At 71.6% G+C, this 55,858-nt stretch carries 52 protein-coding genes (1 of these 52 cut by a window edge); 33 read left to right on the forward strand and 19 right to left on the reverse strand.

Annotated features, from left to right (window positions below):
• From ACWC2B_RS14270 to ACWC2B_RS14300, 7 genes are all read left to right on the forward strand, one after another.
• On the forward strand, positions 1–1,772 hold a 1,772-nt coding region (locus tag ACWC2B_RS14270), incomplete at its 5' end, for a hypothetical protein (RefSeq protein ID WP_450716751.1).
• Positions 1,756–2,649 carry a pentapeptide repeat-containing protein gene (locus tag ACWC2B_RS14275; RefSeq protein WP_450716752.1) on the forward strand — a complete coding sequence of 298 codons (894 nt, stop codon included), beginning with the start codon at positions 1,756–1,758 and terminating at the stop codon, positions 2,647–2,649. The genes ACWC2B_RS14270 and ACWC2B_RS14275, both read left to right, overlap by 17 nt.
• Positions 2,650–2,712: 63 nt before the next feature.
• Positions 2,713–3,021, forward strand: coding sequence for a hypothetical protein (locus ACWC2B_RS14280; protein WP_450716753.1), 309 nt, complete (start codon positions 2,713–2,715; stop codon positions 3,019–3,021).
• Between the two features lie 13 nt (positions 3,022–3,034).
• A complete protein-coding gene (eccD, locus tag ACWC2B_RS14285) occupies positions 3,035–4,399 on the forward strand; it encodes a type VII secretion integral membrane protein EccD (RefSeq protein ID WP_450716754.1) in 1,365 nt (454 codons plus the stop codon).
• A 419-nt stretch (positions 4,400–4,818) separates the two neighbouring features.
• Positions 4,819–6,015 carry a nucleotide-binding protein gene (locus ACWC2B_RS14290; RefSeq protein WP_450716755.1) on the forward strand — a complete coding sequence of 399 codons (1,197 nt, stop codon included), beginning with the start codon at positions 4,819–4,821 and terminating at the stop codon, positions 6,013–6,015.
• Positions 6,012–10,019, forward strand: coding sequence for a type VII secretion protein EccCa (eccCa, locus tag ACWC2B_RS14295; protein ID WP_450716756.1), 4,008 nt, complete (start codon positions 6,012–6,014; stop codon positions 10,017–10,019). The genes ACWC2B_RS14290 and eccCa overlap by 4 nt, the downstream gene beginning before the upstream one ends.
• Positions 10,016–11,428 carry a DUF6177 family protein gene (locus ACWC2B_RS14300; protein ID WP_450716757.1) on the forward strand — a complete coding sequence of 471 codons (1,413 nt, stop codon included), beginning with the start codon at positions 10,016–10,018 and terminating at the stop codon, positions 11,426–11,428. Before eccCa ends, ACWC2B_RS14300 begins: the two co-directional genes overlap by 4 nt.
• A gap of 58 nt (positions 11,429–11,486) precedes the next feature.
• On the opposite strand, the gene ku is transcribed toward ACWC2B_RS14300, so the two are convergent.
• Positions 11,487–12,566, reverse strand: coding sequence for a non-homologous end joining protein Ku (gene ku, locus ACWC2B_RS14305; protein ID WP_450716758.1), 1,080 nt, complete (start codon positions 12,564–12,566; stop codon positions 11,487–11,489).
• Positions 12,567–12,625: 59 nt separating this feature from the next.
• On the opposite strand from ku, the gene ligD reads away from it, so the two are divergent.
• Complete coding sequence (gene ligD, locus ACWC2B_RS14310; protein ID WP_450716759.1) at positions 12,626–13,510, forward strand: non-homologous end-joining DNA ligase; 885 nt, start codon at positions 12,626–12,628, stop codon at positions 13,508–13,510.
• Positions 13,507–14,412, forward strand: coding sequence for an ATP-dependent DNA ligase (locus tag ACWC2B_RS14315; protein ID WP_450716760.1), 906 nt, complete (start codon positions 13,507–13,509; stop codon positions 14,410–14,412). The genes ligD and ACWC2B_RS14315 overlap by 4 nt, the downstream gene beginning before the upstream one ends.
• Positions 14,413–14,518: 106 nt before the next feature.
• Here ACWC2B_RS14315 and ACWC2B_RS14320 read toward each other — a convergent pair whose 3' ends face one another.
• Positions 14,519–15,322, reverse strand: coding sequence for a nuclease-related domain-containing protein (locus ACWC2B_RS14320; RefSeq protein ID WP_450716761.1), 804 nt, complete (start codon positions 15,320–15,322; stop codon positions 14,519–14,521).
• A 152-nt stretch (positions 15,323–15,474) separates the two neighbouring features.
• Between ACWC2B_RS14320 and ACWC2B_RS14325 the strand changes: the two genes are divergently transcribed.
• The 5 genes from ACWC2B_RS14325 (at position 15,475) to ACWC2B_RS14345 (ending at position 19,154) form a co-directional block, all read left to right on the forward strand.
• Positions 15,475–15,777: a zinc-ribbon domain-containing protein gene (locus ACWC2B_RS14325; protein ID WP_450716762.1), complete on the forward strand. Its 303-nt coding sequence runs from the start codon at positions 15,475–15,477 to the stop codon at positions 15,775–15,777.
• Between the two features lie 104 nt (positions 15,778–15,881).
• Entirely contained in the window at positions 15,882–16,526 is a 645-nt protein-coding gene (locus ACWC2B_RS14330; protein ID WP_450716763.1) for a class F sortase, read from the forward strand.
• 70 nt (positions 16,527–16,596) lie between these two features.
• Positions 16,597–17,388 carry a hypothetical protein gene (locus tag ACWC2B_RS14335; RefSeq protein WP_450716764.1) on the forward strand — a complete coding sequence of 264 codons (792 nt, stop codon included), beginning with the start codon at positions 16,597–16,599 and terminating at the stop codon, positions 17,386–17,388.
• On the forward strand, positions 17,385–18,713 hold the full coding sequence (locus ACWC2B_RS14340) for an ATP-binding protein (RefSeq protein ID WP_450716765.1): 1,329 nt from the start codon (positions 17,385–17,387) through the stop codon (positions 18,711–18,713). The genes ACWC2B_RS14335 and ACWC2B_RS14340 overlap by 4 nt, the downstream gene beginning before the upstream one ends.
• Before the next feature lie 99 nt (positions 18,714–18,812).
• Complete coding sequence (locus ACWC2B_RS14345; protein WP_450716766.1) at positions 18,813–19,154, forward strand: SH3 domain-containing protein; 342 nt, start codon at positions 18,813–18,815, stop codon at positions 19,152–19,154.
• Between the two features lie 9 nt (positions 19,155–19,163).
• Here ACWC2B_RS14345 and ACWC2B_RS14350 read toward each other — a convergent pair whose 3' ends face one another.
• Both ACWC2B_RS14350 and ACWC2B_RS14355 read right to left on the reverse strand, forming a co-directional pair.
• Positions 19,164–19,421, reverse strand: coding sequence for an SHOCT domain-containing protein (locus ACWC2B_RS14350; RefSeq protein WP_450716767.1), 258 nt, complete (start codon positions 19,419–19,421; stop codon positions 19,164–19,166).
• A gap of 3 nt (positions 19,422–19,424) precedes the next feature.
• A complete protein-coding gene (locus ACWC2B_RS14355; RefSeq protein WP_450716768.1) occupies positions 19,425–19,916 on the reverse strand; it encodes a DUF6325 family protein in 492 nt (163 codons plus the stop codon).
• Positions 19,917–20,011: 95 nt separating this feature from the next.
• Between ACWC2B_RS14355 and ACWC2B_RS14360 the strand changes: the two genes are divergently transcribed.
• Both ACWC2B_RS14360 and ACWC2B_RS14365 read left to right on the forward strand, forming a co-directional pair.
• Positions 20,012–21,403 carry an FtsW/RodA/SpoVE family cell cycle protein gene (locus ACWC2B_RS14360; RefSeq protein ID WP_450716769.1) on the forward strand — a complete coding sequence of 464 codons (1,392 nt, stop codon included), beginning with the start codon at positions 20,012–20,014 and terminating at the stop codon, positions 21,401–21,403.
• Entirely contained in the window at positions 21,400–22,863 is a 1,464-nt protein-coding gene (locus ACWC2B_RS14365; RefSeq protein ID WP_450716770.1) for a penicillin-binding transpeptidase domain-containing protein, read from the forward strand. The genes ACWC2B_RS14360 and ACWC2B_RS14365 overlap by 4 nt, the downstream gene beginning before the upstream one ends.
• 184 nt (positions 22,864–23,047) lie before the next feature.
• Here ACWC2B_RS14365 and ACWC2B_RS14370 read toward each other — a convergent pair whose 3' ends face one another.
• Positions 23,048–24,151: a ferritin-like domain-containing protein gene (locus tag ACWC2B_RS14370; RefSeq protein ID WP_450716981.1), complete on the reverse strand. Its 1,104-nt coding sequence runs from the start codon at positions 24,149–24,151 to the stop codon at positions 23,048–23,050.
• A gap of 190 nt (positions 24,152–24,341) precedes the next feature.
• Between ACWC2B_RS14370 and ACWC2B_RS14375 the strand changes: the two genes are divergently transcribed.
• The 4 genes from ACWC2B_RS14375 to ACWC2B_RS14390 all read left to right on the forward strand — a co-directional run bounded on the left by ACWC2B_RS14375 (position 24,342) and on the right by ACWC2B_RS14390 (position 27,674).
• On the forward strand, positions 24,342–25,271 hold the full coding sequence (locus ACWC2B_RS14375) for an AurF N-oxygenase family protein (protein WP_450716771.1): 930 nt from the start codon (positions 24,342–24,344) through the stop codon (positions 25,269–25,271).
• 95 nt (positions 25,272–25,366) lie between these two features.
• On the forward strand, positions 25,367–26,092 hold the full coding sequence (locus tag ACWC2B_RS14380) for a TetR/AcrR family transcriptional regulator (protein ID WP_450716772.1): 726 nt from the start codon (positions 25,367–25,369) through the stop codon (positions 26,090–26,092).
• 10 nt (positions 26,093–26,102) lie between these two features.
• Positions 26,103–26,402, forward strand: coding sequence for a hypothetical protein (locus ACWC2B_RS14385; RefSeq protein WP_450716773.1), 300 nt, complete (start codon positions 26,103–26,105; stop codon positions 26,400–26,402).
• 105 nt (positions 26,403–26,507) lie between these two features.
• Positions 26,508–27,674, forward strand: coding sequence for an NlpC/P60 family protein (locus ACWC2B_RS14390; RefSeq protein WP_450716774.1), 1,167 nt, complete (start codon positions 26,508–26,510; stop codon positions 27,672–27,674).
• Here the strand turns inward: ACWC2B_RS14390 and ACWC2B_RS14395 are convergent.
• Genes ACWC2B_RS14395 through ACWC2B_RS14415 form a run of 5 tightly spaced genes read right to left on the reverse strand, consistent with a single transcriptional unit; the run spans position 27,671 to position 33,069 of the window.
• Positions 27,671–28,912: a styrene monooxygenase/indole monooxygenase family protein gene (locus ACWC2B_RS14395; RefSeq protein ID WP_450716775.1), complete on the reverse strand. Its 1,242-nt coding sequence runs from the start codon at positions 28,910–28,912 to the stop codon at positions 27,671–27,673. The genes ACWC2B_RS14390 and ACWC2B_RS14395 overlap by 4 nt on opposite strands.
• A 48-nt stretch (positions 28,913–28,960) precedes the next feature.
• Entirely contained in the window at positions 28,961–29,581 is a 621-nt protein-coding gene (locus tag ACWC2B_RS14400) for a GTP-binding protein (RefSeq protein ID WP_450716776.1), read from the reverse strand.
• A complete protein-coding gene (locus ACWC2B_RS14405) occupies positions 29,559–29,969 on the reverse strand; it encodes a DUF742 domain-containing protein (protein WP_450716777.1) in 411 nt (136 codons plus the stop codon). Before ACWC2B_RS14405 ends, ACWC2B_RS14400 begins: the two co-directional genes overlap by 23 nt.
• Positions 29,966–30,481 carry a roadblock/LC7 domain-containing protein gene (locus tag ACWC2B_RS14410; RefSeq protein WP_450716778.1) on the reverse strand — a complete coding sequence of 172 codons (516 nt, stop codon included), beginning with the start codon at positions 30,479–30,481 and terminating at the stop codon, positions 29,966–29,968. Before ACWC2B_RS14410 ends, ACWC2B_RS14405 begins: the two co-directional genes overlap by 4 nt.
• Positions 30,478–33,069 (reverse strand): nitrate- and nitrite sensing domain-containing protein, encoded by a 2,592-nt coding sequence (locus tag ACWC2B_RS14415; RefSeq protein ID WP_450716779.1) that lies wholly within the window; start codon positions 33,067–33,069, stop codon positions 30,478–30,480. The genes ACWC2B_RS14410 and ACWC2B_RS14415 overlap by 4 nt, the downstream gene beginning before the upstream one ends.
• Before the next feature lie 337 nt (positions 33,070–33,406).
• Between ACWC2B_RS14415 and ACWC2B_RS14420 the strand changes: the two genes are divergently transcribed.
• Positions 33,407–34,192, forward strand: a complete 786-nt coding sequence (locus ACWC2B_RS14420) for a hypothetical protein (RefSeq protein WP_450716780.1) — start codon at positions 33,407–33,409, stop codon at positions 34,190–34,192.
• A gap of 39 nt (positions 34,193–34,231) precedes the next feature.
• Here ACWC2B_RS14420 and ACWC2B_RS14425 read toward each other — a convergent pair whose 3' ends face one another.
• The gene (locus tag ACWC2B_RS14425; RefSeq protein ID WP_450716982.1) at positions 34,232–34,684 is read right to left on the reverse strand and encodes a MarR family winged helix-turn-helix transcriptional regulator; all 453 of its coding nucleotides are present in this window, start codon (positions 34,682–34,684) and stop codon (positions 34,232–34,234) included.
• 309 nt (positions 34,685–34,993) lie between these two features.
• Here ACWC2B_RS14425 and ACWC2B_RS14430 point away from each other — a divergent pair, with 309 nt between their 5' ends.
• Both ACWC2B_RS14430 and ACWC2B_RS14435 read left to right on the forward strand, forming a co-directional pair.
• Positions 34,994–35,827 (forward strand): lysozyme, encoded by an 834-nt coding sequence (locus ACWC2B_RS14430; protein WP_450716781.1) that lies wholly within the window; start codon positions 34,994–34,996, stop codon positions 35,825–35,827.
• Between the two features lie 127 nt (positions 35,828–35,954).
• A complete protein-coding gene (locus ACWC2B_RS14435) occupies positions 35,955–36,761 on the forward strand; it encodes a trypsin-like serine peptidase (RefSeq protein WP_450716782.1) in 807 nt (268 codons plus the stop codon).
• Between the two features lie 7 nt (positions 36,762–36,768).
• Here ACWC2B_RS14435 and lon read toward each other — a convergent pair whose 3' ends face one another.
• Positions 36,769–39,183 (reverse strand): endopeptidase La, encoded by a 2,415-nt coding sequence (gene lon / locus ACWC2B_RS14440; RefSeq protein WP_450716783.1) that lies wholly within the window; start codon positions 39,181–39,183, stop codon positions 36,769–36,771.
• 795 nt (positions 39,184–39,978) lie between these two features.
• Here lon and ACWC2B_RS14445 point away from each other — a divergent pair.
• On the forward strand, positions 39,979–40,320 hold the full coding sequence (locus tag ACWC2B_RS14445) for a MerR family transcriptional regulator (RefSeq protein WP_450716784.1): 342 nt from the start codon (positions 39,979–39,981) through the stop codon (positions 40,318–40,320).
• 211 nt (positions 40,321–40,531) lie between these two features.
• On the opposite strand, the gene ACWC2B_RS14450 is transcribed toward ACWC2B_RS14445, so the two are convergent.
• Positions 40,532–40,891, reverse strand: coding sequence for a hypothetical protein (locus ACWC2B_RS14450; RefSeq protein WP_450716785.1), 360 nt, complete (start codon positions 40,889–40,891; stop codon positions 40,532–40,534).
• An 89-nt stretch (positions 40,892–40,980) separates the two neighbouring features.
• Between ACWC2B_RS14450 and ACWC2B_RS14455 the strand changes: the two genes are divergently transcribed.
• Together ACWC2B_RS14455 and ACWC2B_RS14460 are read left to right on the forward strand one after the other, a co-directional pair.
• Entirely contained in the window at positions 40,981–41,652 is a 672-nt protein-coding gene (locus ACWC2B_RS14455) for a GNAT family N-acetyltransferase (RefSeq protein ID WP_450716786.1), read from the forward strand.
• Positions 41,653–41,708: 56 nt separating this feature from the next.
• The gene (locus tag ACWC2B_RS14460) at positions 41,709–42,695 is read left to right on the forward strand and encodes a DUF3626 domain-containing protein (RefSeq protein ID WP_450716787.1); all 987 of its coding nucleotides are present in this window, start codon (positions 41,709–41,711) and stop codon (positions 42,693–42,695) included.
• Positions 42,696–42,698: 3 nt separating this feature from the next.
• Here ACWC2B_RS14460 and ACWC2B_RS14465 read toward each other — a convergent pair whose 3' ends face one another.
• Positions 42,699–43,478, reverse strand: a complete 780-nt coding sequence (locus tag ACWC2B_RS14465) for a rhomboid-like protein (RefSeq protein WP_450716788.1) — start codon at positions 43,476–43,478, stop codon at positions 42,699–42,701.
• 327 nt (positions 43,479–43,805) lie between these two features.
• Here ACWC2B_RS14465 and ACWC2B_RS14470 point away from each other — a divergent pair, with 327 nt between their 5' ends.
• From ACWC2B_RS14470 to ACWC2B_RS14485, 4 genes are all read left to right on the forward strand, one after another.
• On the forward strand, positions 43,806–44,474 hold the full coding sequence (locus tag ACWC2B_RS14470; RefSeq protein WP_450716789.1) for a spermidine synthase: 669 nt from the start codon (positions 43,806–43,808) through the stop codon (positions 44,472–44,474).
• A gap of 90 nt (positions 44,475–44,564) precedes the next feature.
• Positions 44,565–45,302 carry a response regulator transcription factor gene (locus tag ACWC2B_RS14475; protein ID WP_053730675.1) on the forward strand — a complete coding sequence of 246 codons (738 nt, stop codon included), beginning with the start codon at positions 44,565–44,567 and terminating at the stop codon, positions 45,300–45,302.
• Positions 45,299–46,489, forward strand: a complete 1,191-nt coding sequence (locus tag ACWC2B_RS14480; RefSeq protein WP_450716790.1) for a HAMP domain-containing sensor histidine kinase — start codon at positions 45,299–45,301, stop codon at positions 46,487–46,489. Before ACWC2B_RS14475 ends, ACWC2B_RS14480 begins: the two co-directional genes overlap by 4 nt.
• Positions 46,490–46,771: 282 nt before the next feature.
• Positions 46,772–50,590 carry a multifunctional oxoglutarate decarboxylase/oxoglutarate dehydrogenase thiamine pyrophosphate-binding subunit/dihydrolipoyllysine-residue succinyltransferase subunit gene (locus tag ACWC2B_RS14485; protein WP_450716791.1) on the forward strand — a complete coding sequence of 1,273 codons (3,819 nt, stop codon included), beginning with the start codon at positions 46,772–46,774 and terminating at the stop codon, positions 50,588–50,590.
• 112 nt (positions 50,591–50,702) lie between these two features.
• On the opposite strand, the gene ACWC2B_RS14490 is transcribed toward ACWC2B_RS14485, so the two are convergent.
• Entirely contained in the window at positions 50,703–50,900 is a 198-nt protein-coding gene (locus tag ACWC2B_RS14490; RefSeq protein ID WP_450716792.1) for a DUF6191 domain-containing protein, read from the reverse strand.
• A 101-nt stretch (positions 50,901–51,001) separates the two neighbouring features.
• On the opposite strand from ACWC2B_RS14490, the gene ACWC2B_RS14495 reads away from it, so the two are divergent.
• Positions 51,002–51,184 (forward strand): DUF6104 family protein, encoded by a 183-nt coding sequence (locus ACWC2B_RS14495; RefSeq protein WP_053730670.1) that lies wholly within the window; start codon positions 51,002–51,004, stop codon positions 51,182–51,184.
• A gap of 43 nt (positions 51,185–51,227) precedes the next feature.
• Here ACWC2B_RS14495 and ACWC2B_RS14500 read toward each other — a convergent pair whose 3' ends face one another.
• Positions 51,228–52,046, reverse strand: coding sequence for a hypothetical protein (locus ACWC2B_RS14500; RefSeq protein ID WP_450716793.1), 819 nt, complete (start codon positions 52,044–52,046; stop codon positions 51,228–51,230).
• Positions 52,047–52,291: 245 nt separating this feature from the next.
• Between ACWC2B_RS14500 and ACWC2B_RS14505 the strand changes: the two genes are divergently transcribed.
• Both ACWC2B_RS14505 and ACWC2B_RS14510 read left to right on the forward strand, forming a co-directional pair.
• Positions 52,292–53,194, forward strand: a complete 903-nt coding sequence (locus ACWC2B_RS14505; protein ID WP_450716794.1) for a DUF4097 family beta strand repeat-containing protein — start codon at positions 52,292–52,294, stop codon at positions 53,192–53,194.
• 1 nt (position 53,195) lies between these two features.
• A complete protein-coding gene (locus tag ACWC2B_RS14510) occupies positions 53,196–54,248 on the forward strand; it encodes a helix-turn-helix transcriptional regulator (RefSeq protein WP_450716795.1) in 1,053 nt (350 codons plus the stop codon).
• A 377-nt stretch (positions 54,249–54,625) separates the two neighbouring features.
• Here the strand turns inward: ACWC2B_RS14510 and ACWC2B_RS14515 are convergent, their stop codons facing one another.
• The 3 genes from ACWC2B_RS14515 to ACWC2B_RS14525 form a co-directional block, all read right to left on the reverse strand.
• Positions 54,626–55,177, reverse strand: coding sequence for a Clp protease N-terminal domain-containing protein (locus tag ACWC2B_RS14515; protein ID WP_450716796.1), 552 nt, complete (start codon positions 55,175–55,177; stop codon positions 54,626–54,628).
• The gene (locus ACWC2B_RS14520) at positions 55,177–55,386 is read right to left on the reverse strand and encodes a helix-turn-helix domain-containing protein (RefSeq protein WP_053730665.1); all 210 of its coding nucleotides are present in this window, start codon (positions 55,384–55,386) and stop codon (positions 55,177–55,179) included. Before ACWC2B_RS14520 ends, ACWC2B_RS14515 begins: the two co-directional genes overlap by 1 nt.
• A 141-nt stretch (positions 55,387–55,527) precedes the next feature.
• Positions 55,528–55,858: the final stretch of a zinc-binding dehydrogenase gene (locus tag ACWC2B_RS14525; RefSeq protein WP_450716797.1), read on the reverse strand. Its footprint extends 635 nt past the window's final position; the window shows 331 of its 966 coding nt (coding positions 636–966); its start codon lies off the right edge, out of view; its stop codon occupies positions 55,528–55,530.

The following is a 55,858-nucleotide window of genomic DNA, read 5'->3' on the forward strand; positions in this document are numbered from 1 at the left end:
TCAACCTCGACGGCACCCACCTCAAAAACCCCGACGTCCCCGTCGTCAAGGGCAACTACATCGAATGGCCCGGCGGCAGCCGCCTCAACCTCGACAACGGCAAGGTCTACAAACCCGACGGCACCGTATCGCCGGCCAAGGTCGAACTCAGCGCCGACGACATCACCCGCCTCAAGAGCTCACTGCCGCACGTCAGCGAAACCATCCCCACAGGCGTCAAGGAACCGGCCATGGCCGGAGCCCACGACCCCGCCCGCACACCCGCCAGCACCGCCCACGACCCCGCCCGCACACCCAGCGGCACCGCCCACGACCTCGGCCCCTCCGCCAGCCACGAAACCCCGGGCGGGCCGTCGCACAACCCCGTACCCACGTCTCACGACGTCCCCGGTACGGGATCGCACGGCGACCTGCCCACCGGTGGCCACGGTGGCGGTACGCACCCGGGCGAGCCCGGGTCGGCCGATGGTGCGGGGTCGGGTGGCGGCGACGCCGGGGGCCCGCCCGGTACCGGCGGTTCGCATCTTCCGGACGGGCCCGGTGAGCCGCGGGGCAATCTGCCCGACGGGTCCTGGGAAGGGCCGCAGGGGCTGCACCTCGACCCGCACGCCAACGCGGCGGCCGACGAGTTCATGCACCGGGCCGAGTCGGCCGAGCCGGGCATCACCGACGCGGTGAAGTCCGCCGCCGACCGGGTGGACCACGGCAAGCTGAACGGCCTGGAGTACCGCCTCAAGGGCGAGGACTCGCTCAAGCGCAAGATCGCGACGGCGCTGCACGACGACCCGATGCTGCGGCCCGAGGACGCGCTCGGGAACGTCAAGGACTCGCTGCGCTACACCGTCGAGCTGCCCGCCAAGGACTACGCGCACGGTGTGCAGCAGGCCGTCGACGACTTCCGTGGCCGCGGGTTCGAGAACGTCACGTTCAAGAACACCTGGGACAGTGCGGGCTACAAGGGCATCAACTCGACCTGGCGCGACGCGGTTTCGGGTCAGGTCTTCGAGGTGCAGTTCCACACTCCGGAGAGCTTCACGGCCAAGATGGACGGCCATGTGCTCTACGAGAAGGAACGCCTTCCCGGCATTTCCCACGACGAGCTCGCGGCCATCCGGGCCGAGCAGAGCGACTTGTTCGGAAAGGTTCCGGTGCCGCACGGTGCCGGGGACCTGCATATCGATCTCGGTCACGAGCCGCACGGTTCGGCATTGCCCGAGGCTCCGCACGTCGACCACGGCCAGCACGGAACCGCCTCCGTTCACGGCAATGGGCCGCCGGCCGAGCTCACCCCGGCCGAGCGCGCGGTGCATGATGAGCATCTCCAGGCGGTGGAGAAGAAGTACGCCGAAGATTTCGACGTCTTGAAGCAGGACCCCGATCACAAGGGGAAGGTCAAGCCGTCGGAGATGGACGAGGCGCGGATCGCTCTCGACATGCGCGAGAGCGGGAAGGTGCCCTCCGACATTCAGCGTCCGCCGGGTGCGAATCAGGGTGACCTCTACTCGCCGAGCATCGGGGAGTTCTACGACATCAAGGGCGTACACTCCGACTGGCCTCCCCTCAATAACGTTCGCGACAAGTCGCTGCCGTTCAAGGGCGCGTACGACCCCGCGAACAACGGGAGCTGGGTGCGCAAGCTGGAGGACCAGATCGTGAACAGGAAGCGCGTGGTCATTCTGGACATGCGCAATGCCGATCAGGCCGCTATTGACGATGTCAGGGCAATTGTCGAAGACCATGGGTGGAGTGATCGGGTTGTCTGGTATCCGTGACGAGGGCGAGCGGCGGATCGTCCGGGCCATGCCGAAGGACGCCGAGGCCGCGGCCGCGCTCCGCGAGTGGGTCGAGCAGCCGGGTTCGCTGCTCGGTGTCGACGGGCTCGACCTGACCGGCGCCGATCTGTCGGGTGCCGATTTCGGCGGAGGCATGCTGGCCGAGACGGTGCTCAGGGACGCCGTGCTCGTGGGCACCGACCTCTACCGGTGCCACCTGGAAGGCGCGGTGCTCGACGGCGCGGACCTGACCGACGCCTGCCTGGTCAAGGCCGTACTGGACGAGGCCTCCCTGCGCGGCGCCAAGCTGGACCGCGCGGATCTGGGCAGCGCCGAGCTGGCCGGGACCGATGTGCGGGGCGGGTCGCTGCGGGGCGCCCGGCTCAACGCCGCCGCGCTGCTCGGCACCCTGCTCCAGGGCGCCGACCTCACCGGCGCCTCGGTGAAGGAGACCTCGTTCGGCGTCGTCATCGACGAACACACCGTCGTCCAGGGCCTGTCGGGCTCGGTGTACGGGCCGATGACCGTGGAGAGCGGCGAGCAGCGTCGTGAAATCCGCGGCCGCGAGCTGGAGTTGTGGCTGAATGGCCGGGGCGCCGATGTGCGGGTGATCGACCCGGCGTCGCGGGAGATCACGTACTACGCGAAGATCGGCGACGGATATCCGCGGAGCAGCCCGCGTGGAATTGTCCGGCGGCGTTTTCTCGACGGGATCGCCTACGACGAGGCTTTCACCCGGAATCTGCACTGGGAGCCGACCGAATACCTCCGGCTCTACGAACTCGGCCACAACGACGTCGACCATGTGGAGATCACCGAGGAGGAGGCTGACGCTTTCGTCGCGGCCGTGACCGCGAAGCTCCGCGAACGGCCTTGATTTCCAACGTCACGGCTTTGCCGCCGTACGGCATGAGCAGGATCCGAAGGAGATTGCCCGGGCATGACTGCCGCGCAGGACTATGACAGCCAATTGCTGGAGTCGGTTTCGGTACGGCGCCGGCGGCTTCGCGATGCCCTTCTGTTCGGGGGGCAGCGCGGGCGGCGGTCGGTCGACGAACGCCTCGGCAAGCTGTTTGCCGGAATTGTGATTGCTGCGGTGCTGTGCGCGGGTTGCGTGGGCTGGTCGTTCATTTCGCACAAGCTCATCGGCAAGTCTCCGTACGGGACTTCGGTTCAGCCGACTTCGGTATCCTCTCCAACTCCCTCTTCTCCCGCTTCTTCGCCCGCCGTGAAGTCTTCGGCCCGATGATAGGTTCGCACGCGTGATAGCTACGGGATCGGTGAGCCGTACGGCATTGAGCCGGGTCACTCTGGTCGGTGAACAGCGTCGGGTCGATCTCGTTCTGCCGTCCGAAGAGCCAATTGGGCTGCTGCTGCCCGAAATCATGCGGCTGCTCGGCGACGGCCCGGGCGGCCGCCCGATGCTGCGCCATCTGACGACGGCCGACGGATCGGCGCTCGCCCAGGACTCGACGCTGGCGTCGGCGGGCGTGCCCGACGGTGCGGTGCTGCGGCTCGTGCGGGTCGAGGACGCCCCTTCGGCTCCTGTCGTGCACGACGTCACCGACGAGGCCGCGGACGATCTCGATGTACGGGCCTGGCGCTGGCGGCCCGCCGCGCGGCGCGCGGTCGCGGGGCTCGCCACGGTCGGCTGGGCGCTGGCGGCCGGGGTGCTCGCGCGCGACGAGTTCGCGCTGTCCGCGGTCGGCGCGGTGCTGCTCGCGGTGGCCGGCCTCGGCGCGATCGCCGGGCCGGTGCTCGGCCGGGCCGGGCAGCGCGGACCCGCGACCACCCTGATCGTCACGGCCGGGGCCCTTGCCGTGCTCGGGGCGTGGACGCTGGCCGACGCGTACGGCTGGCCGGGCGGCGCCCGGCTCGGCGCGGTCGGTGCCGCCGTCGTGGTGGCGCTGCTGCTCCTCGGCCTGTTCTCGCCGCTCGGGCGGGGCGGGCTCATCGGCGCCGGGGCGGTCGTCGGCGCCGGGGTCTGCTGGGAGGCTGTGATCGCGTCGCAGTCCGGAGCCGGCACGGCGGTCGGGCAGGCGCGGGCCGGGGCGATCGTGGTGGTCGTGTCGGCGCTGCTGCTCGGGGTGCTGCCGCGCCTCGCACTGATGGCGTCCGGGCTCTCCGGCCTGGACGACCGGCGCTCCGGCGGGACCTCCGTCAGCCGCTATCAGGTGTCGACCGCGCTCGCCGCGACGCACCGCGGGCTCGCCCTCGCCACCGTCGTCATGGCCGCCTGCGCGGCGGTCGCCGGGATACTGGTGCTGCGCACGCCGACGGTGTGGACGGTGCCGCTCGCCTCGGTACTCGCCGTCGTCCTCGCTCTGCGCGCGCGGGCCTATCCGCTGGTCGCCGAGGTCGTGGGCCTTTTCGCGGCCGCCGCCGCGGTGGCCGGGCGGCTCGCCTGGGTCTGGTGGGAGCGCACCGGCGCGGTCGGCCCGCTGGCCCTGCTCGTGGCCCTCGCACTGGCCCCGGTCGCGGTGCTCGTCATCCAGCCCGCGGACCATGTACGGGTCCGGCTGCGGCGGTTCGGCGACGCGCTGGAATCGATCGGCGTGATCGCGCTGTTCCCGCTGTTGCTCGGGGTGTTCGGGGTGTACGGGCGTCTGCTCGGCACGTTCGCGTAGGTATGCGTAGAGGTCGGGATATGGCTGTGGGCGAGGACTGGCAGCGCGATGTGCTGCGCGAGCTGGGCGGGGGTGCCTCCGGCCCGGCGTCGGCCGCATCCCAGGGTTCTGGCCCTGCGGAGGGCGCCTTCCCTTCGGCGGCGTCGCCCGCACAGCAGGGTGCGGGTGGCTCGACGGGGTCGGGCGCGCAGCCGGGTGCCGGCCCGGCGGAGGGTGCCTTCGGCCCGGCCGGGTCGGCCCCACAACCGCATTCCGGGTCGGCGGAAGGTTCCTTCGGGTCAGCCGCACGGTCCGACGCCGGCGCCCCCACACCCTCCGGCCGGCCCTACACCGGCCCCGCCGAGGGTACGTTCCGGATACGCCCGCTTGAGCCACGCCAGACGGACACCTCTCCAGATGCCTCAACTCCCGCCGCCGCCATGGGAGTTGACGCCCCCACCCCCGACCCCCGCCAAGCCACCGCCGCAACCCTCGACGCCGTCGCCGCCGCACGCGCCGCCGCCCAGCACGGGCACGCCGCTCCGGATGCCGCTCCGGATGCCGCTCCGGCCGCCCGGTACGGATCCGGCGCCCCGGACGGACGGTCGGCCGGGTTGCCCGTGCCCACCCCGCAGCCCGCACCCCCCGCCGACTCCCGCCCCGCCACCCTGCCCGAACTCCGTGTCCCCGGCGGGCGGGACGCGGCGGTGCCCATGGCCACGCCCGAGTCCGTGCCCACCGTCGATCCCCGGCTCGCGGTGGCGCTCGGGAAACCGGTGCACGGTGACTCCGTGGCCAAGCGGGCCGGGCGGTCCGTGCGCAAGCTCGGGTCGTCCGCCGCGCAGGACGTGGCCGAGGAGAGCCGGATCGGGCGGGAGTTGCAGCAGCCCGTGACGACCGGGCGGGTCATCGCGGTCACCTCGATCCGGGGCGGGGTGGGGAAGACCACCGTCGCCGCTCTGCTCGCGCGGAGCTTCAACCACTACCGGCACGATCCCGTGCTCGCCCTTGAGGCGGACGGCGCACTCGGCACGCTGCCGGTCCGGCTCGGCGCCGAGTCGGTGCGCTGGTCCTGCGTGGATCTCGCCGACATCCTCACCCCCGCCATGCAGCTGACCGACGTCACCGGCTATCTCGTGCCGGTCACCGACGGCGGCTGGCTGCTGCCCGCGAGCCAGGGCCGCCTCGGCGCGCCGCTGAGCATGCGGACGTACCGCACGGTGACGCTCGCGCTTCGCCGGTACTTCGCGGTGACCGTGGTCGACTGCGAGACGCTGCCCGGCGAGGTGGCGCGTACCGCGATGGACACCGCGCACGCCCGGATCGTGGTCGCCCCGATGACCGCGGAGGGCGTCGGCGGCACCCGGCTCGTCCTGGACTGGCTCGCTCATCTGCCGCACTCGGCGCTGGCCACCACCGTGGTGGCGCTGACCGCCAACTCACCTGATACGACACTGGACTTGAAGGCCGCCACCGCGCATCTGCGGGAAGCGGGCGTCACCGTGCTCCCGGTCCCCTACGACCGGCATCTGGCCCAGGGAGGCCCCATCCAGACCGCACTGCTCGGCCGGGCCACCCGGCAGGCCGCCGTCGCCCTTGCCGCCGAGGCGATGGAGCGGGCGGTGAGGGTGCGATGACGCTGCACCAGGTCCACCGCCCGGCCCGCTCGACCCGGCCGGCCGCCCCGGCGGCGCCGCGCGCCATCGAGCCGCCGCCCAACCTGCCCGAGGGCAAGACCGGCACGGCCGCGACCGCGCTGCTTCCGATGGCCGGCGTGATGAGCTCCGTGATCATGATGACGGTGATCCGCAACAGCCAGTTCGCGGGCCTCGGCGCCATCGTCCTGGTCGTGGCGCTGCTCGGCGCGGTCGCGCTGTTCCTGTCCCAGCGGGGCAAGGCGCAGCGCACCCGGCGCACCCAGCGCGAGCGCTACCTCGAATACCTGGAGGAGCAGCGCGAGGAACTCGGCTCCGTGGAGCGGGAGTCCAGGCTCCAGGCCCGGCTCCTGAACCCGCCGCCGCAGGCACTGTACGACCTGCTGCGGGACCCCGCGCGGCTGTGGGAGCGGCGGCGCGGCGATGCCGACTTCCTGCGGGTGCGGGTGGGCACCGGCACCGTACCGACGCAGGATCTGTCGATCGGGCAGAACAGTGCGCAGGGCGTGCTGACCCCGCCGGATCCGTTCATGCTGAACGAGGCGCGTGCGCTGGTGGCCCGGTACGCCACGGCCACCGAGTCGCCGCTGACGGTGCCGCTCGACCGGGCCGCGAACGTGAGCGTGGTCGGGGACCGCGAAGGCGTGCTGCGGGTCGCGCGGGCGCTGCTCGTACAGGCGGCCGTCACGCACGCCCCGGACGATCTGGCGATCGCGCTCGGCGTGCCCGGCGACCGCCTCGACGACTGGGAGTGGGCCAAGTGGCTGCCCCATGTCCTGGACACGCTGGAGAGCGACGGCCCGGTGGCCGCGCGCCGGATCGCGCCGAGCATGCCGCAGCTGGCCCGGCTGATGCGGACGGAACTGCGCCAGCGGGCCTCGTACGCGGCGGAGGTGCGCCGGGGTCTGTCCGACCGGAACGCACTGCGGATGATCGACCGGCTGCTCGTGGTGAGCGACGAGTACGGCGCTCCGGCCGATGAACTGCCCCGTCCGGACACGGCGGTCGGCCTCACCGAGATGGGCGTGACGGTGCTGCATCTCCTTGAGCAGCAGGTGCACGAGCCGGACCATGTCACCGTCCGGATCAGTGTCGACGGCGACCGCATCACGGTCGAGGACCTGCGCGATCCGGCGAACCCGGCGCCCCCGATGTCGTACGGACTGTCCGACGAGGTGAGCACGGCAGGGGCCGAGGGGCTCGCGCGCATGCTGGCGCCGCTGCGGCTCTCGGCCGAGTCGGTGGCCGAGGGCACGCCGGTGACCGGACCGGTGGACTTTCCGCAGCTGCTCGGCATCGACGATCCGGCGGACCTGGACATCGAACGGCTGTGGGCGCCGCGCGGCGAGCGGGCGTTCCTTCGGGTGCCGATCGGGCTCGACGACCGGCATCAGCCGGTCCTGCTCGACCTGAAGGAGTCCTCCGAGCTGGGCATGGGCCCGCACGGGCTGTGTGTGGGCGCGACCGGCTCCGGCAAGTCGGAGCTGCTTCGTACGCTGGTGCTCGCGCTTGTCGCCGGGCATCCGCCGGAGGATCTGGCGCTGGTCCTGGTCGACTACAAGGGCGGCGCCACCTTCGCGCCGTTCGCCGAACTCCCGCACGTGGCCGGGGTGATCACCAATCTGGAGAACCAGGCAGGCCTCGTCGAGCGCGTGCACACCAGCCTCGCGGGCGAGGTCAAGCGGCGCCAGCAGGTCCTCAAGGACGCGGGCAACGTCGCCGACATCGGGCACTACGCCGCGCTGCGTGCCGAGCGGCCCGAGCTCGAACCGCTGCCCCACCTCTTCGTCGTGATCGACGAGTTCGGTGAACTCCTCACCGCCAAGCCGGACTTCATCGACCTGTTCCTGTCGATCGGCCGCATCGGCCGCTCCATCGGCGTCCACCTGCTCCTGTCCAGCCAGCGCATCGAGGGCGGCAAGCTCAAGGGCCTGGACACCTATCTCTCGTACCGGCTCGGCCTGCGCACGTTCTCCGCCGACGAGTCACGCACGGTCCTGGACACGACGGACGCCTTCCACCTGCCGCCGCTGCCGGGCTTCGGCTATCTGAAGGTCGACACCTCGACGTACGAGCGCTTCAAGGCGGGCTACGTCTCCGGCGCCTACCGGGGTCCCGCCGTCCTGGAACAGCAGGACGACACTCCGCTCGCCTGGGCGTACCCGACCTTCAACTCCCTTGAGAAGGAAGAGAGTTCAAACGCAGCGCCCGAACCGCAGATGCGCGAGCGGGAGACCGGGCCGACCGTCATGTCGGCGATGGTCGACCAGCTGCGCACGGCCGCAGAGCCGGTACGCCGGATCTGGCTGCCCCCGCTTCCGGGGGCCATCAGCCTCGACGCGGCGGCGGGCCCCCTCCAGGTCTCCGAGCACGGGCTCCAGCTCAGCCACCGGCCGGGGCCGATGCGGGTGCCGCTCGGGCTGCTCGACGATCCGGGCCGGCAGTGGCAGGGCCCCTGGACCCTCGATCTGACGGTGGCGGGCGGTCATGTGGCCGTCATCGGCGGCCCCCAGTCCGGCAAGACGACCCTCCTTCGCACCCTCGCCCTTTCGCTCGCCCTGACCCACACCCCGGCCCAGGTCGCCCTGTACGGGCTCGACCTGGTGGGCGGCGGTCTCGCGGCGCTCGCCGGGCTTCCGCACGTCGGCGGGATCGCCGGGCGCGCCGACCACGAACGGGCCGCGCGCACGGTCGCCGAGGTGCGGGCCATGCTCGCCGCGCGCGAGGAGCTGTTCCGCGAGCACGGCATCGACTCGGTGGACGAGCTGCGCAGCCTGCGCGCGCAGGGCCGGCTTCCCGAGCTCGGCTCGACCGATGTGGTGCTGCTCGTGGACGGGTACGGGGCGCTGCGCGACGAGTTCTCCGCCCTGGACGACGACGTGGCCGACCTGCTCAAGCGCGGCAGCGGCTACGGCATCCACATCGTGGCGGGCATGCTGCGCTGGAACGACGTACGGATCGCGACGCAGTCGATGTTCGGCACCCAGCTGGAGCTGCGCCTCAACGACCCGTCCGACTCGTCCATTGACCGCAAGCTGTCCGAGACGCTCGCCCAGGACACCCCCGGGCGCGTGCTGACCAACGGCAAGCTGTTCGCGCAGGCCGCGCTTCCGCGCACCGACTCGGTCGCCTCGTCCGCCGATCTCGGCCCCGCCCTGGAGGACGCGGCCCGTACGGTGCGGGCCACCTGGCACGGTGAACTCGCCTCTCCCGTACGGGTGTTGCCGACCCGGCTGCCCGCGCAGCGGCTGCCCTCGCCGGCCGTCGAACCGAAACGCATCCCCATCGCGGTCGACCAGGACGCGCTCGACCCCGTACTCCTCGACCTGTTCGAGCACGACCAGCACCTGCTGATCCTGGGCGACAACGAGTGCGGCAAGACCAATCTGCTCAAGCTCATCGCCCAGCAGTTCACCGCCCGCTACAGCGACGAGGAACTGGTCTTCGCCGTGTTCGACCCGCGCCGCGGGCTGCGCGGCGTGGTGCCCGAGCCGTACCGCGGGGGCTACGCCCACAACGCGAAGATCAGCGTGGGGCTCGCCTCCGGGATCGCCGCCGAGCTGGAGAAGCGGCTGCCGGACGAGACCGTCGACCACGACGCGCTGCCGGACGGGCCCTCGTTCAGCGGGCCGCGCATCGTGATCCTGGTCGACGACTACGACATCCTGACCACCGCGGGCCAGCAGCCCCTCGCACCGTTCCTGCCGTACATCTCCTCCGCGCAGGACATCGGGCTGCACTTCGTGGTGGCCCGCCGCGTCGCGGGCTCCTCGCGGGCGCTGTACGAACCGTTCCTGACCACCCTGCGCGAGACAGGCACCGCCGCGCTCGTGATGACCGGCGACCGCACGGAGGGCCAGCTGTTCCCCGGCCTGTACGCGTCCGCGCAGCCGCCGGGCCGCGGCTTCCTGGTGCGCCGGGGCCGCCGCCACCAGCTCGTCCAGACCGCCCTCGCCACCCAGCCGGAAGAAGCAGACCACTCGTGACCAAGGACGTCATCGCCCTCACCCCGAAGATGCCGGACACCTGGGCCCTGCTCGCGGGGCTCTACGCGGGCGGGCCCGGGCTCTCCGTCGACACCGGCCACGACGGGGCGGTGGTGCAGCTCTGCGCGGCGGACGGCCGCCCGCTGGTCTCCCTCGAAGCACCGCTGCTCGTGCAGGTGCCGGGCGAGGCGGAACGTCTCCTCGGCGGTCAAGTGACGCCCCCCGAGGGCTCGTTCTGGTGGACGGAGGCGCGCGCCTCCACTGCGGCGCCCGAGGCGGAGCGGCTCGCGGGGTCGGTGGCCGGGCGGCTCACCACCCTGCTCGGCGGCACCGTCTGGCCGCCCGGCGCCGCGAGCACCGACGTCGTCCCGGTCGCCGACTCGGAGGTGAGCGCGCGGCCCGCGACCGGCGGGGCTCATCCGACGGTGGACGTGCTCACCGAGTCGACCGCCGTCGTCATGTGCGACCGGCCGGTCATCGCGCTGACCGCCTGGCTCTCGCACATCCTGCGCGCCGCGGTCGAGAGCCGCCGCGCGCTCCAGATCGTGACCCCGCCGGGCGTACGGCTCAGCCTTCCGCTGCGTACGGCGCTGACCGGCGCGCCCAACCGCTGGGTGGTCAAGGATCCCGACTGCGGGTACTACGACGGGCTCTCCGGCGCGGTCCTGCGCTGGCAGGACGGCACGTTCGCGCCGGCCCGGGACGCTTCGGGCGAGGCGGTGGCGGCCGAGGCGTTCACCGCACCCGCGCTCACCTCCGAGCGGCAGCTGATCGTCGCGTTCCGCACGGTGCACAACGCGGACGAGAACCTGGTGCTCGGCCGCGCCCTGGAAGCGGCCTGGCAGGCGCTGACCGGCGGCGCCCCGGCCGGCTGGGGCACCGCCGAACCCGTCAACCTCCCTTGGTCCGCACGCCAGTTGACCGACCTCGCCCGCGACCGGGCACCCGAGTCGACCCAGCTGCTCGCCGTCGGCGACCCGGCGCGGCCCGCGCTCGCGGGGCTCCGGGTGACCCGGGTCGAGCGGGGCGTGGCGGCCGACGCGACGCTCACGCTGGGGTACGGGGCGGACGAGGCGCCCCCGCTGGACGCGGTCGAGGAACTGGCCCGCACCCTGGCCGGCGCGCACGGCCTGACCCACATGCTGGTCTCCCTGCGCAGGGGCCGCCGGGACCTGGCCGTACCGGCTCATTTCGAGGCGCCCCCGATCCCGGTGTCGTACACGCTGGGTGCGGACGGGGTGCGCACGGCCGGCCTGGCCCACGCCACCCGCCCGCCCCTGTCGCTGACCCCCGTCCGACTCGGCCCGGACACGGAGCCGGCGCTGTACTACCCGCTCGGCGACGGCACGGATGCGGGGACGTGGCCGATGCTGGAGAGGCTGATGGCGCATGTGGAGGGCCGGCCTTAGAGCCGGGCCCATCCGAAGCCCCCAGGGGCGCGGGGCTCCGGCCCTCCGGGCCGAGGGTTCAGGCGCTGGCCCGCTTCCTGGGGGCCGTTTTCTTCGCCGCCGTCTTCTTGGCCGTGGTCGCGGTGGACTTCTTCGCGCCGGTGGACTTGGGGCTCGACGCCGCCGACTTCTTGGCGGCCGCGGTGGTCTTGGTGGCGGTGCTCTTCTTGGCCTGGGGTGTCTTTGTCTGCGAGGCCTTCTTCGCCGCGGCGGTCTTCGTGGTGGGCTTCGCCGCCGTCTTCTTCGCGGGCGCGGCCTTACGGGGCTTGCGCGAGCTCAGTTCGGTGACCTCGGCGACCTCCCCCTCCTCCTCGCCCTCCCCGCGCGCCGCCTTCGCGGCCTTGACGCTGCTCTCCAGGGCGGCCATCAGGTCGATGACCTTGCCTCCCTTGGCGGCGTGGGCCTCCTCCGCCTGGGGCAGCACGCCGTCCGCCTTCGCGGCGATGAGCTCCTCGACGGCGGCCCGGTAGTCGTCGTGCAGGGTCGACATGTCCACTTCGCCGAGCGTGTCCATCAGGGCGTCGGCCAGGTCGAGTTCGGCCTCGCGGACGCTGACGTCGGTCTCGGGGGCGGCGTCCTCGGCCGCGCGGATCTCGTCCGGCCAGAGCAGCCCGTGCATCGCGATGACGTCGTCGACCACCCGCAGCATGCCGAGCCGCTCGCGCCCGCGCAGCGCGTATTTGGCGATGGCGACCTTCTGGCTCCGCTTGAGCGCCTCGCGCAGCAGGGTGTACGGCTTCGCGGCGGGCACCCCGTTCGCGGAGAGGTAGTACGCGGCGTCCATCTGGAGCGGGTCGATCGTGTCGGCCGGGACGAAGGCGACGATCTCGATCGTCTTGGCGGTCGGCAGCGGCAGGGAGGCCAGATCGGCGTCGGTGATCGGGATCATCGAGCCGTCGGCGTCCTCGTACGCCTTGCCGATCTCCTCGGTGCTCAGCTCCTCGCCGTCCAGCTCGCACACCTTGCGGTAGCGGACCCGGCCGCCGTCCGCCGTGTGGATCTGGCGGAACGAGATCGAATGGCTCTCGGTGGCGTTCACGAGCTTGATCGGGATGCTGACCAGGCCGAATGAAATGGCACCGTTCCAGATGGATCGCACGGTTTCTCCTCTTCGTCCCCGAGGAGTGTGGTTCGTGTGGTTCGTGGGACTCTCATCGTATGACGCCGATCACGGAGGTGGAGGGGCGGCGGATCGCCCTGTCGAATCTGGACAAGGTGCTGTACCCGGCCACCGGCACCACCAAGGGCGAGCTGCTTCACTACTGCGCCTCGGTCTCGGGCCCGCTCCTCGACCAGCTGGCCGACCGCCCGGTGTCGTTCCTGCGCTTTCCGGACGGTCCGGCGGGCCAGCGCTTCTTCACCAAGAATCCGCCGCCGGGCACGCCCTCCTGGGTGAAGACGGCCGCGGTGCCGCGCTCGGAGGACCAGGCGGCCCGGCAGGTCGTGGTCGCCGATCTGGCCACCCTGATGTGGGCGGCGAACCTGGTCGTGGAGTTCCACACCCCGCAGTGGCGGGCGGCTGCCCCCGCCGAGGCCGACCGGCTGGTGCTCGACCTCGACCCGGGCGAGCCCGCGAGCGTCGTGGAGTGCTGCGCGGTGGCGCGGTGGCTGCGGGACCGGCTCGCCGCGGACGGTCTGGAGGCATACGCCAAAACCTCCGGCGCCAAGGGGCTGCACCTGCTCTCCCCGCTGGTGCGGACACCCTCCGAGCAGGTTTCGGCGTACGCGAAGACGCTGGCCAGGGAGGCGGAGGCGGCCCTGCCGGGGCTGGTCACGCACAAGATGGCGAAGGCGCTGCGCCCGGGCAAGGTGTTCGTCGACTTCAGCCAGAACGCCGCCGCGAAGACCACCGCGACGCCCTACACCGTGCGCGCCAAGGAGCGCCCGACGGTGTCCGCGCCGGTGTCCTGGGCGGAGGTCGAGTCGTGCCGGGCGCCGGCCGACCTGACGTTCCTGATCGGCGACATCGGGCCCCGCCTGGACCGGGACGGCGATCTGCTCGCCCCGCTGGCCGACCCCGACCGGGCGGGCCGCCTGCCGTGAGCGCCCCGGTGCTGCGGCCCCCGCTCACCGTCGCCCTCGCGGAGGCGGTGGCCGCGCTGCCGCGCGGGGCGGGGTGGGCGTACGAGCCGAAGTTCGACGGGCACCGGATGCTGGTGTTCCGGGAGGCGGAGCGGGTCGTGCTCCAGGCCCGCTCGGGGCGGATCATCACCGGCGCGTTCCCCGATCTGGCCGACGCGGCAAGGGAGTTGACGCCCGGGACGGTCCTCGACGGGGAGGTCGTGGTGTGGACCGGCGGGCGTACCGACTTCACGGCGGTCCAGCGACGCGCCGCCGCCACCCCGGCCCGGGCTCCCCTCCTGGCCCGCCGCCTGCCCGCCTCGTACGCCGCCTTCGACCTGCTCGCGGACGCGGGCCGGGACCTGCGGGGCGAGCCGTACGAGCGCAGGCGAGCCCGGCTCCTGGAGGTCCTCGCCCCGCTCGGCCCGCCGCTCCAGGCCGTGCCGATGACGACCTCGGTGGACACGGCGCTGACCTGGTACGAGACGCTGCCTGCGAGCGGCATCGAGGGTCTGGTCGCCAAGCGTCTGGACGCGCCCTACCGGGCCGGGCGCCGCTCCTGGCGCAAGCTGCGGCACACCGACACCCGCGAGGCGGTCGTCGTCGGGCACACCGGCAGCCCGGCCCGCCCGGCCGCGCTCGTCCTAGTGCTGCCGGGCGACGACGTACCGGTGGTGTCGGCCCCGCTGTCCGCCGCCCTGCGCGCGGAGGCCGGTCGCGCGCTTGCTCCGCTCGCGGCCGAGGGCGGCGGCACGGCGGTCGCGGCGGGGCTCGGCGAGGTGGCGTACCGGGCGGTCGCGGAGGGCCTGCTCGCGGAGGTCGAGTGGGCGACCACGCGGCACGCGGGGGCGGTGGTGTTGCGGCTGCGGGAGGCCGAGGGCTGATGGGGCTCGGAGCCCGTGTCCGATCCGGGCGGGGCTCGGACGAAGGCTCTCAGAGCCTGTGTCTGAACTCCGGACGCAGGCCCGGGCGGGGTTCAGACACAGGCTCTCAGACCCGCAGCCACGTCCTGCGGTCCCGGGCCGTCCAGTACAGGGACTCCACGTCGGCCGGTTTCAGGACGCCGCCCAGGCGCGCGAGGTCCGGGATCTCGCTGTCCTTCAGGACGCTCACGCCCCGGACCCCGGGTGGTCCGAGCTCGACCCGTTCCGCGCCGACCAGGACGAGGACGGGCCGTACCGCCGCCGCCAGCGCGAGGGAGGCGCGTTCGGCCTCGTGGCGGGCGTCACGCAGATACGGCAGGGACGCGGCACGGCCCACGGTGACCAGCGGGTCGGCGATCCGTACCCGGTGACGCTGGGCGCTCAGGGAGCGCACGGTGAGCACGCCCGCGGGCCCGACGAGCAGGTGGTCGATCCTGGCCTCGCCGGGCAGCGGGACCGAGTGCAGGACCCGCCAGCCCGCGCCTTCGAGCCGGTCGAGCGCGGCCCCGGCGAGCTGCTGCGCGGCGAGCTCCCGGCGGCGCGGGTCGGTCCTGAACCGGTGCTGGGGCCCGTACCGCTCCAGCTCGGTCAGGAGCGCCTCGCCGGGCCGGTTGGGCGCGAGGTCGTCGTCGGGGTGCAGGGAGAGCCGCACCAGGTCGGCGGGGCTCGGCACGGGCGGCGGGCCGACGATCAGCTCCCCCACCGCGTACGGGCGCAGCGCGGCGAGCACCTCGTCCCTGCGGTCGTCGAGCAGCAGTGACACGTGCCCGGTGTCGCGGTCGTACCAGGCGACGCTGCGCCCGTCCGGAAGGCTGACGTACAGTCGCGCCTGTCCGTGCCGGTGTACCGGTGTGACCCGCAGTCCTGCCATGCCCCATCACCCCACCACGACCATGGGAACAGTCCGATGCCCGTGAGGGCAATAAGTCGTGTGGGCGTCGTCACGACGCGATGGACTCAGGACGGTCATGGCCACGACACTTGCGCGCGATACGACCCAGAAATCCGGGAGGGGAACCACTCATGATCATCTTCGGCACCCGCGGCTATCTCCACCAGCTCGCGATGCTCACGCTGGTGTGCGGCAACTGCGGCAATCCTTCGGCGCACGGGCTGCGCAAGTACGTCACGAAGTTCACGCTGTTCTTCATCCCGCTGTTCCCGATCTCGACGCGGTTCCGCACGCAGTGCACGTTCTGCGGTCTGGAGCAGCAGATCACCAAGGAACAGGCCGAGGGCCTGCTCGCCCAGCCGGTGGCCCCGCAGCAGCAGTACGGCCAGCCGCAGCCGGGCCAGATGCAGGGCCAGAACCCGTACCAGCGGTAGGGGACGGGAAGCCCGCCGTGCGTAACAGCACCGCCTGCTGAAGTACGGCGAGCTGTTACGTAGGCGGGGCAATGCCGCAATGCCGGACATTTAGCGTCGTAGGCATGACGACGCCCACCCCGCCCCGCACCGCACGGACGCCCCGTACCGCCAGGATCGCGGCGGCATCGGTGCTCGCCCTCACCGTCGGCGGCGGGCTCATGGCCTGCACCCCCGACCCGGTGGCCAAGGCCCCGGACGTCAGGGTGCGCAACGCCGCCACCACCCAGGCCGAGGCAGCCGTCGGCCCGCTGAAGGCCTCCGAGCCGACCCGGCTCGTCATCCCCTCCGCGGGGGTCGACGCGAGCCCGGTGCTGCGGCTCGGGGTGGACTCCGCGCAGGAGCTGGAGGTGCCGCCGGTGGACCGGGCCGAGCAGGCGGGCTGGTACACGGGCAGCGTCACGCCGGGCGAGAAGGGGGCCTCGGTCCTGGTCGCCCACTACGACACCGCGAACGGCCCGGCGCTGATGCGGAACGTGAAGGACATGAAGGTCGGGGACATGATCGAGGTCGGGCGGGCGGACGGCTCGACCGCGGTGTTCAAGATCCGGGAAACCCAGCAGGTCGAGAAAAAGGACTTCCCGACGCATAAGGTTTACGGGACGACCAATCGCGCCGAGCTCCGCCTCATCACCTGTGGCGGTCCGATCAAGGACGGTCACCGCTCGGCCAACATCATCTTCTATGCCGACCTGGTCAAGGCCGAATAACGCACCGGGGCTCCGGTGAGCGCCCGGCAGAAGGTGAAATAGCCTGGGGTTCCCGCCTGACAGGAGCACCTTGATCCGCCACCGTCGTACAGCCCTCCTGGCACCCCTGCTGACCGCAGTGGGTGCTCTGCTGCTGTCCGGCTGCGGCGGGAGCGCGGGTCACCTGGAGAGCTCGGGCGCGACGCCGACGGCCATCGGCCCGATACACCTGTGGCCGGATCTGCCTCCCGCGACCGCGACCCCCAACGACTACGGCGAGACCGACACGGAGCAGGTGCCCGGGATCAAGGTGACCGGCGGCGACGTCCACAAGCTGAATCCGGTCGCCGTGGTGCAGGCCGAGGTGAAGGCGCACCCCAACACCTACAGCGGCGAGGACGGTCTCTACGACGAAACGGTCCGGCAGCTGGCCACCTGCAAGCAGAAGCCGGGCAGCTGCCCGGTGCTCAAGCCGTACTACCGGGATCTGACCGGGGACGGCAAGGACGAGCTGATCGTCGGCATCCGGATGCCGGACCAGCAGCTCGCGGTGCGCTGCTACATGCCGGCCAAGGACGGCGGCCTGATCCGCATCATGTCCACCGTCGACCAGATCATCAGCGTCGACCTGGCCGGCCGGGACGTGATCCTGCGGTCGGTGTCGGCGGGCATGCCCGGGTACGAGTACCGCACGGCGTGGTCCTGGGACGACCACCAGCAGGCGATGCTCCCCACCCGGGACGAGATCGTGCGCCGCAAGCCCGGCGAGTCCCCCGGCGGGAAGCACCCCGCACCGTCCGGCGCCGGGCAGCTCTCGCCGTCGCCGAAGAAGAAGCCGCCGACGGCGAAGCCGCCGGCCACCCCCACGGCGGTGGCACCATGAAACTTCCCCGGATATCGAGGCCGCCCCGCCTGCCGCTGCCCCGCTGGACGGCGACGCTCACCTGGAAGTCGGCGGTGTTCATCACCGTGATGTGCTGCGCGCTCGCGACGCTGCTCGGCGCCCTGGTGCACGTGTCGGTGACCCGGCAGACCGTCGGCGAGGCCCGCAACAAGGCGCTCGACAAGCTGACCGACGTCACCCGGATGTACGAGGCGGGCGAGGCGCTGCCGCCCGGCGCCGGCCTCGACCCGCCCGAGCTGCCCGCCTCGCTCCGCACGCTCGCGCTGTCCGGCAGGCGCGGCACCCTCGTCGACGACGACAACGGCCGCCCCACCATGTGGGCGGCGGGCCCGGCCGACGGCAAGGCACTGGCCGCCGAGATCGACTACACCCAGAGCGCCCGCACCATCAACGGCCTCGACAAGGCCATCTTCGGCTCGTCCATCCTGGCCATCGGCGCGACCCTCCTCGTCGGCGTCTTCGCGGTCACGCGGATCACCCGGCGCCTGCACCAGACGGCGACGGTGGCCCGCCGGATCGGCGGGGGCGACCTCGACGCCCGGGTCAACGACCGCCGCACCAAGGACCCCTCGCGCCCCCAGGACGAGGTGGCCACCGTGGCCGGCGCCCTGGACACGATGGCCTCCGCCCTCCAGGGCAAGCTGCTCAGCGAACAGCGCTTCACCGCCGACGTGGCGCACGAGCTGCGCACCCCGCTGACCGGACTGCACGCGGCGGCCGAGCTGCTGCCGGAGGGCCGCCCGGCCGAGCTCGTACGGGACCGGGTGCAGGCGATGCGCTCGCTCACCGAGGACCTCCTGGAGATCTCCCGTCTGGACGCGGGCAGCGAGACCGTCGACCTCGACATGCAGCAGCTCGCGCCGGTGGTGGAGCGGGTGGTACGCGCCTCGGTCGCGTCGGGGACCGCGGAGGCGGACACCACCCTCACGGTGGTGCGGGACGCCTGTGTGGAGACCGACAAGCGCCGCCTTGAGCGCGTGATCGGCAACCTGCTCGCCAACGCCCACAAGCACGGCAAGGCTCCGGTCGAGCTGACCGTGCACGGGCCGGTCGTCACCGTTCGGGACCATGGCACGGGCTATCCGGACTACCTCCTCGACCACGGGCCGCAGCGCTTCCGTACCGACGCCGGAAGCAAGGGGCACGGGCTCGGCCTGACCATCGCGGCGGGGCAGGCGGCCGTGATCGGCGCCGAGCTGCGCTTCGCCAACGCCGCGGACGGCGGGGCGGTGGCCCGGCTCGAACTCCCCGAGTACATCAGCTTCGAGGCGCCTGACTCCGGGCAGGGCACACACGCCGAGTGACGCCTCGTTACGCTTTGCGAACTCCAATGAGCGAATTTACTGTGAGGCAGGCGAATTGAGGGTCGTTCACCAGCGGCCCCGCCCCATCCAGGAGGCACCATGTCCCTGCGCTCACCCCTTGCCGCACTCGGCCTCTGCTTGGCCACCGGCGCCGTGGCCGTCCTCGCGACGGCGCAGCCCGCCGCCGCCGACGAGCACGGACACGGCGACTACAAGGGCCGCGTCACCGCCAAGTCCGGCCTGCTCCTGCGCGACCGTCCCACCCGTGGCAGCAGGATCGTCGGCAAGGCGCCCTACGGCTCGATCGTGCACATCTTCTGCAAGACCGGCGGCGACCAGATCAACGGGAACGACCGCTGGTACCTGCTGACCGACGGCACCTGGGCGTGGGCCTCGGCCTTCTACATCGACAATCTGGGGCCCGTACCGCGCTGGTGCTGAGCGGGCCCCTCAGCCGCCGAGGAGTTTGGACTTGGCGGCCGCGAATTCTTCGAGCGTGAGCAGTCCTTCGGTGACCATGTCACCCAGTCGGGTCAGGCGGTCCGCGATGTCGGCGCCGCTCGCGAGCACGGGCGCGGGCGGCGCCGCGGCATGCGCCGCACGGTCGGCGGCGTAGGCCGGGCTGCCGGAGAGCAGACCGCGCAGCAGGGGCGCACCGGCCGGGCGTTCGACGGGGTGGCCTTCGGGGCGGGCGGGTCGGACGTACATGGGTCAGGCCTCCGATCCGGTGGACGATGACGATGACGATGACGATGACTGTGCCGACGGCGATGGCTGTGACCGTGCGGACGCGGCCAGCGCCGCGAGGCCCGCCTTGACCTCCGTGAGCCGCTCCGGCGGGATCCGCACCGAGCCGGCGATGCGACCGCCGGCCGCGCGCACCTCCTCGGCCGCCTCCGCCGCCCAGAGGTGTTCGACCAGGACGAGCAGCGCGCAGTTCCCCCGCCCCAGGAGCCCGGCCGACTCGGCGACGTCCTCGGGACCGATGAGCCGGGCCGCGTCCCGGCCGCCGAGCATCCCCTGGAGCTCCTCGAACTCGTCGAGTTCGGCGGTGAGCACCTCGCCGCCCGCGGTCTTGGTGACGACCAGCGCGTCGATCAGGGCGACGGCGCCGGACCGGCGCAGCGCGCCGAGCGAGGCGACCGCCCGGACCCTCAACTGCTCCTCGGGAAAGGCGAGGACGATGAATTCCACGGGCCCCATGGCGCCGACTCCTTTTTGACGGACCGTCATGCATTCCGTTCGGCACCTTATGACATACGGGGACATAAGGCCTGCGTCTTGCTACGTTGCCTGGCATGACCGCACCGTCGGCGGCGGACGCCTCCCCATCCGAGCTCGGCCTCCCCAAGCGGCGGGGCGTAGAACTCTCCCTGCTCGGCGGTGCCGTTCTCGTCGTGGTGCTCGGCTATGTCGACGTCGGGCTCGCCAGGAACGGCACGGTGCCGCCGGACGCCGCGAGCTACGGCGCCGGGCTCGGCCTGCTCGCGCTCCTCACCCACCTCGTGGTCCGCTTCCGCGCGCCGTACGCAGACCCTCTGCTGCTGCCGATCGCGGTGCTGCTCAACGGGCTCGGCCTGGTGCTGATCTACCGGCTCGACCTCTCGACCCCGGGCCATCCCGCGGCCCCCACCCAGCTGGTCTGGTCGACGCTCGGGGTCTGCCTGTTCCTCGCCGTCGTCCTTCTCCTGCGCGACCACCGCGTCCTCCAGCGGTACGCCTATCTCTCGATGGCCGCGGGCCTGTCGCTGATGCTCGTGCCGATCCTCTTCCCTGCGGTCAACGGCGCCAAGATCTGGATCAGGGTGGCCGGACTCTCCTTCCAGCCCGGCGAGTTCACCAAGATCCTGCTCGCCCTCTTCTTCGCCGCCCACCTCGCGGCCAACCGCAACGCGCTGGCGCACACCGGCCGCAGGATCTGGCGGCTCCAACTGCCCACCGGCCGGGTGCTCGGCCCGATCGTGATGATCTGGCTGCTGAGCGTCGGCGTCCTCGTCCTCGAACGCGACCTCGGCACCTCGCTGCTGTTCTTCGGCCTGTTCGTGGTCATGCTGTACGTGGCGACCGGGCGCACCGGGTGGATCGCGGTGGGGCTGCTGCTCGCCTCGATCGGCGCGGCCGCGGTCGGCCTGTTCGAACCCCATGTGCACGGCCGCGTCTCCGACTGGCTGAACCCGTACGCCACCATCGAGGCGGGCCTCGGCCCCAGCCAGCTCGCCCAGTCCCTGTTCGCCTTCGGGGCCGGCGGCACACTCGGATCGGGCCTCGGCCTCGGCCACTCGATACTGATCGGCTTCGCCGCGAAGTCCGACTTCATCCTGGCCACGGCGGGCGAGGAGCTCGGCCTGTCCGGGCTGACCGCGATCTTCCTCCTGTACGCCCTGCTTGTGGCCCGGGGTTACCGGGCCGGCATCTGCCTGGCCGACCCGTTCGGGCGGCTTCTCGCCATCGGGCTCGCCTCGATCCTGGCGCTCCAGGTGTTCGTGATCGCGGGCGGCGTGATGGGCCTCATCCCGCTCACCGGCATGGCCATGCCGTTCCTCGCGCAGGGCGGCTCGTCCGTGGTCACCAACTGGATCATCGTGGCGCTGCTCATCCGAATCAGTGATTCCGCCCGCCGGCCGCTCCCCGCGGTCGAACCCGGCGTCATCGCACGGCCCGAACCATCGGTGGAGGAGGCAGCCAAGTGATCCGGTGCATCCGGCGGGCGGCCGCCTTCTGCCTGGTGCTGCTCGTGGCGCTGCTCGTGAACGCGGCCCGCGTCCAGGTCTTCCAGGCCGACGCGCTCGACGCCAACCCCGCCAACCGCCGCCTGGCGATCGCCCGTTACCACCAGCCGCGCGGCGCCATCATGGTCGGCGGGGAGAGCGTCACCGGATCGAAGGACAGCGGCCAGCAGCTGCGGTACGAGCGGACGTACAAGCACGGGCCGCTGTACGCGGCCGTCACCGGGTACGCCTCGCAGACGTACGGCACAACGCTCGTCGAGAACGCGGAGGACCCCGTCCTGTCGGGCACCTCCCCGCTCCTTTCGGTGTTCCCGCTGTGGAACGACATCACCGGCAGGCGGCACTCCGGCGGGCGGGCCGTCACCACGATCAGGGCGTCGGTGCAGCGGGCCGCGTACGACGGTCTGGGCGGAAGGAAGGGCGCGGTCGTGGCGCTCGAACCGTCGACGGGCAGGATCCTGGCGCTGGTCAGCAGCCCGTCGTACGACCCGGGTGTTCTCTCGGGTACGGGCAGGTCGGTGACGAGCGCCTGGCAGCGGCTGACCTCGGACGCGGACCAGCCCATGCTGAACCGGGCGATCCGGCAGACCTATCCGCCCGGGTCCGCCTTCAAGATCGTGACGGCGGCCGCCGCGCTCGACGCGGGGCTTGTCACGGACGTCGAAGCGCCGACCGACACGCCCGATCCGTACGTGCTGCCCCACACGAGCACCATGCTTCCCAACGAGCCGAGCGGCTGCGGCAACGCGTCGCTGGCGTACGCGGTGACCGTCTCGTGCAACACGGTGATGGCGGGGCTCGGGGTGAAGGTGGGGCTGCCCGGAATGCTGGACGCGGTCAGGAAGTTCGGCTTCAACGACACGAGCCTGCGCATCCCGTCGGGCGTGGCGAAGTCCAACTTCGACACGGAGATGAGCTCCGACCAACTGGCCCTGTCCTCCATCGGCCAGTTCGACACGACGGCCACCCCGCTCCAGATGGCGATGGTCTCGGCGGCGGTCGCCAATGGCGGGGAGCTCAAATACCCCTATCTGGTGGACCATACGACGACCGCGAGCGGCGCGACCGTCTCCACGACCGGGCAGCGGACCTATCAGCGGGCGATGTATCCGGCGACCGCGATGCAGCTCCAGCAGATGATGATCGACGTGGTGAGCAACGGCACCGGCACCGTCGCGGCGATCCCGGGGGCCACGGTCGGCGGCAAGACCGGCACCGCGCAGAACGGCGTCGGCAACATCGGCAGCCCGTACGCCTGGTTCATCTCCTGGGCCCGGGCGGACGGCGCGGACCGTCCGGCCGTCGCGGTCGCGGTCGTCGTCGAGGACGCGTCGGCGAAGCGGGGCGACATCAGCGGGGGCGGCGACGCGGCGCCGATCGCGAAGGCGGTGATGGAGGCGGCGCTTGCGGGCACCCCGTAGCGTCTCGCCCCTCGGAAAAGGGGGCACCCCGCCGGCCCCTCCTGATTACTGTGCGCCCCATGACCAACGACACGCCTCAGTTCGAACTCGGGCCGGGAGAGTAAGGCCGCGCGGGCCGCACCACCGGGCGAGACCGGGCCGCGCCGTTGACGCGGCCCGATGGGAGCGAACTCCTACGCCACTCCTAAGCCGCCCCGTCCGCGATCGCCCCCTCCACCTCCGCCACCCGCTCCGCCTCCTCCGCGGCGAACCGCTCCTTGTCCAGTTGCTCGGCGATCTCCTCGTCCTGGGTCATCAGCAGGTCCAGGCTGGAGTCCCCCAGGTCGAAGACGCCCATGTCCACGTAGGCCTTCTGGAGGCGTTCGCCCCAGAGGCCGATGTCCTTCACGCAGGGGACGATGCGGCTGAAGAGGAGCTTCCTGAACAGGTGCAGGAACTCGCTCTCCTCGCTCAGCCGCTCGGCCTCCTTCTTCGGGATGCCGAAGTTCTCCAGGACCTCGACGCCGCGCAGCCGGTCGCGCATCAGGTAGCAGCCCTCGATGACGAATTCCTCGCGTTCGCGCAGCTCGGCGTCGGAGAGCTGGGTGTAGTAGTCGCGCAGGGCCATGCGGCCGAAGGCCACGTGGCGGGCCTCGTCCTGCATGACGTACGCCAGGATCTGCTTCGGCAGGGGCTTGGTCGTGGTGTCCCGGATCATGCCGAAGGCGGCGAGTGCCAGGCCCTCGATCAGGACCTGCATGCCGAGGTAGGGCATGTCCCAGCGGGAGTCGCGCAGGGTGTCGCCGAGCAGCGACTGGAGGTTGTCGTTGATCGGGTAGAGCATGCCGAGCTTGGTGTGCAGGAAGCGGGCGTAGATCTCGGCGTGCCGGGCCTCGTCCATGGTCTGGGTCGCGGAGTAGAACTTGGCGTCCAGATCGGGGACGGACTCCACGATGCGGGCGGCGCACACCATCGCGCCCTGCTCGCCGTGCAGGAACTGGCTGAACTGCCAGGACGTGTAGTGCTGCCGCAGATCACCCTTGTTGCGGTCGGTCATCTTGTCCCAGTACGGCGTGCCGTACAGCGTCATCGCCTCGTCCGGGGTGCCGAGCGGGTCGTACGGGTCGACCTCCAGGTCCCAGTCGATGCGCTTGGCGCCGTCCCACTGCTTGTCCTTGCCCTTCTGGTAGAGGGCGAGCAGACGGTCGCGCCCGTCGTCGTAGTCCCAGTTGAAGCGGGCGGCGCCGGAGGCCGGCACCTGCCACAGGGGCTCTCTCGGGCCCGTCACATAAAGGTCGTGCGTCGACACGTGCGGCTCCTTCGCCTCGCGGACGGCATTGTCCATGGGCTCAAATTCTGCACACTGCTGTGCAGTTGGCAGGTTCACACGGTGATAGACGCGGGGTCAACAAGTCGCGCGCAAGGGATTGACGAGCTTACTGACAAGCAGTCTCATAAGAGGCGACCGCAGGTAACCCAGCCACGAGGTGCCCCCAGCCATGACGACCATGACCGAACGCGATGCGCTCCGCGACGCACTCGGCCTGCTCAGGGACCGCGAGCAGGTCGCCGAGCGGCTGCTCGAATCGTCCGCCAAGCACTCCTTCGACCCCGACAAGGAGCTCGACTGGGACGCCCCAATCGAGGACGGCAAGTGGTTCTGGCCGCCGGAACTCCTCTCGCTCTACGACACCCCGCTGTGGCGGAAGATGTCCGAGGAGCAGCGCATGGACCTGGCCCGCCACGAGGCCGCCTCGCTCGCCTCGCTCGGCATCTGGTTCGAGATCATCCTGATGCAGCTCCTCGTGCGGCACATCTACGACAAGTCGCTCACCAGCAACCACGTCCGGTACGCGCTCACCGAGATCGCCGACGAGTGCCGCCACTCCATGATGTTCGCCCGCATGATCAAGAAGGGCGGGGCGCCGACGTACCGGGTGCCGCGCGTTTACCACAACCTGGCCCGCGTCCTGAAGACCGTCTCCACCACCCCGGGCTCCTTCGCGGCCACCCTGCTCGGCGAGGAGATCCTGGACTGGATGCAGCGCCTGACGTTCCCGGACGAGCGCGTCCAGACCATCGTGCGCGGCGTGACCCGCATCCACGTGGTCGAGGAGGCCCGCCATGTCCGGTACGCCCGCGAGGAGTTGAGGCGCCAGATGGTGTCCGCGCCGCGCTGGGAGCGGGAATTGACCCGGATCAGCTGCGGCGAGGCGGCTCGCGTCTTCGCCACCTGCTTCGTCAACCCTCAGGTGTACGAGAACGTCGGCCTGGACCGCCGCGAGGCCGTGGCCCAGGTGAAGGCGAGCGGCCACCGCCGCGAGGTCATGCAGAGCGGCGCGGGACGCCTCACGGAATTCCTCGACGACATAGGCGTCATGAACGGGCTGAGCCGGCGGCTGTGGAAGAGCTCGGGTCTGCTGGCGTAAGGGGGCGCCCGGCCCCTGGCGTCGGGGGGCGTCCGGCGCCGCCACCTCGACACCGGACACCCCCCGACCCGCGTCGCGGGGATTACGCTGCCCGTATGACCTCACCCGCCGCCACCCCCGCGTACCGCAGGCTCAGCGTCGAGGAGCGCCGCACCCAGCTGCTCGGCGCGGCCCTCTCGCTGTTCGCGCACCGGGCGCCGGAGGACGTGTCCCTCGACGACGTGGCCGAGGCCGCCGGGGTCTCGCGGCCGCTGGTCTACCGCTACTTCCCGGGCGGCAAGCAGCAGTTGTACGAGGCGGCCCTGCGCTCGGCCGCCGACGAGCTGGAGTTGTGCTTCGCCGAGGCGCAGACCGGGCCGCTCACCCAGCGCCTCACCCGCGCCCTGGACCGCTACCTCGCCTTCGTCGACGAGCACGACGCCGGCTTCTCGGCGCTGCTCCAGGGCGGCAGCATGGCCGAGACGTCCCGTACGACGGCGATCGTCGACGAGGTGCGGCGGGCCGCGGCCGAGCAGATCCTGGTGCACCTGCGGGTGGAGAAGCCGGGCCCGCGGCTCCGGATGATGGTGCGCACCTGGATCGCGGCGGTCGAGGCCGCCTCCCTCATCTGGCTGGACGAGGACAAGCAGCCCCCGCTGCCCGAGCTGCGCGACTGGCTGGTGGACCACCTGGTGGCGCTGCTCACCGCAACGGCGGCCACGGACGAACAGACCGCCGCCGTGGTGCGCGTCGCGCTGGCCCACGAGTCCGCCGAAGGCCCGGTCGGCCTCCTGGCCCGCCGGGTGATACCCGTGGTGAGCGAGGCGGCCCACCTGCTGTGAGACTTGGGGGGTGCGAAGCGAGAACACCCTCTTTGTGGGCGGCCCCCTCGACGGGCGCGTCCTGCCGGTACTGACCGGCCCTACCGGCAAGCCGCCGCAGTGGTACGAGGTGCCCGTGCCCGATCCGGACGGCGGCCCGGCGACGGTGTACGCCTACCGCCTTGAGCCGGCCTCCCACACCAAGCGGCTCGGGCTGCCGCGCGGCTGGAAGTACACCTACGTACCCGAGGGCCGCGAGCCGCGTCGCTGGCCATGGACCAAGAAGGGCGGCGGCGCAAGCCCCCGCACCGGGCTGCCGCCGCACGAGTGAGCCGAATACCCCGTTCACGTCTCCCACCGGGATTGTCGCGGTGCCGCGTGCCACGATCCGATCCGGTAGAGCCGGACTGCCCGGTTCCGGAGCGGAGGTGAGCACATGTCAGCCCGTGTGCGCTCGGTGTGCGCGGCGGCCGTCGCCCTGACCCTGGCCACGGCGGTGGCGGGCCCGCTCGCGGTGGCCACGCCCCAGCCGCCCGGCGAGTCCTCGGCCGTCCGGCCCGACCGGCCCCCCGAGACCTCGGCCACGGCCCTGCTCGCCCAGCTCCAGACGCTGTACCGGCAGACGGAGGAGGCCACCGAGGCGTACAAGACCACCGAGGTCGAGCTGAAGCGACGCGAGGCCGAGGAGAAGAAGCTCTCCGCCTCGCTGTCCAAGGCCCGCGCCGCGCTCGCCCAGAGCCGCGACGACGCCGGGCGGCTGGCCCGCGAGCAGTACCAGGGCAGCAGCCAACTCTCCTCGTACGTAAGGCTGTTGCTGGCGCGGGACCCGCAGAGCGCCCTCGACCAGCGCCATGTCCTGGACCGCGCGGCGGGCGAGCGGCAGGCCGCGATGACCCGGCTCGCCCGCGGCGAACAGCAGGCCGCCGACCTCGCACGGGCCTCGCGCCAGGCCCTCGACGAGCAGCAGGCGCTCGCCAAGCGGCAACAGCAGGCGAAGGACGACGTCGAGCGCCGCCTCAAAGAGGTGGAGCAGCTTCTGGCCGGCCTCTCCGCCGAGCAGCTCGCCGAGCTCACCCGCCTCGAACAGCAGGGCATGGACAAGGCCCAGCAGAGCCTGCTCGCCTCGGGCGTCCTGAGCACGACGCGCGCACCGTCACCGGAGGGCGACCGGGCGCTCGCGTACGCCGTCGAACAGATCGGCAAGCCGTACGTGTGGGGCGCGGAGGGTCCCGAGTCCTACGACTGCTCGGGGCTCACCTCGCAGGCGTGGGCGCACGCGGGCCGCCCGATCCCCCGCACCAGCCAGGAGCAGTGGGCGGAGCTGCCTCACATCCCGCTGACCGCGCTGCGCCCGGGCGACCTGGTCGTCTACTTCCCCACGGCCACCCATGTGGCGATGTATCTGGGCGGCGGCCTGGTGGTGCAGGCACCTCGTCCCGGCGCCCGCGTCAAGGTCTCCCCCATCGCCGCGAACCCGCTGCTCGGCGCGGTCCGCCCGGACCCGGCGGCGGACCCGCTCCCCTGGTACCGCCCTCCGAAGCTCCCGGAGGGTGCGACGGAGGGCATGGACACCGGCTACTCGGCCGAGGCCGAGCCCAACTAGGCCTGGGCGCCCGCCAGTTCGGCGAGGTAGGCGGCCGTCTTCTCCGGCTCGTAGAAGAAGTTCTCGAAGTCGGCCGGGTCGTTGAAGCCGTTCGCGAAGCGGTCGGCGGCCGGCTGGAGCTGACCGGCCGCGCCGATCAGGTTCAGGACGTGCTCCGGGGGCGCCCCGAGCATGGCGTTGGTCCACTTGGTCACGTGCTGGGCGGTGTCCCAGTAGCGGTCGAAGGCGGCCCGCATCCACGCCTCGTCGAACTCGGCCTCGCCGTGCTCGACGATCGAGGAGAGGTACGAAGCCGCGCACTTGGCCGCCGAGTTGGAGCCCTGGCCGGTGATCGGGTCGTTCGCCACGACCACGTCCGCGACGCCGAGCACAAGGCCGCCGCCGGGCAGCCGGCCGATCGGGTTGCGGACGGTCGGCGCGTAGCGGCCCGCCAGCGTGGCGCCCGCGTCGGTCAGTTCGACCTTGAGGGCCCGCGCGTACTCCCAGGGCAGGAACTTCTCCATCAGCTCCAGCGTGAGCGCGAGGTGCTCGCCCGGGTCCCGGACGCCGTTGAACACGTCCAGCGGGCCGCCGGGGACGCCCTCCCAGAACAGGATGTCCGCCCGGCCCGAGGTGGTCAGGGTCGGCATCACGAACAGCTCGCCCACGCCGGGCACCAGGTTGCAGCGCACCGCGTCGAACTCGGGGTGCTCCGGGCGCGGGCCGAGCCCGTGCACGTACGAGACAGCGAGGGCCCGCTGCGGCTCGGCGTACGGGGAGCGCGAGGCGTCGCGGCCGAACATCGACACGAGCTCGCCCTTGCCCGCCGAGACAAGGACCAGGTCGTAGGTGCGCGCGAAGAAGTCGAGGTCGGAGACGGCCGCGCCGTGGATGACGAGCTGGCCGCCGCGCTCGGCGAAGGTCTCCATCCAGCCGGCCATCTTGACCCGCTGGTCCACGGACTGCGCGTAGCCGTCGAGCCTGCCCACCCAGTCGACGGCGCGCGAGGCGTCGGGGGCGGCGACCGAGACACCGACGCCCTCGATCCGCGGGGCCTGGGACTCCCAGAAGTTCAGCGCGAGGTCGCGCTCGTGCTGGAGCGCGGTGTCGAACATGCACTGCGTGGACATGACCCGGCCGGACCGGATCTCGTCCGCCGTGCGGTTCGACATCAGGGTGACCTCGTACCCCTGCGCCTGCAGTCCGAGGGCCAGCTGAAGACCGGACTGGCCGGCTCCGACTATGAGTATTCTCCGCATGCGGGACCGTTCTCCGTTGAGTGCGTAGCGAGCCGTGGGGGGCGGGGTCTATTCGGGGCAGGCTTCCAGGGCGTGGGCCACCAGGCCGAGCAGAGACTCGATCACCGAGGTCCGGCTGCGCGCGTCCATGATCACTACCGGGATGTGGGGCGGCACGGTGAGCGCCTCGCGCACGTCCTCGGCCTCGAAGGACTCGGTGCCCTCGAAGTGGTTCACGGCCACGATGTACGGCAGCCCGCAGCTCTCGAAGTAGTCGAGCGCCGGGAAGCAGTCCGACAGGCGGCGGGTGTCGGCGAGCACGACCGCGCCGATCGCGCCGCGCACGATGTCGTCCCACATGAACCAGAACCGCTCCTGCCCGGGCGTGCCGAACACGTACAGGACGAGGTCGTCGTCGAGGGTGATGCGGCCGAAGTCCATGGCGACCGTGGTGGTCACCTTGTCCGGGGTCGTCGACAGGTCGTCGGTGGCCTCGCTGGCCTGCGTCATCACCGCCTCGGTCTGGAGCGGGGTGATCTCGGAGACCGCCGAGACGAAGGTGGTCTTGCCCACCCCGAAGCCGCCCGCGACCACGACCTTCGTCGCGATGGGAGCCCGGCTGCGGTCCTGCTGCCAGGGGAGCAACTCCTCGTTGTGGACGAGGAGTTCAGAGGCGGCGGCGGAGTCCACTCAGCACCCTTTCGAGCAGTGCGCGGTCGGGCTGGCCCGGGCCGTGCCCGGTCCCGTACACACGGATCCTTCCCTGGTCGGCCAGGTCGCTGAGCAGCACGCGCACCACGCCGAGCGGCATCTTCAGGAGCGCGGAGATCTCGGCGACCGTACGCATCGCGCGGCAGATCTCGACGATGGCCAGCATCTCCGGCATGACCCGGTGCGTGCTGCCGCCGAGCTCCTTGCGCTCCGGGGGCGCCTCGATCGCGGCGACGAACGTCTCGACGAGCAGCACGTGGCCGAAGCGGGTGCGGCCGCCGGTCAGCGAGTACGGGCGGACGCGGGCCGGTTTCCGGTCGGCGCCGCGTATCGGGAGCCGCGCGGATTTCTCGGCGGGCGGGGTCACTGGGCGGCCTCCATCGACTGGCGCAGCGCACTGCGGACTTCGGGGGTCAGGACGTGTCCGGCGCGTCCCACGAAGAGCGCCATGTGGTACGCCACCACGCTCATGTCGCAGTCCGGGGTGGCATGGACGCCGAGCAGCGAGCCGTCGCTGATGGCCATGACGAAGACGCTGCCCTCCTCCATCGCGACCATCGTCTGCTTGACGTTGCCGCCGTCCATGAGGCGGGCGGCCCCGACGGTGAGGCTGCCGATGCCGGAGACGATGGTGGCGAGGTCGGCGCTGGAGCCGCGCGGGCCCTGCCGGGCGACGGTGACCTGGCGCTGCTCCGGGTCGGAGGAGAGCAGCAGCAGCCCGTCGGAGGAGACGACCGCGACGGAGATGAGCCCTGGCACCTCCTCGACGAGGTTCCCGAGCAGCCACTGCAGATCGCGGGCCTCGGTGCTCGTGCTGATGGTGCCGGTTCCGGACGCGCCGCTACGGGGCCTGCCGGTCCCGGTGCCGGTCGCATTCATCTGCGTACCTCCTCGACTGTCTCCCCCGTGTCCGTGTCTGCCTGCTGTTCGGTCTCTTGGAGCTCCGCCGCCACGTCGCGGCGGCCTTCGTTCGCGCCCTGCTGGAAACCGCCGAGCCTGCGCCGCAGCGCCTCGGCGGCGTCGGTACCGCCCTTGCGTTCCTGGGTCCTGGCGGAGCCCGCCTGTACGACCTTGGGGGTGCGCTTGGGGAGGCCCTTGTCGGTGACCTTCTGTACGGGGTCCGGTTCCGGTTCGGGCTGTGCGGGCTCCGGTTCCGGCGCGGTCCCGGGCTCCGATTCGTGCCCGGCCTCGGCCTCGGGCTCGGTGTCGGCGGGCCGGGGCTCGGGGAGCCGCATCTCGAAGGTCGGCTCGTCGAGGGGGAGACCGGAGGGCCCAACCGGCTCTGTGGGCGCCGGCGTGACGGGCCTGGCCACCTCGCCCGAGCGCTCCGTACGCTCCGGCAGCACATTGGAGTTGGCCTCGGCGAGCGCGCCCGGCAGCGTGAAGCGCGGGGCGTCGCCCGGCACCATGTGCGGCGCGGCCACCGGCGGGGTGGTCGGCAGGATCGCCTCGGGCAGCACCACGACCGCCGCGACGCCGCCCCGCTTCTGCTCGCGCAGCTCGATGCGTACGCCGTGCCGGTGCGCGAGCAGCGCCGAGACGTGCAGGCCGAGGCCGCCCGCCTCGGTGCCGGGCTCGCCCGGTTCGTACGACGCGGGATCGGCGAGCCGCCGGTTCAGCTCGGCCCGCCGCTCGGGGGGCACTCCGATGCCCTCGTCCTGGACCGAGAGCATGATCTCGCCGCCCTCCAACTGCCAGCCGGAGAGCTGCACTTGGGCGTCCGGCGGGGAGAAGGAGGTGGCGTTCTCCAGGAGCTCGGCGACCAAGTGGCTCAGGTCGTCGGCGGCGAACCCGGCGACCTGGGCGTGTGGCGGCAGGGCCTGGATGACGACGCGCTCGTACCGCTCGATCTCGCTGACCGCGGCCCGCATGACGTCGACGAGCGGGACCGGGCCCGGGTGGTTGTGGTGGTGCTCCGTGCCGGCCAGGACCAGGAGGTTCTCGCCGTGGCGCCGGATGACGGTGGCCAGGTGGTCGAGCTTGAAGAGGACGGCGAGCTGGTCCGGGTCCTGCTCGCGCTCCTCCAGGCTCTCGATGACGGCGAGCTGACGCTCGATCAGACCGAGGCTGCGAAGCCCGAGGTTGACGAAGGCGTGCTTGACGGTGCCCTCGGCCCGCTCCAGCTGCTCGCTCAACTCCCTTACCCGGACGCGCAGTTCGTCCTTCTCGGCGGCGAGGCGGGCGAGGCGGCCGCGCTGCTTGGCGAGGTCCTCGTCGAGTCCGGCGACCCGGGAGTGCTGCTCGACGAACTTGGTGTGCAGCTCGTTGAGGGACCGTACGACCTGGGCGAACTCGTCGTTGCGGCCGGTGAAGCGCACCGGCTCCTCGGTCTCCGGCGCCTGCGCAAGGCGGGCCGAGCCGCGGCGCAGCACGGCGAGCGGGCGGGTCAGGCTGCGGGCGGTGGCGGAGGAGACGCCGATGGCGAGCAGCAGCAGCGCGCCGATCAGGCCGATACGGATCTCAAGCGCGGTGACGTCGTCGTCCCGCAGCTGCTCGAACCGCTTGACCTGCGAGGTGGCGAGGGCCGCCTCGGCGCCGCGCATCCGGTCGATCCGGGCGGAGAGGGCCGCGCCCACCGCGTTCGGATCGGACCTGCGCTCGGTGGCGCTCAGCTGGGGCTGGTCGGTGAGGCGCGCGAGGAAGCCGTCGGCGGCCTCCACGTCGGGCCCGGTGACGGTGGTGGCGACCTTGTCGCGGGCGGCGGCGCCCGCGGCCTGGTCGAAGTCGGCGAGCGCGGACTGCTCGCGCACGTGCGCCTGCTGGGCGGCCGCGCTGAGCGCGTCCCGCACCCGGCCCGCGTCGCCGTCCTCCTTCTCCTTCTGTACGTACTTGCCGGTGACCGGGTCGAACACCCTGGAGGTCTGCCCCGGCGGCACCGACAGCGCGCCGAGCAGCAGCCCGCGGGTGGCCGAGGCCTGCTCGACGGCCCGCCCGAGCGCACCCGGCGCCCGCACGGCCTCGGCGGCGCGCGGCGGAGTGCGGTCGGCCAGCTCGTCGGCGACCGCGAGCAGCGTGGCGATCACGTCGGAGTACGCCTTCTGCGCCTCCAGGGCCGTGCCCTTGCCGGTGAGCGCGGTGCGGCGCAGGGCGGGCACGGTGGCGAGGTCGCGCGCGAGGCCCGCGGGGGCGGTTGCGCGCAGCTCGTCGATCTGGCGGTCGACGCGGGCGGCGGGCTCCTTGAGTGCCGCGTCCTTGCCGCTGGGCCGGCCGGCCGCGACGTACTGCGTGACGCCGTCCCGCTCGTCACCCAGCGCGTGGGCGAGGCTCACCGTCTGCTGGTCGAGCTGCGCGAGGGTGACCAGGTGCTGGGAGTCCGTGAGGTCCGCGGAGGCCGCGAACAGGGTGGGCGCACCGGCTCCGAGCACCATGAGGGAGACGACGGCGACGGAGACGACCAGGCGGCTCCGCACCCGTACGGTGCGTTGTGCGCGTGTGCCGTCGTCGCCCCGAGGCCGCTTGTTCTGCACCGGTGCTCTCAATCTTCACTCGTGTTTGCCAGTCCACCAAGGAAGCCAAGGTGACGACTGGTCATGACGAGTAGTCACTGCTCGGCCACCTGAACGAGTGAACATCACTTCAGAGTTGACCATCAACTCCCGCGGAATGCCCGGCCCCGCTCGTGGTCGACCCCGGTTGGAACTTCCGCGCGCCCTTTGGCAGGATGCCCGCCCACAGCTCGGCGGAGTGGCGGATTCCTCCCGGGATCGTCCGGTTCACCCGCTGGTACAGGCCAATTGACGGGCCGTTCGCCGGGCCTGCGGAGGGCATGAAGGCGCCGTGAAGGCGTCGTGCAGACTGACAGGCATGCGCATCCAGCTGGCCAGCATCCCCGGAGATCCCGCCCGCCCCAACGAGGACTGGGCCGCTACCGCGTTGCCCGCCTCGGGCCTGGGCGGCGTGCTCGTCGTCCTCGACGGGGTGACGCCGCTGCCCGGCAACGGCGACTGCGTGCACGACGTTCCCTGGTTCACCGCGCGGCTCGGAGGCGCTCTGACCGAACTGTCGGCTTCACGGCGGGATATGACGCTGGCCGAGATCCTGGCCGAATCCATTCGGCGCACCGCGGATGCCCACCGCGACACGTGTGACCTTTCTCACCCGCGCACGCCTCAGGCGACGGTGGTGCTCGCGCGTTGGGACGCGGCGGAGCTGGAGTACCTCGTCCTGTCGGACTCGGCGCTGCTTCTCGCGTCGGCGGACGGAACGGTGCGGGCGGTCCTGGACGACCGCCTCGACCGGGTGCCGCGAGCCTCCCTGGTCAGCGACGCGGTGGCCGACGCCCTCGCCCGCAACAAGGAGGGCGGCTTCTTCACGGCGGCGGCGGACCCGACGGTTGCCGCGCGCGCGGTGACCGGCCGCGCGCCGCTCGCCCCTCTGCGCGAGGTCCTCGCCCTGACGGACGGGGCGACCCGGTGGGTCGAGAAGTTCGGCGAGGGGTCGTGGGGGGACTGCGTCGCGCTGGTCCGGAAGGCGGGGCCGGACGGGCTGGTCGAGCGGGTGCGGGAGTTGGAGGCGGGGGATGTGGAGCGGGTGTTCCTGCGGGGGAGCAAACGGCATGACGATGCGACGGTTGTGCTGGTGGAGTTGTAGCCGCCTGTCTTGCGATGCCGGGTGCCGAAGGCGGTCCCCCTACCCCTCCGCCGCCGCGTTCAGCTGGTGCAGCAGGCGGGCCAGTTCCGAGATTTCCGCCCGGTCCCAGTTCGCCAGCTTGCGGACGTAGCGTTCGCGGCGGGCGTCCCGCACTCGGCTGAACCTCGCCGTGCCCTCCGCCGTGATGCGGACCAGGGAGGCGCGGCCGTCCGCCGGGTCGGGTTCGCGGGCCACCAGGCCCAGGTCCTCCAGGGCGTGCAACTGGCGGCTCATCGTCGCCTTGCCCACGCCGAAGAACCCGGCGAGTTCGGTGGCCCGCTGCGGGCCGGCCTCGTCCAGGCGCACCAGCAGTCCGTACGCCGCCGGTTCGAGATCGGGGTGGACCTCGCGGGCCATCTCGCCGGACGAGGCCCTGGCCCGCCGCAGGAAGACGGCCAGCTCGCGTTCGAGCGCGAGGAACTCCTGGTCCGGACCGTGCACATCGGCTCCCATGCCGTAGGTGTGTCGTGAGGGCACAGTATTTCCCAGCATGCCGTGGCCCCGGCACTCCGAGGGTCCCCGCGCCCGCAGGCGGCGGCCATGACGCCGGAGCCGACGCCGAATGAAAGTTTCTTCCAGGCCACACCGTTCCCGCAGCGTGTCGTCCCCTCCAGAGGTCTGAACCAACGGCATAACCTGTAGCCCTTTCGCGCCACCGGTCTACGTGCGTAGCGTCATTCCTGACATGTCCACAGCGATACGTCGGCATGTCGACCCAGGCCGTCAAGTCCCAAGCCCCACCGAGCCTTTCGGAGGCACGCAATGTCCGTGCACAGATCCGGAACGGCCCGCCGCGGACCCATTGCCGCGGCCGGGATCCTCCTCTCCTCCCTCGCCCTCGCCCTCGGCTCCACCGGAACGTCGGGCGCCGCCGACACCCCGGCGCGCGGCTCCGCGACCCTCGGCATGGGCGTCGCGCGGCACGACGGGGTGGGCGGTCCACCCCGGGACACCCGCGACCTGCAGGCTGTGCAGACAGAGGGTGTCGACACCAGCAGCCACAACGGCAACGTCGCCTGGTCCACCCTGTGGAGCAGCGGCGTGAAATGGGCCTACGTCAAGGCCACCGAGGGCACGTACTACACCAACCCCTACTTCGCCCAGCAGTACAACGGCTCGTACAACGTCGGCATGATCCGCGGCTCCTACCACTTCGCGACGCCGGACACGACGGGCGGCGCCGCCCAGGCCGACTACTTCGTGAACCACGGCGGCGGCTGGTCCCGCGACGGCCGGACGCTGCCGGGCGCGCTCGACATCGAGTGGAATCCGTACGGCGCCGCCTGTTATGGCAAGTCGGCGGCCTCGATGGTCAGCTGGATCCGCGACTTCGTCAACGAGTACAAGGCCCGTACCGGGCGCGACGCGGTGATCTACACCGCGGCCAGCTGGTGGAGCGAGTGCACCGGCAACTCCTCCGCCTTCGGCTCGACCGACCCGCTCTGGATCGCCCGCTACAACACCGACCCGGGCACCCTGCCGGCCGGCTGGGGCTACTACACGATGTGGCAGTACACCTCGTCCGGCCCGACGGTCGGCGACCACTCCAGGTTCAACGGGGCGTACGACCGGCTGCAGGCGCTCGCTAACGGTTGACCCGGTCCTCGTCACACGAGCGGGGCCCCCGGCGCTGCGTAGCCGGGGGCCCTTTCACTTGCCCGTACGGAGCACGACTCGCACACCTGACCCCATCTCGCGCGCGGCATGCGTAAGGATGGGGGGCATGCGCAGGTTGGGAGTGGTGTTCCGGGCGGTGGCCCTGGCGGCGGTCGTCGTGGCCGGCGGTGCGGGGTGCGGCGGGCCCGCGGCTTCGGAACCGCAGCCGGAGAGTTCCCCGAGCGCCGCCCCGCAGGCCGCGCAGCCCGGCACCCAGACCAGCGCCGTCCCGGCCGCGAAGGTGGCGTCGGTCGGCGTGCTGGTCAACGGCGACGGCCATTACTGCACGGCCAGCGTGGTGGACAGCCCGCGCGGCAACGTCATCGCCACCGCCGCGCACTGCACCGCGGGCGAGTCCCTCGGCTCCCTGGAGTTCGCGCCGGGCTTCTCCGGGGCGGCCAAGGGGACGTATCCGTACGGGAAGTGGAAGGTGCGGGCCGTCCAGGTGGACGACCAGTGGACCGCGGAGCAGAGCGACGCGGTGGACTACGCCTTCCTCACCGTCGAGCCGGACGCGCAGGGCCGCAGCGTGCAGAGCGTGGTCGGCGCCGCGGCACCCGACTGGGGCGCGGGCCCCGAGCAGCGGGTGACCGTCGTCGGCTACCCGGAAGAGGACCACAACCCCGACAACCGGCCGGTCATGTGCACCACCGACGTCCACCGGGACCCCGACGAGCCCGCGATGATGCGCATGGAGTGCGGCGGCTTCTGGGTCGGCACGAGCGGCAGCCCCTGGCTGTCCGGCTACCGCGGACCGGACCAACTGGGCCGGATCATCGGCGTGTTGAGCGGCGGCGACACGGACACCGAGTCGACGGCGGCCCTGTTCGACGCGAAGGCCCGCTCGCTGTACGAGCGGGCCACGAAGGCGTAGCCGTTCCTCACGCGGCCGAGGCGACGGCGACCTCCGCCGGGGAGAGCGCGATCTCCAGGACCTGGCGGACGTCCGTCACGGGGTGGACCTCCAGCTTCTGGAGGACCTCCGCCGGGACGTCGTCCAGGTCCGCCTCGTTCCGCTTGGGGATCACCACGGTCGTGATCCCGGCCCGGTGCGCGGCGAGCAGCTTCTGCTTGAGGCCGCCGATCGGCAGCACCCGCCCGGTCAGCGACACCTCACCGGTCATCGCCACGTCGGTACGGACCTGGCGCCCCGAGAGCAGCGAGGACAGCGCGGTGACCAGGGTGATGCCGGCGCTCGGGCCGTCCTTGGGGACCGCGCCCGCCGGGAAGTGGACGTGCACGCCCCGGTCCTTCAAGTCCCCCACCGGAAGCTCCAGTTCGGCTCCGTGCGAGCGCAGGAAGCTCAGCGCGATCTGCGCGGACTCCTTCATCACGTCGCCGAGCTGACCGGTGAGGGTCAGGCCCGCGGCGCCCGTTTCCGGGTCGGCGAGGGACGCCTCGACGAACAGGACGTCGCCGCCGGCCCCGGTGACGGCGAGGCCGGTGGCCACGCCGGGCACCGCGGTGCGCCGCTCGGCCGGGTCCTGGGCGGACTCGGGCACGTGGTGCGGGCGCCCGATCAGGGTGCGCAGGCCGTCGGGGGTGATGGTGAACGGCAGCTCCTGGCCGCCCAGTTCATGCTGGGCCGCCACCTTGCGCAGCAGCCGGGCGATCGAGCGCTCCAGGTTCCGTACGCCGGCCTCCCGGGTGTACTCCCCCGCGAGCTTGCGCAGCGAGGCGTCTTCGAGGACGACCTCGCCGGGCTCCAGACCGGCCCGCTCCAGCTGGCGCGGCAGCAGGTGGTCCCGGGCGATGACGACCTTCTCGTCCTCGGTGTAGCCGTCGAGCCGGACGAGTTCCATACGGTCGAGCAGCGCCTCCGGAATGGCTTCCAGGACGTTCGCCGTCGCGAGGAACACGACATCGCTCAGGTCGAGCTCGACCTCCAGGTAGTGGTCGCGGAAGGTGTGGTTCTGCGCCGGGTCGAGGACTTCGAGCAGGGCAGCCGCCGGGTCGCCCCGGAAGTCGGAGCCCACCTTGTCGATCTCGTCGAGCAGCACGACCGGGTTCATGGACCCGGCCTCCTTGATGGCCCGTACGATCCGGCCGGGCAGGGCGCCGACGTAGGTGCGCCGGTGGCCGCGGATCTCGGCCTCGTCGCGTACGCCGCCCAGCGCGACGCGGACGAACTTGCGGCCCATGGCGTGGGCCACGGACTCGCCGAGCGAGGTCTTGCCGACGCCGGGCGGCCCGACCAGCGCGAGCACGGCGCCGCCGCGGCGGCCGCCGACGACCCCGAGCCCCCGGTCGGCGCGTCGTTTGCGCACCGCCAGGTATTCCGTGATCCGCTCCTTCACGTCCTTCAGGCCCGCGTGCTCGGCATCGAGGATCTCCTGCGCGCCCGGGATGTCGTACACGTCCTCGGTGGTCTCGTTCCAGGGCAGTTCAAGGACGGTGTCGAGCCAGGTGCGGATCCAGGAGCCCTCGGGCGACTGGTCACTGGACCGCTCCAGCTTGTCGACCTCCTTGAGGGCGGCCTCGCGGACCTTCTCGGGCAGGTCGGCGGCCTCGACGCGGGCACGGTAGTCGTCGCTCTCGTCCTCCTCGCCGCCCTCGCCGTTGAGCTCGCGCAACTCCTTGCGCACGGCGTCCAGTTGGCGGCGCAGCAGGAACTCACGCTGCTGCTTGTCCACGCCTTCCTGTACGTCCTTGGCGATGGACTCGGCGACGTCCTGCTCGGCGAGGTGCTCGCGGAGCTGCTCGGTGGCGAGCTTGAGGCGGGCGACCGGGTCGGTCGCCTCCAGGAGCTCGACCTTCTGGGCAGTGGTGAGGAACGGCGAGTACCCGGCGTTGTCGGCGAGCGCGGAGACATCGTCGATCTGCTGGACCCGGTCGACGACCTGCCAGGCCCCGCGCTTCTTCAGCCAGTCGGTGGCGAGCGCCTTGTACTCCTTGACCAGTTCGGTCACCTGGCCCGGCAGCGGTTCGGGCAGGGTCTCCTCGACCCGCGCGCCCTCCACCCACAGCGCGGCCCCGGGCCCGGTGGTCCCGGCCCCGATCCGCACGCGGTGGCGGCCCCGGATGAGGGCACCCGGGTCGCCGTCGGAAAGCCGGCCGACCTGCTCGACGGTCCCGAGCACACCGGTCCCGGCGTACGTTCCGTCGATCCGCGGCACGAGCAGCACCTGCGGCTTCCCCTGATCGGGCCGCGCGGCGGCCTGCGCGGCCTCGACGGCGGCCCGCACCTCGGCATCGGACAGGTCCAGCGGAACCACCATGCCGGGCAGCACGACCTCGTCGTCGAGCGGCAGCACGGGCAGGTTGGTCGGTGTGTACGCCGTGGACTCGGCAGCCATGATCTCCCCTTCGGCAGTCAAGTTGAGCTATGCCGACTCAATGCACCTGAGTCGAGGAATGTTCCCCGAACGGTGTTCGCTCTGAGCGATCACGGGGAGTGTCGCGGGTTGCGGCGCGAGTTTCCGGTACACCTCCGGCGCGGCTCGACCGGGCGCGGCGCACCCGGTCGCGGCGTACGCGGCACCGCATCCGATACCGACTATCTCTCCGCCCGAGTCACGGAAATCTATGTCGGCCGGAGTAGACATTGGGTGGCGGCGTAGCTATGGTTTCTCTCGTAGCCAGAGAGACAACAGGGCCCGGCAGAGACGAACTGCCGGGCAGCGGTAACCGCAGTCGCAGTTCGCAGGACGGTACGGCGGTGGAGTCCCGGAGCCAGGTTTGTTCGCAGGACGGTGACGGGGCTGACCGCCGGACCGGGTGGCCCGCAGTGATCAGGGGCCGCCGAGAGCAGTACCGCAGTTCACGCAGGTGCATTACCCGCGAGTGCAGTACCCGAAAGAGCAGTACCAGCAGTACGCAAGTGATCGATCCCAGAGGGAAGAACGGAGGAGCCAGGCGCCATCAGGATCGCCCGGGCAGAGCTTTGAGCCCGGGTACCGCAGGACATCGATAGTGAGGTGGTCTCCGGTCAAGCAACCGCGATCCCCGCGGCCCCGACAACTTCCAGGTCGGGTCGGCGGAAACAGAAAGCCGGCGCAGTACCAGGGCCGGCAGATGGTGTAGCAGTTCCTTCGGGGCCCGGGTGCCATAAGGCGCTCGGGCCCCTCGACGCGTTCCACAGAGAGGTGCAAATGACAGCAGACGACTCGTTCGGCCGTCTCGACGACGACGACTATCCCGCCTACACGATGGGCCGGGCCGCCGAGATGCTCGGCACCACACAGGGCTTCCTCCGCGCCGTCGGAGAAGCCCGCCTCATCACCCCGCTGCGTTCCGAGGGTGGCCACCGCCGCTACTCCCGCTACCAGCTGCGCATGGCCGCACGCGCCCGGGAGCTCGTCGACCAGGGCACCCCCATCGAGGCCGCCTGCCGCATCGTCATCCTCGAAGACCAGCTCGAAGAAGCCCAGCGCATCAACGCCGAATACCGCCGGGCCGCCGCCGAATCGGGGAAGTCGACGACCGCAGGCTGAGTGGCCCACACCGCCGCGCCTGAGCGCGCCCCGGCCCACTCCAGCGGGCTCCCGCGATGCTCGGTGCCCCTGCCGCCGCATGACCGACGGGCAGGCGCGAGCCGCCACCAGAACAACAGTGAGGGTCCGACCGGCAGGTGCCGGCCGGACCCTCACCGCGTACCGGGTTCGTCGGCGCGCGGCGGTGTGTTCAGTTCGGTGGTCGGAGTATTCAGTGGTCGGAGTAGCTGAAGTCGCCCATGGTCCAAGCACTGACGTCATCGATCGCCACGCGGTACATCCCGCCCGTCTCCGGGATCCCCACCGTGCCCTGCAGGATCCGCGCCACATGGAAATGCAGATGCGTGGGCGCCTTCTGCTCACGCGTCGTGGTGGTGAAGACGGCGGAGAATTCATTCAGGCTGGCCGAGTCCGCCAGGACCTCGGACACCCGCTGCCTCCAGACCGCTTCGGGAGCCAGCCGTCCCGTGATGACAGCACCACCGGCGACCACGGTCAGAGTCATCTGATTGCTGTGCCCGGACTCCACCAGGGCAGCGACGTCAACAAGCAGTTCGTCAGGCTTCGACATGGGAAGCGATTCTAGTCACCGCAGACAGACCCGAACCGAGGCGTAAGGTACCCATAGGCACTTCACCCATTACTAACCAGGGGGCAGCAATGACGTTGACGGCGGCAACCGCACCCGTTCGAGCCACGATCGGCACGCTGGTACGGGCCTGGATCGACGGCTGGGTCGTTTCGCGCGGAACCTCGGACCCGATCGACCGGCCGTGGGGCTGGACGATCGACGCCGGACAGGCCAACCACGTGTCGCGCCACGTGCTGCCAGCCCCTTCGGAGGCGGATGTCCGCGCACTGGTGGCCGCGACGAGCGCGCCCGGCACCTGGCTGAAACTGTTCGCCGACGACGACACCGTACGGCCCTGGCTCGCCGAGGGCTGGCAGTTCGACCAGCCCGGCTTCCTGATGACGGCCCCGCTGACCGCCGAGCGACCGGCGACACCGACCGGCTACACCCTCACGACCTGGACCCGGGCCGGCGTGACCCGAGTCCTGGTCCGCACGACAGAAGGCCACTTCGCGGCCCGCGGCCAGATAGCCCCGACCGGCCCGACCGCCGTGGCCGACCAGATCGAAACCGCCCCCGACCACCAGCGCCGAGGCCTGGGCAGCCTGGTGATGCGCACCCTGCAGAACACGGCGTACGAAGCGGGTGCCAGGACGGGAATCCTGGTCGGCACCCCGGAGGGCCAGGCCCTGTACTCGGCCCTGGGCTGGAGGACCCGCTCCCCCATGGCGAGCCTGTACTTCAAGCCGTCGGCGGGCTGAGGGCCGCCGGAAAACCGGGGGCGGGCGCCGGGGCCGCTCGCCTACATTCGGCGGGCATGAGGCTCACCTCCGCCCAGACCGCCGCGCTCGCCCACGTCCGCACCGCCGCACGATCGGCCGCGCGCCTGGCCGATACCAGGCTGGGTGGCGTGGACGCGGAGGCACTCACCTCGTACGTCATGACCCGTGCTCGGATCACCCTGAACTTCCACCCGGACCGGCTGCGCCCGGCCGACGGGCAGACCGTCGCCGAGGCGCTCGCGGCGGACGGGCTCTACCGGAGCCAGTACGAGACGGGCCTGTCCAACGGAGGCCGCACCGCCTTCCCCGGCGGGGCGCGGGACGAGTGGGAGCGGGATCTGTTCGGCGGCGCCTACCACGCCGACGGCGTACGGCACGGGGAGCGGCCCAAGTACGGGGCGCTCAACCTGCTCGGCCACCCGGACGGCGCCGCGCCCCGCTTCGGCTCCTGCCATGTGCGGCTGCGCGCCGAGGTGAACCACCGGGCCACCTTCTGCCACGGCGACAGCCATCTTGGGCCGAAGGACGTAGGGACCTCCGACGCCTTCACGTCCGTCCTCGCCGGGCTTGCCGAGGGCGGCACCGATGTCCGCCGGAAGCCTTCGGGCGAGCACGGGCGAGCCTTGGACGGATACGTCGAGGCGCAGGTGCACGGCCCGGTCGTGCTCGCCCGGGACGCGGAGGCTCTGGTGCTCGACCCGTCGCTCCGGGGTACGCGAACCGCCCGGCTGCTCGCTTCGACCGGGGTGCCGGTCGAGTGGCACGCCGGGTTCGCGCTCGCGCCGCACGAGGTGGACGCGGAGTTCCGGGGGCCCGTCATGGTGCCACTGGCCGCCCGGGTCTGCCGTGACCACGCCGCCGACGGCCTGCTGAATGCCGAGGTGCTGGGCCACGCGGCGGCGTCCGTCGTCCGCGAGCCGCAGGCATGGGCCGAGTTCGGCACGCAGGACGAGGTGCTCCAGTACGTCAAGCAGCTGTGGCACGTGCTCGCCCGGTACGGGAGACCCGAGGTACGGGCCTGAGAATCAGCCCCGGTTCGTCCGGCGTACGCGGCGTACCGCCGGCCAGCAGGCCAGCCCCACCAGGAGGGCCACCGGGTGGCCCCAGGCCGCCAGGGGTTCCACCATGTCCAGCAGGTCTTCGAGCAGCAGCGCGCCCACCACCGCCAGGGTCGTCCAGCGGAACAGGGGGGCCAGCAGGCCCGTCAGGGCGCCCACCGTTGCCATCAGGCCGAAGCTGATGCCGTAGTCCAGGCGGTGCAGGGAGCTCTCGGGGAGGTGGCCCGCGAGGACGGAGAGGGCCACCGGCACCTCCGTGACCAGGGTCGCCACCACGTGGCCGAGCAGGAAGACCCCCGCCGTGCGCCATCCGCCGATGCGGCGTTCCAGCGCGGCCAGGACGAAGATGAAGACCACGGCGTACGGGGAGGCGATGCCTCCCGCTATCCACAGCGCGCTCCCGAAGATCGCCAGGACCGGTGTCCTCGCCAGGTGGGCCACGTCGGTGCTCGACGCCTGGAGCAGGGTGTCCACCGTGTCCGGGTCGCCGTAGTCCGTGTACAGCGAGGTCACCAGGAGCAGCACCGCGTAGCCGAAGGCGAACGGTGTCGTCGTGGGCGTGGGCAGCGGTTGGCGGGCTCGGGTGAGGCCGACTCGTACGCCAGGGACGCGGGAGGGCGGTGTGTCCACCGGCTCCGGCTTCGGCTGCTGGGCCGGTATCGCGTCGAGTGGGGCGGGTATCGCCTCAAGGCCCGTCGGCAAGGGGCCCTCTGCCGTGGCGGGACGGCGGGTTTCCAGCGGGTGCACCGGGTGAGGCCCCTCCCCCGGGGCGTGGCACGCGCCCGCCCCGAATCAAGCCACGCCCGCGTTCTTCGGCCGTGTTGCGTGGATCGTGTTCCGTGGTTCGTGGATTGTGTTCCGAGTGCTGCGTTGCGCGTGCTGCGCCGCTCTGCGTTCCGTACTCGTTGATGCCTCGCTACAACACTCTTGATACCCCTCTACAACGGCTCACCTTCCGCGAACGACTCCTGCCCCGTCTATGGCGTACGCCACATCGGACAACCTTTGACACGTCCCGAGCGTCCGGGGGCAACTCGCGTGCGCCGCGCCGCCGGACACGGCATCCTCTGCCGCATGGACGACATCGCCACCCTCGACCGGCGCCAGGGACCCCACGGGGAAGTCGTGCTGCGGCAGCGCGGAGCGCGTTTCGAGATCATCGCCAACGGGTGCTTCCTCATGGACACTTCGGACGGCCGCTCGGAACGCCTCCTCATCGATGCGGCGTACGACACACTTTCGCCACGCGCCGCCCGGCCCTCGCTCCTCATCGGCGGGCTCGGCGTCGGCTTCTCGCTCGCACACGCGGCGCAGGACCCCCGCTGGGGCCAAATCGCCGTGGTGGAGAGGGAACAGGCCATCATCGACTGGCACCGCAGGGGCCCACTTGACGCCATTTCCGGCCCGGCTCTGTCCGATTCGCGTACCCGGATCATCCATGTAGATCTGGTCGATTACGTACGTACGGCACAGGACACCTTCGACGCGCTCTGCCTCGACATCGACAACGGGCCCGACTGGACCGTCACCGAGGGCAACGGCGGGCTGTACTCACCGGCCGGACTCGCCCACTGCGCAAGGCGGTTGAACCCCGGCGGGGTGCTCGCCGTGTGGTCCGCGCAGCCGTCCGCAGCCTTTGAACAGGCTCTCCGGAATGCCGGATTCACCGGGGTAAATACCAAAGAGATCCGAGTTGCCCGGGGCGTCCCTGACGTGGTCCATCTCGGCGTTCGCCCTGCGTAGCCGAGATACGGAAAGTGCCTCTAGTCTCTGACCGACACAGGGGATCACCCCACGGATCCCCGGGCGAGCACAGTCAGGGCGGGGCAACCGATGGAGCAGACACACACCGGCCACAACGGCGTCGCGGCGACCCCGGGCGCTCAGCGCAGGGTGCTGGTCGTCGAGGACGACACGACGATCGTCGACGCCATCGCGGCCCGTCTGCGGGCCGAGGGCTTCCAGGTGCAGACGGCCGTCGACGGCCCCGCCGCCGTCGACACGGCCGAGGCCTGGCAGCCGGACCTGATGGTCCTCGACATCATGCTGCCGGGCTTCGACGGCCTGGAGGTCTGCCGCCGGGTCCAGGCCCGGCGGCCCGTGCCGGTCCTCATGCTGACGGCGCGCGACGACGAGACGGACATGCTCGTCGGGCTCGGCGTCGGCGCGGACGACTACATGACCAAGCCGTTCTCGATGCGCGAGCTCGCGGCCCGGGTGCACGTCCTGCTGCGCCGGGTCGAGCGGGCCGCGCTGGCCGCCACCACGCCGCGCACGGGCATACTGCGCCTCGGCGAGCTGGAGATCGACCACGCGCAGCGCCGGGTACGGGTGCGCGGCGAGGACGTCCACCTGACGCCGACCGAGTTCGACCTGCTGAGCTGCCTGGCGAACACGCCGCGCGCCGTACTGTCCCGCGAGCAGCTGCTCGCCGAGGTGTGGGACTGGGCCGACGCGTCCGGCACCCGCACCGTGGACAGCCACATCAAGGCGCTGCGCCGGAAGATCGGGGCCGAGCGCATCCGTACGGTCCACGGCGTCGGCTACGCGCTGGAGACCCCGGCGCCATGAGCCGGGCCGGAGACCGGGCCCGGCAGCTGCGCGGCAGCGGCGAACGGCCCGGCTGGGACGAGCCGGCCAGGCGCGGCGGGTGGGCCAGGGCCAGGCGCGGACTGCGCGGCCAGATCGTGGCGGGGCTGCGGTCGGTCTCCATATCGATCAAGACCAAGCTCGGCACGCTGGTCGTGGTCTCCGTCTTCATCACGACCGGGCTGCTCATGGTGGCCCTGCAGACCCGCACCGAGCTCCGCTTCATCACGGTCTTCTCGGTGATAGCGACCCTGCTGATCACCCAGTTCGTCGCGCACGGGCTCACCGCCCCGCTGGACGAGATGAACACCGTCGCCCGCGCCATCTCGCACGGGGACTACACGCGCCGGGTGCGCGGCGCCGACCGCCGCGACGAGCTCGGCGACCTCGCGGGCACGATCAACCGCATGGCCGACGATCTGGAGGCCGTGGACCGGCACCGCAAGGAACTCGTGGCGAATGTCTCGCACGAGCTGCGCACGCCCATCGCGGCGCTGCGCGCGGTCCTGGAGAACGTCGTGGACGGGGTCTCCGCGGCCGACCCGGAGACGATGCGCACCGCCCTCAAGCAGACCGAGCGCCTGGGCCGCCTGGTCGAGACGCTGCTCGACCTCTCCCGCCTGGACAACGGCGTCGTGACGCTGCGGGCCCACCGCTTCGAGGTGTGGCCGTACCTGTCGGGCGTCCTCAAGGAAGCCAATCTGGCGGCCGCCCAGCGCAAGCTGTCCTCCGGCTCGGGCAACCACCAGCGCGCCGACGTCCACCTCCACCTGGACGTCTCGCCGCCCGAACTGACCGCGCACGCGGACGCGGAGCGGCTGCACCAGGTCGTGGCGAATCTCATCGACAACGCGGTCAAGCACTCCCCGCCACACGGCCGGGTGACCGTACGGGCCCGGCGCGGCCCGCAGCCCGAGTCGCTCGACCTGGAGGTCCTGGACGAGGGGCCCGGCATCCCGCAGTCGGAGTGGCACCGGGTCTTCGAGCGGTTCAACCGCGGCACCGCGCCGTCCCCGCACGGCCCGGGCAGCGACGGCGGTACGGGACTCGGCCTCGCGATCGCGCGCTGGGCGGTGGATCTCCACGGTGGCCGGATCGGCGTGGCCGAATCCACCCGCGGCTGCCGGATCCAGGTCACCCTCCCGGGCACCCCGCGCCCGCAAAGTTGACGTAAAGTTCGAACCGGAAGCAGCCGTTCTGCGTGGTGTTCAGCAGAAGCGGTCGATCAGGGGTGCGGGCCAGGGGGCCCGCAGCCGCGCTGTCGCGTACCCGAAGCGGGTCGCGCAGCTGCGGAACCACGCTTGTTTCCCGCCATTTCACGCCCCGAAACCCGGGTTCCGGTGTGACTTACACGACTGTGGCATGCCCGGCCTGCGCGTCCCGGCCGGGGAGGCGTAGCCTTTATTTCCGCTGTCCATCACCTTGTGAAGCGGAAGAGGGCGGTTACCGCCGTGTCGTCTCAGTCCCCCAGTAATTCGAGCGTCTCGACCGACCAAGACGGGCAGGGCAAGAACCCTGCGGCCGGCTTCGGTGCCAATGAGTGGCTTGTCGACGAGATCTATCAGCAGTACCTCCAGGACCCCAATTCGGTCGACCGTGCCTGGTGGGACTTCTTCGCCGACTACAAGCCGGGTGCCACCGGCACGGCGGACAACCCTGTTCAGGGTGCTCCCACCTCTGCCGCAGCCGCGGGGGCTGCGGCAGCCGCGCCCGCGGCTCCGGCCGCACCGGCCCAGGCCGCTCCGGCACCCGCGGCGCCGGCCACCCCGGCCGCAGCTCCCGCGCCGGCCAAGGCCGCGGCCGCTGCTCCGGCTCCGGCTCCGGCTCCGGCGAAGCCCGCTGCCGCTGCCGCGCCCGCCAAGCCCGCGGCGAAGGCGGCCGAGCCGACCGAAGCCCCGGCCGGTCCTGAGTTCGTGACGCTGCGCGGCCCCGCCGCCGCGGTCGCCAAGAACATGAACGCCTCCATCGAGGTCCCCACGGCCACGTCCGTGCGCGCGGTCCCGGTGAAGCTGCTGTTCGACAACCGCATCGTCATCAACAACCACCTCAAGCGCGCCCGGGGCGGGAAGATCTCCTTCACGCACCTCATCGGGTACGCGATGGTGCAGGCCATCAAGGCCATGCCGTCGATGAACCACTCCTTCGTCGAGAAGGACGGCAAGCCCACCCTGGTCAAGCCGGAGCACATCAACTTCGGCCTGGCCATCGACCTGGTGAAGCCCAACGGCGACCGCCAGCTCGTCGTCGCCGGCATCAAGAAGGCCGAGACGCTCGACTTCTTCGAGTTCTGGCAGGCGTACGAGGACATCGTCCGCCGCGCCCGGAACAACAAGCTGACGATGGACGACTTCACCGGCGTCACCGTCTCGCTGACCAACCCCGGCGGGCTCGGCACCGTCCACTCGGTGCCGCGTCTGATGCCCGGTCAGTCGGTCATCATGGGCGTCGGCTCGATGGACTACCCGGCCGAGTTCCAGGGCACCTCCCAGGACACCCTGAACAAGCTGGGCATCTCGAAGGTGATGACCCTCACCTCGACGTACGACCACCGGGTCATCCAGGGTGCCGCGTCCGGCGAGTTCCTGCGCATCGTCGCCAACCTGCTGCTCGGCGACGACGGCTTCTACGACGACATCTTCGAGGCGCTTCGGATCCCCTACGAGCCGGTCCGCTGGCTCAAGGACATCGACGCCTCGCACGACGACGACGTCACGAAGGCCGCCCGCGTCTTCGAGCTGATCCACTCCTACCGGGTCCGCGGCCATGTCATGGCCGACACCGACCCGCTGGAGTACCGCCAGCGCAAGCACCCCGACCTGGACATCACCGAGCACGGCCTCACCCTGTGGGACCTGGAGCGGGAGTTCGCGGTCGGCGGCTTCGCCGGCAAGTCCCTGATGAAGCTGCGCGACGTCCTCGGCGTCCTGCGCGACTCGTACTGCCGCACCACCGGCATCGAGTTCATGCACATCCAGGACCCCAAGCAGCGCAAGTGGATCCAGGACCGCGTCGAGCGCTCGCACTCCAAGCCGGAGCGCGAGGAGCAGCTGCGCATCCTGCGCCGCCTGAACGCGGCCGAGGCGTTCGAGACCTTCCTGCAGACCAAGTACGTCGGCCAGAAGCGCTTCTCGCTCGAAGGCGGCGAGTCGGTCATCCCGCTGCTCGACGCCGTCATCGACAGCGCCGCCGAGTCGCGCCTGGACGAGGTCGTCATCGGCATGGCCCACCGCGGCCGCCTGAACGTGCTCGCCAACATCGTCGGCAAGTCGTACGCGCAGATCTTCCGCGAGTTCGAGGGCAACCTCGACCCGAAGTCGATGCACGGCTCCGGCGACGTGAAGTACCACCTGGGCGCCTCGGGCACCTTCACGGGTCTGGACGGCGAGCAGATCAAGGTCTCGCTCGTCGCGAACCCCTCGCACCTGGAGGCGGTCGACCCGGTCCTGGAGGGTGTCGCCCGCGCCAAGCAGGACGTCATCAACAAGGGCGGCACGGACTTCACGGTCCTGCCCGTCGCCCTGCACGGTGACGCGGCCTTCGCCGGCCAGGGTGTCGTCGCCGAGACCCTGAACATGTCGCAGCTGCGCGGCTACCGCACCGGCGGCACGGTCCACATCGTCATCAACAACCAGGTCGGCTTCACCGCCGCCCCGGAGTCGTCGCGCTCGTCCATGTACGCCACCGACGTGGCCCGCATGATCGAGGCGCCGATCATCCACGTGAACGGCGACGACCCGGAGGCCGTGGTCCGCGTCGCGCGGCTCGCCTTCGAGTTCCGCCAGACGTTCAACAAGGACGTCGTGATCGACCTCATCTGCTACCGCCGCCGCGGTCACAACGAGGGCGACAACCCGCAGTTCACCAACCCGCAGATGTACAACCTGATCGACAAGAAGCGCTCGGTGCGCAAGCTCTACACCGAGTCGCTCATCGGTCGCGGCGACATCACCCTGGAAGAGGCCGAGCAGGCCCTGCAGGACTTCCAGGGCCAGCTGGAGAAGGTGTTCGCGGAGGTCCGCGAGGCCACCACCTCGGCGCCGGGCGAGATCCACTCGACCGACCCGCAGGCCCAGTTCCCGGTCGCGGTCACCACGGCGGTCTCGCAGGAGATCGTCAAGCGCATCGCCGAGTCGCAGGTGAACATCCCGGAGCGGATCACGGTTCACCCGCGTCTGATGCCGCAGATGCAGCGCCGCGCCGCCTCGGTCGAGGACGGCACGATCGACTGGGGCATGGGCGAGACCCTGGCCATCGGCTCGCTGCTCATGGAGGGCGTCCCGGTCCGGCTTTCCGGCCAGGACACCCGCCGCGGCACCTTCGGCCAGCGCCACGCGGTCCTGGTGGACCAGGTCACGGGCGAGGACTACACGCCGCTGATGTACCTCTCCGAGGACCAGGCGCGCTACAACGTCTACGACTCCCTGCTCTCCGAGTACGCGGCGATGGGCTTCGAGTACGGCTACTCGCTGGCCCGTCCCGAGTCCCTGGTGATGTGGGAGGCGCAGTTCGGCGACTTCGTCAACGGCGCCCAGACGGTCGTGGACGAGTTCATCTCCTCGGCCGAGCAGAAGTGGGGCCAGACGTCCGGCGTCACCCTGCTGCTGCCGCACGGCTACGAGGGCCAGGGACCGGACCACTCGTCCGCCCGCCCGGAGCGCTTCCTCCAGATGTGCGCGCAGAACAACATGACGGTCGCGATGCCGACGCTGCCGTCGAACTACTTCCACCTGCTGCGCTGGCAGGTCCACAACCCGCACCACAAGCCGCTCATCGTCTTCACCCCGAAGTCGATGCTGCGTCTGAAGGCGGCGGCGTCGAAGGCCGAGGAGTTCACCAGCGGCGGCTTCCGCCCGGTGATCGGCGACGAGCACGTGGACGCCAACGCGGTCCGCAAGGTCGTCTTCTGCGCGGGCAAGGTCTACTACGACCTGGCCGCCGAGCGCGAGAAGCGCGGCGCGACGGACACGGCGATCATCCGCATCGAGCGCCTGTACCCGCTGCCGGGTGCCGAGCTCCAGGCGGAGATCGCCAAGTTCCCGAACGCCGAGAAGTACCTGTGGGCCCAGGAGGAGCCGGCGAACCAGGGTGCCTGGCCGTTCATCGCGCTCAACCTGATCGACCACCTGGATCTGGCTGTCGGCGCGGACGTGCCGCACGGCGAGCGCCTGCGCCGCATCTCGCGTCCGCACGGCTCGTCCCCGGCGGTGGGCTCGAAGAAGCGCCACGAGCAGGAGCAGGAGCAGCTGGTGAACGAGGTCTTCGAGGCCTAGTACCGACTGGCCGTACGGCCGACTGGTCATACGCGGTCGGCCGTACGCATACGAAGGGCCCGGCATCCCGAGTTGGTGGGGATGCCGGGCCCTTCGGCGTAACTGCCGGCTCTCAGCTCTCGTCTTCGTTCTCGTGGTCGGCGCCCCCGGTCGGGGGCACGCGTATGACCACGCTGCCGCTGGCCAGGTCTATCGGGCCGCGCCCGGGGTCGGAGTCGCCGACCTCGTCGAGCGTGATCTCCTGCCGGCGGCGTTCTTCTTCCGTGTGCCGCCGCGCGGGCGCGAAGAGCTCGTCGAGCCCACCGAACATCCGAAGCCACCTCCGTCAGCCGTCCCCGAGCATCCAACGTAACCCGGTTGGCGGCCCGGATACCCTGGGGCCGAACATCCGGTACGTCCCAGGAGCAAGTTGTGTACTTCACCGACCGCGGCATCGAGGAGCTGGAGAAGCGGCGCGGCGAGGAGGAGGTCACCTTCGAGTGGCTCGCCGAGCAGTTGCGTACCTTCGTCGATCTGAACCCGGACTTCGAGGTTCCTGTGGAGCGGCTCGCCACGTGGCTGGCGCGGCTGGACGACGAGGACGAGGAAGAGTGAGCCGAGGTCCGGAGCAGACCAGGGACTGAACGCGTAATACGCGTCAGCCGCAGGGCCGGGCGCGCATCCGGTCGTACGCGAGGCTCAGTACCCCGTGGGCGACCAGGATCGCGCCCGCTGCCGTCCAGCCGCCGCTGCGGCGCCTGAGGCCCCAGAGCGTGAGCGGGAGGCCCGCGGCGAGTTGGGCGGCGCCCAGGAGGCGGGCCTTGGGGCCGCGCACCCAAGGGCCGAGGGGGCTGTCCTCGACCGCGTCGAGTTCGGCACGTACGGCATCGCGCCAGCCGGACCATTCGATCGTCTCGGCGCCCTGTGCGGCGGCCACCGAGCGCAGCCGGTCGGTGGGCTCACCGGGGGTGAGCCCAGCGGGCAGGGCGACGCCCGTGCGGGCCAGGATCGCGATCAGGCCGAGGAGCCGGGCCCGGGCGTCGGCGGACGAATCGGGCCGGGTCAGACCGTCGAGCGCCTCCACGTCGAGTACGGGGTCGAGGCCCAGCCGGGCAGCGAACGTACGCATCGCCTCGCTCTCGCCGACCGGGGTGCCGTCGGCGAGCCAGATGTAGCCGACCGTACGGCGAAAGCCCGAGGCCAGGGTGTAGCCCGCCCGGGAGTCGTCCCACCACAGCGCGATCGCGGGCCAGCCCGCCCCGACCGTGAGCGCGCCCGCCCAGCCGGCGAGCACCTGGTCGACGGGGTCGGTGCCGGTCAGCCAGGGTTTGGCCGCGGGGACCAGCACGCTCCAGCCGTCGCCCGCCGGGGCGAGGAGCATCCGCTCGCGCAGCAGGTGGGCGACCGGGCGGACCGCCGGGGGTTCGGCGCGGCAGAGGAGCAGGGCTCCGGGTACGGCGGCAGGAGCGACGGACATGATCCATACGCTAGGGCATCTTTGGCCCGATTTCGCCATATACGTACAGATATGAGCTGTACAGACGTGAGCCGTGCGGGCATGGGCCGGGATCGCCGCCCTTGACTTTCCCAGACCGCGATATATCGTGTCTAGCGAGAGACGCGATATGTTGCGTCTTGTAGTATGACCTGTCGCAGTACGCGGTGCGCACTCCCGTAGTACCCGCCCGCGGTACCCACTCGCAGCGCCCAGGAGGTCAGCACATGTCCGAGTCCACGTGGGCCGTCCCAGACTCGCGGAAGTTCACCTTCGACGAGTCCGACGAGCCGTTGACGAAGCTCCAGGTGCGCATCGTCAACGGAACAGTGAACGTGGTGGGCACCGAGGAAAGTTCCGCCCGCCTTGAGATCTCGTCGGTCGAAGGGCCACCGCTGATCGTGACGCGGAACGGGTCCACGCTCACCGTCGCCTACGAGGACCTGCCCTGGCGCGGCTTCCTCAAGTGGCTCGACCGCAGGGGCTGGGACCGCAGTGCGGTGGTCTCGCTCGCCGTGCCGGCCGACGCGGACGTCGAGGTCGGCACGGTGGGCGCGGGCGCCGTGGTCTCCGGGATACGGGGGCGTACGGAGGTGCGCGGCGTCAGCGGCGACACCACCCTCGTGACGCTGGCGGGCCCGGTCCGCGCCGAGAGCGTCACCGGCAACCTGGAGGCTCAGGCGGTCACCGGCGAGCTCCGCTTCAAGTCGGTCTCCGGCGACCTGACGGTCATCGAGGGGGCCGGGGGCTGCGTGGCGGCCGAGTCGGTGACCGGCGACATGCTGCTCGACCTCGACCCGGGCGCGAAGGCCACCGACATCCGGCTGACCACGGTGTCGGGCGAGGTCGCCATCCGGCTGCCGCACCCGGCCGACGCGCACGTCGAGGCCAACACCGCCAGCGGGACCGTCTCCAACGCGTTCGAGGACCTGCGGGTCAGCGGACAGTGGGGCACGAAGAAGATCACCGGCACACTGGGAGCGGGCAACGGCACGCTCAAGGCGACGACCGTCTCCGGCTCGATCGCGCTCCTGCGCAGGCTGGCGGACGAGGAACCGCCCTTCGAGGACGCGCCCAGCCCCGCCGACGACCCGTCCGGCTCGGCCGGCTCGACCAAGAAGGTGCTCTGACATGCCCCCCGTCTTCGCCCACGGCCGCCTCCGCCTCTACCTCCTCAAGCTGCTCGACGAGGCGCCGCGCCACGGGTACGAGGTGATCCGGCTGCTTGAGGAGCGCTTCCAGGGGCTGTACGCGCCGAGCGCCGGCACCGTCTACCCGCGGCTCGCCAAGCTGGAGGCCGAGGGGCTTGTCACGCACACCTCCGAGGGTGGCCGCAAGGTCTACTCGATCACCGACGCGGGCCGCGCGGAGTTGGCGGGCCGGGGCGGTGAACTCGCCGATCTGGAGCTGGAGATCCGCGAGTCCGTCTCCGAACTCGCCGCCGAGATCCGCGACGACGTACGCGGTGCGGCGGGCAGCCTCCGCGACGACATGCGCCGCGCGGCCCGCGAGGCGCGTACGGGCCAGGCGTCCGGGGGCGGCGGCCGGGGCGCCCGGAAGGGGTTCCCCGAGGCCTCCGACTTCTTCGACAGCGCATGGGGCGACGGCGAGGCCTGGCAGCAGGCGAAGGACGAGTTCAAGCGCGCGAAGCAGGAGTGGAAGGAGCAGGCGCGCCGGGCGAAGGACGAGTCCCGGCGGGCCCGCGACGAGGCCCAGCAGGCCCGGCGCCAGGCGAAGGAGGCCCAGGAGAAGGCGCGCGAGGAGATGCAGCGGGTCGCCCGGGACGTCCAGCGCCAGGTGCAGGAGCACTTCGCGCGGGGCGACTGGCCGACGGGCGTACGCGAGGGGCTCGCGGAGATCACCAAGGAGCTGGGGCGGTTCGGGTTCGGCCAGCCACCGGCATCGTCGCCGACCGCGTCCTCGCCGGAGGCGGATGTCACGGTCGAGCGGATTGATCTCGGCAAGCCGGACGCCGAGCCCGGGCCGGAGCCGGAGTGGGCGCGGGAGGAGCCGTCCGGGAACCCCGCACGGGACCTCGACCGGCTGCTCGACCGCTTCCGGGACGACATCCGGGATGCGGCCCGGGACCACGGGGTGACGGAGCCCCAACTGGCCGAGGCCCGCCACCACTTGGCCACGGCGGCGGCCCACATCGGGGCGGCCCTGCGCCCCCGCCGGGGCTAGCCAGAACAAGGAAGCCCGCCCCACCCCTGGGGCTCCGCCCCAGACCCCGGGCCCTTGCCACCCGCCCACCCGTACAGCGGGTTGAACCAGCTGAGCCCCGGGGGGGAGCCCCAGCCCCCGAGGGTCGACGCTGCCAGGGGCGCGGGGAACGGCGCGAGAACCGCATACGGCGCGAGGCCGCGATCGGGTTTTTTCAGGGGCGCGGGGAACGGCGCGACCAGCCACGAACAGCCCGCAGCGAAACGACCACAAAGGGGGGCCGGGCGGAGCCCGAAGGAGGGCCGGGCGGAGCCCGAAGGGGGCGAGGGGCGAAGGCCCCTCTCGGGGCGCGGCCCTCCGCCGAGCCCTCCGCGGCCCCGCGCCAGAACCGCCCGCCCTCACCCACCCTCGCCGAACAGCACCCTCTCCACACCCCCATACGTCCCCCCGAACTCCGCGAGGACCTCCCCCACCGACCCCGGCATCGAGGTCAGCGCCAGCAACAGGTGCTCGTCGCCGATCTCCTTCTGCTTGCGGGCCACGGCCATCCTCAGGGACTTCTCCAGGACCTTCTTCGACTCCTTCGTAAAGGAGGGGCGGCCCGAGGGCCACGCCTTGCCGGGGGTCGCGGCCGCCAGGGCGCCCGGGCCGTGGGTCTCCTCGACCCTCGCCACGATCTCCTCGACGGAGATGCCGAGCCCGGCAAGGGCGTCCTCGTCCGCCTTGGACATGCCGCCCCGGCGCCGCGCGGCGGCCAGCGCCTCGGTGACTTCGGCGCGCCGGTCGGTGACCCCGAGGGAGGTGAGCGCGAAGGCCGCCTTGGAGCCCTCGCGGTCGAGGAGGGCGAGGAGCAGGTGCTCCTCGGTCACCACCGGGGACCCCGCACGCGAGGCGTGCTCGACCGCGCCCGTCACCACTCCACGGGCGTTCCCCGTGAATCGCTCGAACATCAATTCCTCCCGTGCTTCTTGTGGACGGCCTGCCGGCTGACCCCCAGCTCGGCGGCGATCTCCTGCCATGACCAGCCCTGGTTGCGGGCACTTCGTACCTGTACGGATTCGAGCTGTTCCAGGAGCCGCCGCAGCGCGGCGACGGCTCGCAGTCCGACCCTCGGGTCGCGGTCGCCGGCTCGTGCGGCGAGATCGGTGGCCTCGGTCATAGGTGTCAATTTACGTTGACACCCCTTCGCCTGTCAACTCTGGTTGACACCGAGCCCACGCGAGCCGAGCCCACGCAAAAGGCCGCGGCCCCGCGCACACGTACACGCGGAACCGCGGCCCCAGGAGCCCGGCGGCAGGACTCACCCCACCGTGAGGACCACCTTCCCGAACAGGTCCCCCGAGGCCACCTTCTCGAAGCCCTCGCGCGCCCGGTCCAGCGGGAGCACCTCGTCGATGACGGGACGTACGCCCGTCGCCGAGCAGAACGCGAGGAGGTCCTCCAGCTCGTCCTTCGTGCCCATCGTCGAGCCGACGACCTTGAGCTCCAGGAAGAAGATGCGGGTCAGTTCGGCGTGCGCGGGGCGGTCGCCGCTGGTGGCGCCCGAAATGACCAACGTGCCGCCGGGGCGCAGGGACTTGACCGAGTGCGACCAGGTCGCGGCACCCACCGTCTCGATCACCGCGTCGACG

It is taken from the genome of Streptomyces sp. NPDC001415 (genome assembly GCF_053597395.1).

What these genes read in the sequence shown, in the direction of transcription:
- ACWC2B_RS14380 (WP_450716772.1), top strand. Translation starts at nt 25,367, where the DNA reads ATGACCTCACCCGCCGCCACCCCCGCGTACCGCAGGCTCAGCGTCGAG.
- ACWC2B_RS14350 (WP_450716767.1), bottom strand. Translation starts at nt 19,421, where the DNA reads ATGTACGTCCGACCCGCCCGCCCCGAAGGCCACCCCGTCGAACGCCCG.
- ACWC2B_RS14425 (WP_450716982.1), bottom strand. Translation starts at nt 34,684, where the DNA reads ATGGGAGCCGATGTGCACGGTCCGGACCAGGAGTTCCTCGCGCTCGAA.
- ACWC2B_RS14450 (WP_450716785.1), bottom strand. Translation starts at nt 40,891, where the DNA reads ATGTCGAAGCCTGACGAACTGCTTGTTGACGTCGCTGCCCTGGTGGAG.
- ACWC2B_RS14475 (WP_053730675.1), top strand. Translation starts at nt 44,565, where the DNA reads ATGGAGCAGACACACACCGGCCACAACGGCGTCGCGGCGACCCCGGGC.
- ACWC2B_RS14520 (WP_053730665.1), bottom strand. Translation starts at nt 55,386, where the DNA reads ATGACCGAGGCCACCGATCTCGCCGCACGAGCCGGCGACCGCGACCCG.
- ACWC2B_RS14280 (WP_450716753.1), top strand. Translation starts at nt 2,713, where the DNA reads ATGACTGCCGCGCAGGACTATGACAGCCAATTGCTGGAGTCGGTTTCG.
- ACWC2B_RS14420 (WP_450716780.1), top strand. Translation starts at nt 33,407, where the DNA reads ATGCGCATCCAGCTGGCCAGCATCCCCGGAGATCCCGCCCGCCCCAAC.
- ACWC2B_RS14410 (WP_450716778.1), bottom strand. Translation starts at nt 30,481, where the DNA reads ATGAATGCGACCGGCACCGGGACCGGCAGGCCCCGTAGCGGCGCGTCC.
- ACWC2B_RS14395 (WP_450716775.1), bottom strand. Translation starts at nt 28,912, where the DNA reads ATGCGGAGAATACTCATAGTCGGAGCCGGCCAGTCCGGTCTTCAGCTG.
- ACWC2B_RS14435 (WP_450716782.1), top strand. Translation starts at nt 35,955, where the DNA reads ATGCGCAGGTTGGGAGTGGTGTTCCGGGCGGTGGCCCTGGCGGCGGTC.
- ACWC2B_RS14490 (WP_450716792.1), bottom strand. Translation starts at nt 50,900, where the DNA reads ATGTTCGGTGGGCTCGACGAGCTCTTCGCGCCCGCGCGGCGGCACACG.
- ACWC2B_RS14325 (WP_450716762.1), top strand. Translation starts at nt 15,475, where the DNA reads ATGATCATCTTCGGCACCCGCGGCTATCTCCACCAGCTCGCGATGCTC.
- ACWC2B_RS14355 (WP_450716768.1), bottom strand. Translation starts at nt 19,916, where the DNA reads ATGGGGCCCGTGGAATTCATCGTCCTCGCCTTTCCCGAGGAGCAGTTG.
- lon (WP_450716783.1), bottom strand. Translation starts at nt 39,183, where the DNA reads ATGGCTGCCGAGTCCACGGCGTACACACCGACCAACCTGCCCGTGCTG.
- ligD (WP_450716759.1), top strand. Translation starts at nt 12,626, where the DNA reads ATGACGCCGATCACGGAGGTGGAGGGGCGGCGGATCGCCCTGTCGAAT.
- ACWC2B_RS14445 (WP_450716784.1), top strand. Translation starts at nt 39,979, where the DNA reads ATGACAGCAGACGACTCGTTCGGCCGTCTCGACGACGACGACTATCCC.
- ACWC2B_RS14360 (WP_450716769.1), top strand. Translation starts at nt 20,012, where the DNA reads ATGACCGCACCGTCGGCGGCGGACGCCTCCCCATCCGAGCTCGGCCTC.
- ACWC2B_RS14500 (WP_450716793.1), bottom strand. Translation starts at nt 52,046, where the DNA reads ATGTCCGTCGCTCCTGCCGCCGTACCCGGAGCCCTGCTCCTCTGCCGC.
- ACWC2B_RS14470 (WP_450716789.1), top strand. Translation starts at nt 43,806, where the DNA reads ATGGACGACATCGCCACCCTCGACCGGCGCCAGGGACCCCACGGGGAA.
- ACWC2B_RS14390 (WP_450716774.1), top strand. Translation starts at nt 26,508, where the DNA reads ATGTCAGCCCGTGTGCGCTCGGTGTGCGCGGCGGCCGTCGCCCTGACC.
- ACWC2B_RS14455 (WP_450716786.1), top strand. Translation starts at nt 40,981, where the DNA reads ATGACGTTGACGGCGGCAACCGCACCCGTTCGAGCCACGATCGGCACG.
- ACWC2B_RS14290 (WP_450716755.1), top strand. Translation starts at nt 4,819, where the DNA reads ATGGGAGTTGACGCCCCCACCCCCGACCCCCGCCAAGCCACCGCCGCA.
- ACWC2B_RS14320 (WP_450716761.1), bottom strand. Translation starts at nt 15,322, where the DNA reads ATGGCAGGACTGCGGGTCACACCGGTACACCGGCACGGACAGGCGCGA.
- eccCa (WP_450716756.1), top strand. Translation starts at nt 6,012, where the DNA reads ATGACGCTGCACCAGGTCCACCGCCCGGCCCGCTCGACCCGGCCGGCC.
- ACWC2B_RS14340 (WP_450716765.1), top strand. Translation starts at nt 17,385, where the DNA reads ATGAAACTTCCCCGGATATCGAGGCCGCCCCGCCTGCCGCTGCCCCGC.
- ACWC2B_RS14505 (WP_450716794.1), top strand. Translation starts at nt 52,292, where the DNA reads ATGTCCGAGTCCACGTGGGCCGTCCCAGACTCGCGGAAGTTCACCTTC.
- ACWC2B_RS14510 (WP_450716795.1), top strand. Translation starts at nt 53,196, where the DNA reads ATGCCCCCCGTCTTCGCCCACGGCCGCCTCCGCCTCTACCTCCTCAAG.
- ACWC2B_RS14330 (WP_450716763.1), top strand. Translation starts at nt 15,882, where the DNA reads ATGACGACGCCCACCCCGCCCCGCACCGCACGGACGCCCCGTACCGCC.
- ACWC2B_RS14460 (WP_450716787.1), top strand. Translation starts at nt 41,709, where the DNA reads ATGAGGCTCACCTCCGCCCAGACCGCCGCGCTCGCCCACGTCCGCACC.
- ACWC2B_RS14515 (WP_450716796.1), bottom strand. Translation starts at nt 55,177, where the DNA reads ATGTTCGAGCGATTCACGGGGAACGCCCGTGGAGTGGTGACGGGCGCG.
- ACWC2B_RS14430 (WP_450716781.1), top strand. Translation starts at nt 34,994, where the DNA reads ATGTCCGTGCACAGATCCGGAACGGCCCGCCGCGGACCCATTGCCGCG.
- ACWC2B_RS14375 (WP_450716771.1), top strand. Translation starts at nt 24,342, where the DNA reads ATGACGACCATGACCGAACGCGATGCGCTCCGCGACGCACTCGGCCTG.
- ACWC2B_RS14345 (WP_450716766.1), top strand. Translation starts at nt 18,813, where the DNA reads ATGTCCCTGCGCTCACCCCTTGCCGCACTCGGCCTCTGCTTGGCCACC.
- ACWC2B_RS14480 (WP_450716790.1), top strand. Translation starts at nt 45,299, where the DNA reads ATGAGCCGGGCCGGAGACCGGGCCCGGCAGCTGCGCGGCAGCGGCGAA.